Raw genomic sequence first — 55,833 nt, forward strand, 5'->3', positions numbered from 1 at the left:
CCGGCACCTGGATGGTCGTCGAGCCGATGGCCGGTGACCACGTCCAAGACAACCTCAACCCGGTCGGACGTGCCTACTACGGGTTCTCGACACTGCTCTGCACCCCAGCCTCGCTGTCCCAGGAAGTCGGGCTGGCACTCGGCACCCAAGCCGGCCCCGCCCGAATCCGGGACGTTGTCACCCAGGGTGGTTTCACCAGGTTCGCCAAGGTGGCCGAGACACCGTTCAACCAGGTGTTCGAGATCAGGCCCTGAGCTGTTTGTTGCTGTCGACGAAGGCCCATTTCTGAATGCGCTGCGGACGCGTAGATTCACACTTAGTGGGTGCGGAGGCAGATCCTGGCTGGTAGGTGTTCTGCGATCTGTGCCGCGTGTGCGGTACCCGCCGATCCGACAGACCGACCAGAGCGGGCACGCCGCCAACGAACTGGGGCGAGTTGGGTATGACTGAACTACCGACCGGAACGGTGACTTTGCTGCTCGCGGACGTCGAGGGTTCCACGCGGCTCTGGGAAACGCAGCCAGATGAAATGACGAGCGCCGTGGCGCTCCTGGACCGTGCGGTGTCCGACGTGGTCTCCACCTACCACGGTGCTCGGCCGGTCGAGCAAGGCGAGGGCGACAGTTTCGTGGTTGCTTTCTGTCGCGCAAGCGACGCCGTCGGCTGCGCGTTGGATTTGCAACGGGCGCCCTGTGCGCCGATTCGGCTGCGGATCGGCATTCATACCGGTGAGGTGCAGCTGCGCGACCCCGACAATTACATGGGCCCGACCGTCAACAGGACGGCTCGTGTGCGCGATCTGGCTCACGGTGGTCAGACGGTGCTGTCGGGCGCCACGGAACAGATCGTTGTCGACCGTCTACCTTCAGGTGTTTGGCTGACCGATCTCGGCACCTATTCACTTCGAGGCACGGTCCGGCCAGAAAGAGTGGTGCAGCTGTGCCACCCCGACCTCCCCAACGACTTCCCGCCTCTCAGGGCAGCGTATCCCGCTGGTCCACAACAGCTTCCAGTATTGTTCACCAGTTTCGTGGGGCGCGTGGAACAGATCGACGAGGTCAGGCAACTCCTTGGGGTGAACCGACTGGTCACCCTCACCGGCGCAGGCGGTGTCGGCAAGACCCGCCTCGCCATGCGTGTAGCGAGGAAGATGGTGGACGAGTTCGACGGCACCGTGCGGTACGTCGATCTCGCGCCGATCACCGACCCTGATGTGGTGCCGGCCGCGATGGCGAATGCGCTGGGACTTCTCGATCAACCTGGCCGTTCCACTGTGGACACGCTCGCTCGCGTCATCGGTGAGGGCCGAATGTTGGTGCTTCTCGACAACTGTGAGCATCTGCTGGACGCCAGCGCAGAACTGATCGTTGCCCTGTTGGGTGCGTGCCCGGAACTGACGGTCTTGGCAACGAGTCGGGAGCCGATCGGCGTGGACGGTGAAGTGAGCTGGCGAGTGCCGTCGCTGTCGCTCGACGAAGAGGCAGTCGTGTTGTTCACCGAACGTGCCCGGCGAGTCCGCCCGAACTTCCGGGTCACCGATGACCGTGCTGCAGCAGTGGTCGAGATTTGCCGGCGCCTCGACGGTCTACCGCTGGCGATCGAACTCGCGGCCGCGCGGGTACGCGCACTCACGTTGGACGAGATCGTCGACGGTCTGCACGACCGCTTTCATCTGTTGACGGGCGGAACTCGTACCTCATTGCGCCGTCAGCAGACATTGCGTGCCTCGGTGGATTGGTCGCATGCCCTGTTGACCGAGCCCGAACAGGTTTTGTTCCGTCGGCTGGCGGTGTTCCTGGGTGGTTTCGACCTCGACGCCGCGCAGTTCGTCTGCAACGGCAGCGACGTGGAGCGCTACCAGATCCTCGATCAGCTCGTCCTGCTGGTCGACAAGTCCCTGGTGGTCGCGGACGAAAGTCGGCACATCACGCGGTATCGGTTGTTGGAGACGGTGCGCCAATACGCATGGGAGAAGCTCGGCGAATCCGGCGAAGCCGACGCCGTGCGAGCCCGCCATCGCGATCACTACACGACGATGGCCGAACTTCTCGATACTCCTGGTCGTGCCGACCATGAATGGCTTGTCGAGCACACCGAAACCGAGATCGACAACCTGCGGGCCGCCTTCCGGTGGAGCCACGAGAACGGTGACACCGAACGATCATTGGACTTGGCATCATCGCTGCAGCCGTTCTGGTTGGCACGTGGTCGCATGCGGGAGGGGAGGACCTGGTTCGAGGCTGTACTCGGCCGCGACGCGGTAAGCGAATTCGATGATGCTCTTGCCGAACATGATTGGGACGCACTGGGGATGACGCCCGCGGTGAGCGCTCGCGCGCTTGCCGACAAGGCTGTACTGGATATTTGGGTCGAGGGCGCCACGAGCATGGACGGGGCGCAGAAGGCCCTGGCGATTGCTCGCGAAGTCGGAGATCCTGTCGTGCTGTCTCGGGCATTGGCTGCCTGTTCTTATGTTGCCGGCTACAGCTACGACACCGAGTCGGCGACACCCTATTTCGCGGAGGCGATCGAGCTCGCACGCACGCTCGACGATCGTTGGCGGTTGAGTGAGGTCCTGACCACGCGAGCGAATACCGCGATCGTTGTGGGTGACCCCATCACGGCTTGCACGGCGGCCGAAGAGGGTCGAGAGATTGCCGATTCTGTCGGCAATTGCGCTGCCGCACGCGAATGCCGAATGTGCCTCGGATGGGTACAGCTGATCCAGGGTGACTTGATCGGCGCGGTCGCACGCTTCCGCGCGGTGGCTGCAGATGCTGAGTCCGCTCATGATGTCTACCTCTTGCCCGCCGGCCTCATGGGTTTGGGAATTGCACTGGTGCACCAGGGGAAGGTGAGTGAGGCACGCGCAGCAGCTGATGCGAGTACGGCTGCTGCCGCCGACGTCGGCGGCTTCTTCCTTGGCATGGGGTCAGCGGTATCGGCCCTTGCCGCGCTGTCGGCAGGAGATGTACCGGCGGCAGAAGACGCCAGCGAGGCGGCGTGGAAACACATGAGCGCTCTACCGGAGCTTGCCACGGCGCAGCGCGCCTTCAACGCGACCGAGGTCGCGTTGGCTGAAGGTGATCTCTTCGCGGCCCGAAGGTGGGCAGACGACGCGGTCTCGGTGGCGACGGGCTGGCATCTGGCAGTGGCGCTGACGACGCGCGCCCGAGTGTCGGTTGCCGAGCGCGAACGAGACGATGCGGATCGCTATGCGCGCGACGCGCTCTCCTGTGCGGTGAGCACGAAGGCGTACCTGACACTTCCCGACATCCTCGATTGCATTGCAGATCTGGCCGGGGATGCAGGCGGTGACGAGGCCGCACGCCTCTTCGGCGGGGCCGACGCGATCCGCCGACGTATCGGCGTGGTCAGGTTCGAGATTCACCGCGCCGGCTACGAGGCGTCTGTTGCGAGGTTGCGTGAGGCGATGGGCCACAAAGAGTTTGACCATGCATGGGCTGAGGGTGCTGCGTTGTCGACCGACGACACGATCGATCTGGTCCGGCGTCTCGACGATGAACGGAAGCGACCGGCGAGCGGTGGGGTTTGATATCGCCGCGCTGGTCCGACCAAAGGAGACTCCACGCGATTTCGAACGAGAGTGCGGTTGATACATGGCGCTTCGCTACGTCGACCCGGCCAAGAATCGCGGGTCGACGTACAGGATGGTGGAAAGGTTCGGGCGCTCACGCGCCGGGCAGGTCTAATGCGCGCAAGATCGCCGCTCGTATCGATCCCTGGACGTACCGAGCTACCGAAGGGCGACTGCATTCAACGGCCTGGACGATCCCGTCGGCGCCACTTCTGACGACCGGTGCGAAATCAGGGCGCCCACACGAAGTTCAGTTGGTCTACTTCCATGATGGGAGTTCTCCAGTCCTGGTCGCGTCCAACTTCGGTGGAGCGAAGCATCCGCATTGGTATCACAACCTGATTGCGCACCCAGATTGCCGTTTGGGTGGCGAGCCATTCGTGGCTGCGGAAGTCACCGAAGCCGACGAGTACGGCGCTTGTTCGCGCTCGCAGAGCAACTCTTCGGCGGATACCGCGACTATCGCACCAAGGCTCTGTCGGTCGGACGTCGCATCCCGATCCTGCGACTCGAGCCTGACTCGACACAAACAGGTGCCGTGTAGTTCCCTTACTGCTTTGCGCAGGTGAAGCTGGCCTCGAGTTCGGCAGTACGTGTGCCATTGTCTTCGCTGACCTGGGAGACAACGCGGTAACTGTCGCCGTCGATGGTGATCGTCGCGTTCTGACGGTTCTCGGTGTTTGCTTCCCATTCGGTGCCGCCGGTTTCGAGTGTGAAGTCGTCGAGTCTCGGTGGGTCGGACATTACGATCTCCACTTCGAGGTCGCCACCGGTCGAGTCGCTGCCGGCATCGAATTCGAGCTGGGGATGGCCTTCGTCGGTCTCCCACTTGCACCGGGCGGGGTCGAAGGTGGCGTCGACCGGTTGGCCGTCGAGCTTGACTGTCGGAGCCGAGCCGGGGGCGGGCGCGGCGGAGGACGTCTCGGTGTCCGGGCCCGGCGTAACGGATCCGCCGCCCATGGTTGTGCTTGGCGGCTGCGCATCCGAATCGGCTCGGGTATCCGATTCGTCCGAAGAACAGGCCGAAGCGCCGAGGATCAGAAGTCCCGCCGCCAGAGCGGGTGCAACCCAGCCCCTTGCCGTCGTCACTTTGCCCATGTACTCGAGCCTAACAACCACGGCCACCCAGCGGGTCGCGATTCACACCCCGATCGTGGTGGGTGGATCGGCGCTCGCCGGGGCGGCTCACGCCGGATGGCCGACCTTCCTCTTCTCGAAGCGGAAGGCCCATCCGAATGGTTGTGCCTCCTCAGAATCCGGTGTGGTCCAGCCAGTGTTGCCAGACTTCGGAGTTGCCTGAGACCTCGATTCCGGCCTGATCGGAACTGAGCCGTCGGAGCAGCGCCAGCATGAGGTTGCGGGCGGATCCGCGAACGGTGACCGTTGCGGGTCCATCGACGGGTTCCCATGACACACCTTCACTTCCGGAGTGGATCAGCCAGTGTCCGGTCGGCCCGTCGTCGAACTGCAGATGAATGCTGTTCCCTCGCGCGAGCGGTTGAGCATCCAGTGGTAGTGCCGACAGTAGGTCCAGCCATTCCGAGATACCATCGGCGGACAACTCGCAGGAGAGTTCATAGGGAACGCCGAGTGCGAACGCCCCGTCCGCACGATGGACCGTTGCTTCGTGTAGCCGTCGCCGGATCCACCAATGTGAGGGTTTCGGACCTGTGAAGGTCCAAATGGGCGTGTCGGCGCCGACTTCGGTTACGGCGTCGATCACTTTCTGTGCGCCCTCTCGGAGCCAGACGATGGCGCTTTCGACGTCTTCCGGCGGTGTGCCCTCGCGGGCCTCACGCGGGTCCAGAGCCGTGGACATCTGGTCGGACACCATCTGTGCGGCCCAACGGTTTCCGCGTCCGACATGTCGGAACAGTTGATTCATACTCCAACCCGGACACGTCGGCACCGGTGCCGACAGGTCACCGGTTCGCACCAACTCACCCAGTGACTCCGTTTGTTCCACCAGAGCTGTTGCATGGTCGATCTCCGACACGGACTCCATATACGCAGTGTGCACGATGCGATGGTGGTGAGGAGTGCCGATTCGTGTGAGGCGGGCGTACGAGCTCGGGACCGCCACGCCCGGCGTGGGCGTCTTGATCTGTCGGATCTAGGCCACGGTCGTGACGTGCGTGATGCTGGGCGCGGTGTTCTCGAGGCCGGGCAGGAACCTTGCGCCCCAAACGAGGGCTCGTTTCGGGCCGCGCGCGAATCCATAGGGCTGAGTGTGCACGTGTGCGGTCCGTGTCGACCACGAGCGGAGAAGCAGGTCGACTTCGGGTCCCGAGATGCCCCACGGCATTCGCGGCGTAACGTAGCCCTTCCGCATCTCCCAGCCCGTGAGCGACTTCTTCGAAAGCCATCGTGGGATGGTGTCGAACATGAGCTCCACTCCGGGGAAACGCTCGATGAGCGCCAGGTACAGGCGCTCGATCTCCGATTGTTCGAAATACATGAGGATGCCCTGCGCCGAGACGAAGACGCTGTGCGATCCGTCGACCTCGTCGAACCAGCTCAGGTCGAGCGCGCTCTTCCCCACATAGCGACACCGCTTCGAGGAGGGAAGGAAACGTTCTCGCACGGCAAGCGACTCCGGCAGATCGACGCACAGCCACTGCACGTGGCCATCATCGATGCGCTGAAACTGAGTCTCGAGGCCGGCCGCGAGCTCGACCACGGTGCCGCCGCGATGGTTCGCCATCCACTGCTTGACGACGCCGTCGAACAGCAGGGACCGCATGGGATGCGAGTCGTTCGGCTTGCCGAAGTGCCCTTCGTAGTCGTAGTCGATCGCGTCGTAGATGCGAAGGCAGTCCGGATCCTCGAGGTAGGTGTCCGGGCGGCGAGCCTCGTGCGCGCGGTTGTGAAGCGTCATCAGCATGGTTTCGGGCACGCCGTCGATGTCAACTCTCATTCTCGTCCTTCCATGTGACGCCATCGGGTGAGCGGCGGGACTGTTCGTCGTACTCCGCGTCGTGAGACCGCGATTCGGGTGCTTGCTCATCGAGCGATTGCCGATATGCGACACAGCCACGCAGGAACGTCGGCCACGGTGGCACCGCGATGTCGGGATCGACCTGTTCCGGCAGGGTTCCCCAAAGGTCGGGATGATGCCAGCACAAGTTGTGCCCAGAACTGTCTCGATGCTCGCGTATGGCGGTGCGAAGCTTCATCACCTCAGCAACCAGTTCATGTTGCTCCATGTCCGCCAGGTCCTCATCCATACAATCCAGTCTGCGCCACTCCAGGTCGACGCATGCCAGGTCGATGCGTTCGCCGCCAGAGATCTCGGCCTGGTGGACCTGATACCGTCTGCGCGATCACCAGCAAACCTGGTATCAAGCTGTCGAGGCGCTATTGGTGAAGCGTGGCCGGCAATGCCAGAATCTGCGGATGGCTCGGAAACCGAATCACCTCCTGGTCTTCTTGACGGCCAGCGATGACGTTGGACAGCGCTACGAACCAGAAGATGTCCGTATCGATCAGGCAGGCGTCCTCTGGCTTCGCACCGCAACTGGCGAGACTGCCTACGCGCCGACTGCCTGGCACAAAGTCGACTATCAGAACACGGTGCAATGACCGCCGCATCTACGGCAAAGCATGGAGCCGGCGGTCGGGTCCTTCGCGGGACTGATCGTTCTCGGTGAAGTGCTGACACCGACCCAGGTCGGTGCAGTCCTCTGCGTGACAGTGGCATCGGTAGCGGCTGTCGCAACAGTGGACTACCGCTTGGACAGACCGCCGTCGGCGAAGTAGCGGGCACCGGTGACGTATGCGGCATCGGTGCTGAGCAGGAACAGTGCGACGGCGGCGGCCTCGTCGGGCGTTCCAGCGCGGCGGAGCGGGACGCGGCCGACGACCTCTCGATTGAACTTGTCGCGAGTGTCGTCGTCCATGAAGCGGCGAAAGTCGGTGTCGATGTTGCCGGGGACGAGGGTGTTGACGCGGATGTTGCGTTCGGCGAGTGCGGTCGCCCAGCCCCGTGCGGCGGCCTCGATCGCCCCCTTGGTGGCCGCGTAAACAGTGGCGACGGGCGATCCTTCGACAGAGCCTGTCGAAGAGGTGACAACAATGGAGGCGCCGTCGTTGAGATGTGGCGCGAGTGCGGCGATGTGCAGGAATATCGCGCGCACGTTCACCGCCATCATGCGGTCGAAGAATTCGGCAGTGATGTCGCCGACCGGTGCGATGTCGGCGTAGCCGGCATTGAGCCAGAGCCCGTCGAGCCCCGTGTCGGTGGAAGTGCCAGCAAGTTGCGCGGCGAGGGTGGTTCCGGTGTCAGGGGCACCGGCGTCGTTGCTCCACGCCAACACCCCGGGTATGGCTGCCCGAGTGGATTCGAGACGCTCAGCGTTGGTGCCGGTAACTATGACCTGAGCGCCCTCGTCGGCCAGTCGCCGCGCGCCGGCCAAGCCGATCCCGTTGGTACCCCCGGTGACGAGTACACGTTTACCGCTGAAACGGGCCACGAATGCGGTCCACTCCTTCCAGTTCGACGACAACATTCGACGATGCCCCCGTTTCGTTGTGAGTGCAAGCATGGCCGGCCGTGGTGCCCGGCATCCTGGACCCCCGCGGAACGTGTGGCGAGATCGGACCCTGTCCTGACGCGACGAAACCACTCACTCGAAGACGAGACCAGGCGGCAAGCCATGGAACGCCGCGAGGAACTCGGCGGCCTCGGCGATGCCGTCGCGCTCGGGTGTCGTCAGCGCGACGTCGGGCCGCACGGTCACCCTCAACTGCTTCGCTCCGACCTTGCGCTTGAACGTCCCGACGTCGCGTCCGTCCACCACGACGATGCCACCGCCGGCCTCGCCCACGAGCAGGCCCCGGTCCGCTACAGGGTCGCGTCGTGGGAAACCAGTGCTCGGATAACTCAGCGCCGCTTCGTCGAACGTGGACAGCAGGTATGCCGTGTGCTTCCGGGTGGTGCGCCCGGTCAGCTTGGGGTCGAACCAGAGAGTCTGGTCCTCGCAGTCGACGGACTCGAGTGGGAGCGTCGACCGAAGGTCCGCCGAACGGGTTAGTTCATCTGTGGCGGAACGAATCTCGGTGAGGGTTAGGCCGCTCCAGCGCGAGAGATCGCGCTCTGACGCGGGCCCGTGGCCGGCGTAGAACCGGTGGGTGAGCTCTATGATTGCCCGGTCACGGGTCCATGTGTCCGAGTGTGCTGGGGGAATCGTCTCGTCGACGAGGACATAGGTCTGCTCGGACCCGCGGGGTGGTCCGGAGCAGATGACTGAGCGCACTTCGGCGGTGATGAGCTGGTGAGCCATCGCTTCGCCAGGGCCGGGCAGCCCCGCCGCTGCGAACTTCGGTCCAAGTTCCTTGCGGGTCATGGCGTTACCGCCGGCCAGGAGGTCACGCAGGAGGCCGATACCGCGGTCCTTGACCTCGGGGGTCAGCCCGAGCTGGCGATGGCGGGCGGGCATGGCGCCCTCGACCTTCGGACCGGTGAGCGACTGGATCCAGCGCAGGTCCTCGGGCGCAACGAAGTGCCAGGTGGGTCGCATGATGTGGGTGCGCACCCAGCCACCCGCCGATTGCTCGGCCAGCACATCGGCATACGACGTCGTGCGTGAGCGCATCGCCAGTGAGTGTGCTGCGAGCGGTGCATCTTGGCTCTGGACGCAGGTGAGCAGGCGGACCGCGTCGGCGGCGCGCGTGAGCGGTGCCGAGGAGAGTCGCTGGACCGCGAGCCGTCGGCGGAGCACCCAGTCGCGGGTGACGGTGCGCGTCATCGTGTGCGGCTCGGCGGCATACGGAGGCGCAAGAGAGTCACAGGGTGCGGCGCATCGTGAGACGGGGCATCTTGCTGGCCGTCGCATCCGTCGTCCCGACGACCTCGAAGCCGGCGCGCTCGAACATCGCCTTCGTACCGACGAACGCCATCGTGAGGTCCATGCGTCCCTTGGGGTCGACAGGGTGTGCCTCGACTGCCGGTGCGCCGTTGGCCGCGGCGAAGTCGACCGCGCCCTCGATGAGGTGCCCCGTCACGCCGCGCTTGCGGAAACCCGAGCGCACGACGACGCAGATGATGCTCCACACGGGCAGGTCGTCCGTCGGAAGCATGAGCTTGGACCTGTGGAGTCGGGTGATCTCCGAGCGCGGGCCGATGCTGCACCAGCCGACCGGTTCGCCGTCGAGGTAGGTGATCACCCCTGGTGGGTGCTCGCGTTGGCACAGCGCCCGGGCGGCATTCTCGCGCTGCGTGGGACCCGTGCCGCCCAGCTCCTCGATCTCGCCGGCGGTCAGGCGGTGCGACAGGCACCAGCAGTGGGTCGCGCGCCGGTTCTTGTTGACCACGTCCGCGAAGTCTTCGAACCGTTCGGGGGTGACCGGATGCGCCTCCCATTCGGGTTCGGCGACGTGGCCGGATTCGCGGTGGGACCTGGGCGCAGCGCTCATGTCGACCATCCTGACCCACAAGTCGGAACAGTGTTGCTTTCCCGGGGAAGTCGGCCGGGTCCGGCCTATGTCGGAGATCCTCAGGGCCGCGAATGGTCGACGCTGCGCTGGCTCAGCGGAATCGTCCCGTGGCCTGTCGATGTCCGTGTGGCAGGACGCCATGGCAGGCGACCTGGCAATGCTCTCCGGCAGCTCACTCGCTGACCAGGTCGGCATGCGCAATGTCGTTGGTGGTGGCCGATTTCGTGCGGTCGCGCTGATCTTTCAACGCCACACCCAGTGCGATCGCAATGACAATCGCGATCAGACCGAATCCTGCAGGCATGGCCACGGCCCACGAACTGGATTCGAGTGTGGCGAAGGCAGCGGCCGTGATCACTGCGATCCCGATCGATGTGCCGATTCGCTGCCCGGTCTGCATGATTGCGCCGGAACTGCCCGCGTAAGCCAGCGGTACTTCCGCCAAGGTCAATGTCTGATTCGGACTGATGACCGAACCCTGTGCCACGCCGATGAACACCAGAGACAACATCAGCCACCATGCGCTGAGATAGCCGGCCTCGTGCAGGACGACCACCCCGATGCTCAGGGCCAGGCCGGCCAACGCGAAAAGTAGTCCACCGATCACGACCTTGCGTCCGTACCTCATGACGTGGCGTCCGGCCCAATTGGCAGCCAGCGCGGAGATTACTGCGGCCGGAATCCCGACTGCACCGGCCCCGAGCGCGGACGTGCCGACTCCGTCCTGCATGTAGAGCGCGACCAGGACCCAGATGCTGGTCATGCCCATGAAGTACAAACCGACGATCATGCTGCCGTTCGTGAAGCTGCGGGTGGAGAACAGGTCCAGGTCGACCATCGGGCTATGTCCCTGACGCTTGTACCGCCGTTCCCACCGAACCCACCCGTAGGTCAGGCCGATCCCCGCAGGGACCAACAGCCAGAGAAGCGGCGATCCACCGGCTTCCATGAACGGGAAGAGAGTCGCAAGCACGGCGAGTCCGATCATTGTCGAACCGACAGGATCCATCGAACGCCATAACCCCGTAGAGCCGCCGAGTTCGTCGGAGGTCGTCCTGGGCGTTCGGTGGAACAGTGGGCGGGGGAACCACAAGTACGCCAAGGCGATGCACGCGAGTCCGATCGGCACGTTCACCAGAAAGGTCAGACGCCAGCCGAGATCGTCGCCGCCGAGTTCGATCAGGAATCCGCCAAGCACGGGCCCGATGCCCACTGCAACCCCCACTGCGCTGCCGAAATAGCCGAACGCACGGCCCCGTGCCGCACCCCGGAAATACTGTTGAATCATTCCGACACCCTGCGGGTTCAACAATCCCGAACCGAGCCCCTGCGCGAAACGCGCGACATTGAGCGCCTCGGCGTTCGGCGCGAGACCGGCCGCGACGGACGAGACTGTGAAGATCACGACGCCGACGACGAAGATGCCGCCGCGGCCCACGAGGTCTCCCGCACGGCCCGCAGCCACCAAGACGACGCCGAACGTCAACGCGTAGCCCGACAACACCCATTGCACGTCGGATTGAGTCGCACCCAGACCACTCTGGATCGAGGGCAATGCGACATTGACGATGCTGACGCCGACCAGCGACATGAAGATTGCGATGAGCAGAACCACCAGAATTCGCCAACGCACTGGATCGGGCGTCTCTGCTTCTGGTCCGTTCACGTAGACCTGATCCTGCGCCAATCCCTACCTCCGCACTCTCGTCTTCGCTGCCTCCTGTGCGAACACGTCGTCGACACGATTCATTCCCCGATCGGCAACTCCGTGCCACGACGCGGAATACGCTGGAGTTGTACGCCGGATATGCCGCCAGCCCGAAACGAACGCCATGAGTAATCGCCCACCTAGTGATGCGACGGTGGCCGGTGGACCGCCCACAGCGCTCGGCAGCACGACCAGACCCTCGGGTGGATCGACGCCCGAACTCGTGGTCGACAGTGGGACCGATCGACTGCTCGCGCACTGGGAATCCACGGGCTCACCGTCGGCGCTCGGCGACTACCTGCCGGATACCGATGCGATTCGGCGGGCCGCTCTCGTCGAGTTGATCAAGGTGGACCTCGACTACCGTTGGCTTCACACTCGGCAGCCGAAGCGGATTGCCGACTACTGCCGCGAATTCCCTGAGCTGCTCACCGAACCATTGCCCGCGGAACTCGTCTACGAGGAGTACAAGGTACGACGGGAAAGCGGGGCAGCAGTCGAGCCCGACGACTACCTGGCCGAGTTTCCTCAGCAGGCATCCCGTTTCGAAGCCCTTGTCGACGAGGACCGGCGCATTTCGGACGGTGCATTGGCCGATGTGGCCACCGCCGGGTTGGGTGCGGGACAGAGCCTTGACGACTTCGACCTCGTCGCCGAACTCGGACGCGGTGCGTTCGCGCGGGTGTTCCTGGCACGGCAGCGGTCCATGCAACGGTGGGTGGCGTTGAAAGTGTCGCGCAACGTCGGGATCGAACCCCAAACTCTCGCGCAGCTCGACCACCCTTACATCGTTCGAGTATTCGACCAACGAACACTCGACGACCGCCATCTGCAGGTGCTCTTCATGGAATATGTGCCCGGAGGCACCCTGCTCGACGTGGTGCGCAATGTCCGCGATACCGCGTCCCAGAACCGGTCGGGACGATTGTTGCTGGACACCATCGATCAGGCCTTGGCAGCAAATGCAGTGATGGTTGCGGGAGACACGTCGCAACAAGACGAGATTGCGGCACTGCCCTGGCCGGAGACGGTCGCCTGGATCGGGCTGCGGCTCGCGGAGGCACTTCAGTATGCGAGCGACCACGGTGTATTGCACCGCGACATCAAACCGGCGAACGTGCTACTCGCCATCGACGGAACCCCCAAGCTCGCCGACTTCAACGTCAGCTCCAGCGACACGGTCCGTGCCGGTGGGGGTGCGAGATTCATCGGCGGCTCCATGGCATACATGTCGCCCGAACAGCTCGAGGTGGTCGACACGGATTCGTCGCGGACCCCCGGCGACCTGGATACGCGCAGTGACATCTTCGCGCTCGGCGTGATGTTGTGGGAATTGTTGACTGGGAGCCGCCCTTTCGTGGAACCGGCCACCACCGACGGGTCGCCGCCCTCCCCGGCCGCATTGCTCGCGACCCGCAGTCGCGGCATCGACCCCGCGCATACGCTGCCCGGTTGTCCCGCCGCCCTGCGTCGCATTCTCGTGAAGTCGCTCGAGCCCCGTCGCGATCACCGGTGGTCGAGCGGGCGCAAGTTGGCCCGGCAATTCGCGCTGTGTCTGGACCCGCACGCACGCGAGCTGGTCTACCCGCCGCCCGACACTTGGCGGTCGAGGCTGTGGCGATGGTCTGTTCCCCTCGTGCTGCTGGCAATCGGCGTGCCGAACTTGGTTGCCGCCGGGTACAACTACCACTTCAACCAGCTGCTGATCGTCTCGCGCCTGGACATACCCGTACAGCAGCACCTCCAGCAGGTGCACCTGCTGGTCGGTGTCGTCGCGTTCGGGTTGGGCGCTGCGCTGATCCTGTATTGGTGTCGGTGTGCGCTCACGGTTCCGCGTGGTTTGAATTCTGGACGCACGTACAGCGCCACTGTGCTGCAGAAGGCTCGGCGTGCGGCACTCGGTCTCGGCAACCGCGCCGTAACCGTCAGCTTCTGTCTCTGGCTCGTCGCGGCACTCGTCTATCCCATCGCACTGCAGATCGTCGCCGGTGGTGTACCCGGCGGCACGTACCCGCGGCTCACGGCGTCACTGGCGGTGTGTGGCGCTGTTGCGCTCGCGTACCCGTACTTCATCCTCACGTTCTTCGCTGTCCGGTGCCTGTTCCCGATACTGCTGTCGCACGGCGAGTTGCGCAGTGAGGACGGTCGTCGGATCCGATCTCTGGCCCGCACCTCGACGCGGTATCTTGCGCTCGCCGCCGCTGTTCCACTGATCGGAATCGCCGGACTCAGTTTCGGCGGCGACGCGACCACCTCCGGGGTTCGGGTGCTCTGCGTGGTCGGGATCGTCGCGTTCATCGTCATCTATCAGTTGTTTCGGCGCATCGAGGCAGATCTGCGTGCTCTCGAACGAGTGGTGCGTCTCGAGGTACCCGGCGCGCCGACGACCCCGGCGCAGCCACGTCGAGCCGGGCCGTTCAGGCGGTGATCGGGTTCTTGTCCGGTGTGTTCGACGCCACCGCCCCGAACTCGTAACCTGACCGCGTGGAATTGATCATTGCGAGCAACCCCGACCCGGACTCGCGGTTGCCGTACCTGCTGTGGGTTCCCCTCGGGCAAGGGTTGGTCTTTCGCACATCGGGTACGTGGCCCCGCACCAAGGCTCTGTATTGCCACGCGGTCTCCGCAGCAGAGTGGCCCGGCGAACCAGAGGTCGTCGAGCGGATCGAGCTGCAGTCGTGTATTCGTCGGGGAGCGGCCGTGGACGTGGTCGCCGCACGATCGCGAGAGAACCGCTCCCAGCTCGTGTACACGACCGCACGCGGTCGTGACGTCGTCTTCTGGCAGAGTGCGCGTACTCGCAAGCAGGCCCGACCGGGGGTGCGCACCCCCGCCGCCCGCGCTGCCGGAATCGTCGAGTTGCCGATCGTGATCGACTCTCGTGAGCGGTACGCATACGACTTTGCGGGCAAGTCGGTGCGAACCGCTCGACGTGTGCTGCCATGTGGTGACTACGGGCTCGTCGTCGACGACCGTCTCGCGGCGGCAGTCGAACGCAAGTCGCTGTCCGACTTCACGTCGAGTTTGCTCAGTGGCCGCCTGAAGTACCAACTGACCGAGCTTGCTGGGCTGCCGCGAGCCGCCGTGGTCGTGGAGGACCGGTATTCACAGATCTACACCGGTACCCACGCCAAGCCGGCAACTGTGGCCGACGCGATCGCCGAGGTCCAGATCGCGTTTCCCAACGTGCCGGTGGTGTTCTGCGATACGAGGAAGCTTGCACAGGAGTACACCTATCGATACCTCGCGGCCTGCCAATCGTGGTTCTCCAGCAACACTGATATCGCCGCGCGTCTCGGTGACGATCACGAACTCGCTGCGGCGCCGGCGCAGCCGGGACCGAGTACGGCGGAGGTGCGTGCGTGGGCACGCGAGAACGGGTTCGGTGTACCCGCGAGAGGCAGGCTTCGACCGGAAGTGTGGTCGGCCTGGAGTGCGGCACATCGGAGTTGACAGCTCGGTGGGTAGGTCATTCCTGCTGTGCCCGGGTCGTAGCAGGGTGCACAGCGATCAGTCCGAGACCTGCGCGGCGTTTGCAGAGCTTCGCCAGTTCGTCGTATGCGGCCTTTCCGAGCATTTCGGTCAGTTCCGGCGCGTAGGACTGCCACACCTGCTTCTTGCCGACATGGGCGTCGGGGGAGCCCGAGCAGTACCAGTCGAGGTCTTCACCGCCCTCGCCCCAACCGCGCCGGTCGTACTCCGTGATGGTGGTTCGCAGGATCTGCTCGCCGTCCGGCCGGTCCACCCACTCCTGTGTTCGCCGGATGGGAAGCTGCCAGCACACATCCGGCTTCACTTCGAGAGGCTCGATTCCGCGGTCGAGGGCCATCGAGTGCAGAGCGCACCCCACACCGCCCTCGAACCCGGGCCGGTTGAGGAAGATGCACGCCCCTTTGTACCGCCGTGTCCGCAGAGCCGGCTCGTCCTCGAGGTCGTCTTCCTCGACGTAGCCCTTCTTGCCGAGCCCCTTCGCCATGAACTGCCACTTCTCGGGTGTGAGCATCTTCACGGACTCGTTCAACTTCTCGAGGTCTTCGTCATCGGAGAGGAACGCACCGTGCGAGCAGCAGCCGTCGTCGGGGCGATCGGCATAGATGCCCTGGCACGCGGGTGTTCCGAACACGCAGGTCCAGTGCGAGAGAAGCCACGTCATATCGGCTGCAATGAGGTTTTCGGGGTCCGCCGGATCCAGAAACTCGACCCACTCCCGGGGAAAATCGAGGGGAACCTCCGGGGTGGGATTCATCTTGTGAGACCGGTCCGTCTTACCTGCTGTCACAAGGCCCGACGGTAGACCCAGTACCGTGTTCATGTGCGACTTGGGGTACTCGACGTCGGAAGCAACACCGTCCATCTGCTCGTAGTGGACGCCCACAGGGGCGGCCACCCCACACCGATGAGTTCCACGAAGGCGGCGCTGCGTCTCTCGGAGAACACCAACGACGCGGGTGACATCACCACGGCCGGTTCGGATCGCCTCGTGTCGACGGTTCGTGATTTCGCAGCTATCGCCGAGAAATCGGGCTGCGGTGAGCTCATGTCCTTCGCCACCTCCGCTGTGCGCGACGCCAACAACTCGGAGGAGGTGCTGTCCCGAGTTCGTGGTGAGACGGGCGTGAACCTCGAGGTGCTCTCGGGCGTGGACGAGGCTCGTCTGACCTTCCTGGCGGTGCGCCGGTGGTTCGGGTGGAGTGCCGGTCGGGTTCTCAACCTCGACATCGGCGGCGGATCTCTCGAACTGACGGCCGGCGGCGACGAGGACCCGGATGTGGCGTTCTCCCTGCAACTCGGCGCCGGACGACTCACTCGCGATTGGCTCGACGCCGACCCGCCGGGTAAACGTCGCATCGCCGTGCTGCGTGACTGGCTCGACGCCGAACTCGCCGGACCGGCGAAGGAGATCCGGGCGGCAGGTGAATGGGACCGATCCGTCGCCACATCCAAGACCTTCCGCTCCCTGGCCCGACTCACGGGTGCCGCACCTTCCGGTGCAGGTCCGCGCGTAAAACGTACCCTCACAACCAGCGGCCTACGGCAACTCATCGCGTTCATTTCGAGAATGACCGCCGCGGACCGTGCAGAATTGGAAGGTGTCAGTTCCGATCGGTCACAGCAGATCGTGGCCGGGGCACTGGTTGCAGAGGCGAGCATGCGCGCGCTCGGGGTGGACGAACTGGAGATGTGTCCGTGGGCGCTGCGCGAAGGTTTGATTCTGCGGAAGCTGGATACCGAAATGGGCGGTGAATTGATGGTGAATGCTCGATGACCGACGAACCCGAAGACACGGGGCAGATTTCTGTTGCCGAGTTGCTCGAGCGCAACGGGCAGCAAGTGGCGTCCAGTGGTGGCCGTCGCCGCCGCGGCGCAACGGGCGGCATTTCCGTCGCCGAGTTGACCGGTGAGATCCCGGTGTACCGGGACGCCTCCGAGAACCGGAACCTGGCCGAGCCGGCAGCGTCCGGTGCGGCCGACTCCGATTCGGGTGCGGCCGAGAAGTCCGAGTCTGCGCAAACCTCCGCCGAGCCCTCGGCGCGGACCGAGTCGGCGCCCAGCGCTTCGGCGTCGTCGTGGAACGCTGCGCCTGCTGCTTCGTCGAACCCTCCGTCCGCGAGTGCGCCCGCTGCGCCGTCGTCGCCGAGTACGCAGGCGTGGAGTGCTGCGCCGTCCAAGCCCGCCGAGAGTGCACGACCGCAGCAGTCGGCATCCCGGGGCGAGACGAACTCTTTCCCTGGGACGCAATCCGTGCCCGAGACCCAATCCTGGAATGCATTCGCACCGTCGACCGGCGCCACGCCGACGAGCTCGTCGTCCAAGGCCGCATCTTCGGACTACGACGATGACGATGACGACGAGCCGATCGCGAGCCGCCCGCAGCTGCGGCCGCGCACCACGGGTCGCTCGGAAGGAGCGACGCCACGGCGGGACCAGTCCGGTTCGTGGGCGAGTCGCCCGGCTCCCACCCGTGCGCCCGCACAAGCACCCGCTCAGCAGGCGCCCGCCCAGGCTCCCGTCGCGCAGGCGCCGGTAGATCGTCGTACCCCGTCGGAACCGTCGCTCCTGTCGGGCCCGGACAACCGGTTGATGCACCGGAACCGTCCCGCAGCCGATCCGTCCGCGTCCGATCCTTCCGCGTCCGATCCTTCCGCGTCCGATCCTTCAGTGCCGAGCACTGCCGGAGCGAAGCCCACCGACGACGTTTCGGGCGAGGACAAGACTCAGGTCGCGGGTGCTCCGGTCGGACGTGCGGCTTCGCGCGCGGCAGCCAAGGCCGAGGCGAACAGCCGCAAGCTGTCGCTGAAGGACCGACTTGCCGCACGTGCGAAGTCGGTGAAGGGTGCCGACGACGAGGCCGAGGAGCCGAGGGTGGCTCCTTCCGCCTCCGCAGTGGCACCTGCCGGTGCTCGGCCGGTCGGCGCAAACCGTTCCGAGCACGATGCGAACAGGACTGTCGACGCGAACAGGTCCGTCGAGGCGGCCGACGCCGAACACTCCGACGAGGACACCGAATCGGGCGAGAACACCGAGAACGAGTCCAGCAGCGCCCGCGAGTGGGCACTGCTCGTCGGACAGGGCGTAGTCGCGATCATCGCGGGTGCGCTGCTGTTCAAGGGCTTCGAGAAGCTGTGGGACATGCTGCCCTGGGTGGCACTTATCCTCGCGCTTCTGGTGATCGTCGGTTTGGTGGCCATGGTGCGCATCCTGCGCCGAACGGATGACATCACGAGCTTCGTGATAGCCGTCGTGGTGGGGATGATCGTGACGTTGGGTCCACTCGCCTTCATGCTCGCGTCGGGCTGATCGACACATGGTCGGGGATACCGGGTCGGACAGCTACACACACGAGCAGGACGCGGGCGGTGGGACAGGTCGGCAGAGGCGGCCGAAGGTCCTGGTAGGTCTTTCGACCGCCTCGGTGTATCCGGAGAACACGGAGGCGGCTTTCCGCTACGCCGCGGAGCTGGGCTACGACGGTGTCGAGCTCATGGTGTGGGCGGAGTCGGTGAGTCAGGACGTGTCGGCTGTCCGTGCTCTCGTGCGTCGATACGCCGTGCCGGTGCAGGCGATTCATGCGCCGTGCCTGCTGATCTCGCAGCGTGTGTGGGGTTCCGATCCGGCAGTGAAGCTCGAGCGGTCGGTGCGCACCGCCGAGGAGCTGGGTGCCACGAGCGTCGTGGTGCACCCGCCGTTTCGTTGGCAGCGCAGGTACGCCGACGGGTTCGCCGATCAGGTGGCCGAACTCGAAGCCGGACGCGACGTCCTCGTCGCGGTGGAGAACATGTTTCCCATGCGGGCCGACGGCTTCTTCGGGAGCAAGGAGAAGTCGGCCGAGCGTCTGCGTCGCCGAGGTGGCCCGGGACCGGCCCTGTCGGCATTCAGCCCGTCTTACGACCCCACGGACTGTGGGCACGAGCATTACACGCTCGACCTGTCGCACACGGCGACGGCGGGTATGGATGCGATGAAGTTGGCCAAGCGGATGGGTAGCGGGCTGTCGCATCTGCATCTCGCGGACGGGCGGGGCGCCTCTCTGGACGAGCACCTGGTCCCCGGCCACGGGAACCAGCCGTGCGTCGAAGTGTGCCGCCATCTGATGGACTCCGGGTTCTCCGGTCAGGCCGTGATCGAGATCAACACGCAGAACGCGCGCACTCGGCGTGAACGTTCGGCGATGCTGGCTCAGGCGCTCGCCTTCGCGCGACAGAACCTCGAGGCTGGACGGCCGTCCGCCCGGATGTGATCGGTCCGGTAAGCTCTCGGACTTGGATAGTATTGGTATCCAGGTGCGGCGGGTAGGAGGTGTGATGCGGGTTTCCGAGTTGGTGTCGAGAAGCGGCGTCCCCTTGGCCACGGTCAAGTACTACCTGCGTGAGGGCCTCCTGATGCCGGGCGAGGCCACCAGTGCCACCCAGGCCAGATACGGCGACGAGCACCTGGACCGCCTCGCGCTGATCAAGGCGCTGTCGAACGCAGGCCTGGCCATTCCTCGAATCAGGACGATTCTTCATCTGATAGAAGATCCGACAGGTTCCCGATTCGAACTCCTCGGCGACGTCATCGCGCAGCTTCCGCCCTATCTGCCCGAATCGGACGATCCGGCTCCGGACGAATATCCGCGCGCCAAACGCGTGCTCGAAAAACTGGGGCAGATCTACGACCCGGGCTTCGTTGCCGTTGCCCAACTGGAGCAGGCCCTCGCGGCGGCCGAGAACGCGGGCATCCCCATGACCGACGAACGCCTGGAGGCGTACGGCGACCATGTGCGCGGAATCGCCGAGGTGGACATTCGGCTGATGCCGCGAGGTTCGGCCGCAGAACAGGTGAAGTACGTCGTTCTCGGCACGATCCTGTACGAGCCGGTCATCGCAGCTCTCCGCCGTCTCGCGCACCAGGACTTCACCGCGCACGCGTATCGAAGAAGTACCGACCACCCCGATCGACAGGAACCATCGTGAGTACCAGCCCCTTCCATGATCTGAACGAGCTCACCGCAGACGGCGAGAATCGATTCGAGGCATCCATCGACCCGGTCTGGACCATCGGACCGAAGGTGCACGGCGGGTCGATGATGGCGCTGTGCGCTGCGGCTGCTCGTCGCACGTTCCGTGACGGGGACGCAGATCGGCCCGAGGTGCAGCCCCTCGCGGTCAGCGCGAACTACCTCGCAGCTCCGGATCCGGGAGCGGTCTCGTTGTCGACGACGGTGCTCAAGCGCGGCAAGCAGGCGTCCTTCGTGGACGTCGAACTCGCGCAGGGGGAGCGCGTTGCCGTACGGGCCTCGGTGACGCTCGGCGTTCCGGACTCGGACGAACCCGTCCACATGGAACACCTGTCTCCGTCCGCCATGCCGGCCACGCCGCCCGCCGACGCGATCGTCCTGACTCCGGACCATCCGATGGGGCAGATCGTGCACGTGGCCCAGGGTTGCGACATGCGGGTGGACGGCTCTTCCGCACACTTTCTCACAGGTGAGAAGGGTGAGCCGGAGATTCGGATGTGGGTCCGCCCCCGCCCCGCCGACGAGGAGGACTCGGACACCGCGGCACTCTTCGCGATCATGACCGGCGACCTGTCCGCGCCGGTGACCATGAACCGTGGCATGTTCGGCTGGGCTCCGACGGTGCAACTGACCACCTATCTCCGGCGTATGCCGGCACCGGGCTGGTTGCGCGTGATGGCGCGCAGCACGGTGCTGGGCGGCACCTGGTTCGAGGAGGACCACACCGTTCTCGATTCGACCGGGGCCGTTGTGACCCAGAGTCGTCAGTTGGCCATGATCCCGCGCTGATCCACACCAGCTGCCCGTGGCAGGCTGTCCACCATGACGAGAATTGCAGTTATCGGTGGTGGCCGGATCGGTGAAGCGCTGATCTCCGGGCTGCTGCAGGCGAACCATGCGGTCCGGGATCTGGTGGTCGCGGAAAGCCATCAGAAGCGAGCGGAAGAACTCGCAGCCGAGTACTCGGTGCGCGTCACGGACACGGCCGACGCTGCAGAGGGTGCCGACGTCATCGTGATCGCCGTCAAGCCGGCGGACGTGGAGTCGGCGTTGACCGAGGTATCGAAAGTCGATCTCGATGGTGAGCGCGAGCAGATGCTCGTGTCACTGGTGGCCGGCGTGCCGACCGGGTACTACGAAACGCGGTTGCCGGCCGGATTCCCGGTGGTGCGAGTAATGCCCAACACCCCGATGTTGGTCGGTGAAGGTGTCAGCGTGCTTGCGCCGGGACGACACGTGAAGCCTGCTCATCTCGAGACGGTGCGCGGAGTCCTCGGTTCCGTTGGCAAGGTTGTCACGGTGCGCGAATCCCAGATCGACGCGGTGACCGCGGTCTCGGGGTCGGGGCCGGCATATTTCTTCCTCGTGGCCGAGGCGATGGTCGACGCGGGAGTGGCAATGGGACTCACGCGCGCAACCGCCACCGAGCTCGTCGTACAGACGATGGTGGGTGCCGGGGCCATGCTCGACCGCTCCGGAGAGAGCGCGACCGAACTTCGCGCAGCAGTAACTTCGCCGGGCGGAACCACGGCTGCGGCTGTACGTGAACTCGAGTCGAATGGCCTCCGACGTGCGTTTTTCGATGCTCTCGAGGCTGCAAAGGACCGCTCTGCGGAGCTCGGCGCTTCATCCGAATGAAGATTCGATTGCCCACACCCGTCGCAGTAACCCCATGTGTCCCGCTAAGCTCGGGTCAGCACGTGCGTGTCTGTTCCGCCGGAGGGGAAGCCGGTGGCGCGGACGTGCCGGAGGTATGTGGTTGATGACGTCTGCAAAAAAGCCGTCGAAGGGTGCGCTCTCCGATGGACAACCGGCCCTGGCCGGAACGCAATTTCTGACGGTCGCCGAAGTGGCGACACTGATGAGGGTCTCGAAGATGACGGTGTACCGGTTGGTGCACAGCGGTGAGTTGCCTGCCGTGCGTGTGGGACGTTCGTTCCGCGTGCATGCCAAGGCGGTACACGACTATCTCGAGACTTCGTACTTCGACGCCGGCTGAGAACTCCGACAGCGAAGTGGGTGAACCCTCGGTTTTTCCCGAGTGAGCCCGCACCGGTACGATGGGTGACTGTCGTACCAGCTGGCTGGTGTCGTGAGGCGCCGAGCTTGTTGAAGCGAGCCCGGGCGCCAGCAGTAGGCGCAGGCGTACGCGATCGGCGTGCGCAAGAACGCTAGAGAAGAACGTGAGGGACACCCGATATGGGTTCAGTGATCAAGAAGCGCCGCAAGCGCATGTCGAAGAAGAAGCACCGAAAGCTGCTTCGCCGTACCCGAGTTCAGCGTAGGAAATTGGGTAAGTGATCCGATCCTCGGATCGTCTTGCGTGAACGCCCGCCACCTTCGAGGTGGCGGGCGTTCATCGTTTCGCACGGCGCACGGATCCACATCGATGTGTCGTGGCGAACCATCAAATTGACGTGTGGGAGGCGTCACAGGGCATCTCGCCGTATCGTTGACGCAACTCACATACGAGATCGGGGTGCTGGTGGCTGTGGGAGAGCAGAACGACAGGCCGGGTACGGGAGCACCGCGTGTCGTGATGGTGACGGGCGCGAGTCGGTTTCTCGGGGGCTACCTGGTCACGAGATTGGCGCAGGACCCGGGAGTCGAGCGGGTGATTGCGGTCGACACCGTGTCCCCGAGCAAGGACATGCTGCGCCGGATGGGGCGCGCCGAGTTCGTTCGCGCGGATATTCGAAATCCCTTGCTCGGCAAGGTGGTCCGCAATGTCGAGGTCGATACCGTGGTCCACGCATCGACTCTTACGCGCGCCCCGAAGTCGGGTAGCCGCGCGGCCATGAAGGACATGAACGTCATCGGCGCGATGCAATTGTTCGCGGTCTGCCAGAAGGCTCCCAGCGTTCGCAAGGTGGTACTGCGATCGACCTCGGCCGTTTACGGGTCGACATCGAAGGACCCTGCGAAGTTCACCGAGGAAATGAGTGCCCGCCGACCACCGTCCGGCGCCTACGCGAGGGACAGCATCGAGATCGAGGGGTACCTGCGGGGTATGGGAAGGCGCCGCTCGGACATCGACGTCTCCATTCTGCGTCTGGCTCCTCTCGTGGGGCCAAGGCTCAACGCCACGGTTGCGCAGTATCTGACGACCCCCGTCGTGCCGACGATGCTCGGCCGGGACGCACGACTGCAATTGCTCCACGAAGAAGATGCGCTGAGCGCGCTCGAGCGGGCCACCGTTTCGGGTCCTGCCGGAACCTTCAACGTCGCGGGCGACGGGGCGATGATGATGTCCCAGGCCATTCGCCGGGCCGGCCGCATCGAGATGCCGATGCCCGGTCCGCTGTTCCGCGGGGCTGGGCGAGCGATCATGGGGCCGATCATGCGGTCGTACACCGCGGAACAACTCGAGTACTTCCGCTTTGGCTGCGGCCTCGACACCACCCGGATGCGATCGGAACTCGGATTCGAACCCAGGTGGACGACCATGCAGGCAATGGACGACTTCATCAAGGCAGCCGGTCTGACCGACATCGTGAAGAAGGAATGGATCGACTCGGCCGAAAGTGCGCTCCTGTCCCTCGCGGGCGCGCCGCGCAAGGGGGCAAGGTGAACGACATGGCGAAGGTCATTCCACTGCACGACTCGACACGGCGGGGCGCCGGACCGGACACCGATAAGCAGGTGCGGCGCGAGAGCGAGGAGCGGCACCCCTCCGGTATCGCGGCTCCCGTTTCGGTGGGCGGTGCGGAATTCGAGCCCGAGTTGCGACCAGGGGAGTCGTCCAGGGTCGATGCGGTGCGGGCGGCGCTGGGTGATCGAGTGTCCGGCAGTGCGGAATTCCTGCGCCGGCGTGTGTCCGGCGACTATCAGGTCGACGGATACGGTTTCGACCCCCACTTCGCGGAGAACGTGGTCCTTCCGCTCCTGCGACCGCTGTTCGAGAAGTGGTTCCGGGTCGAGGTTGTCGGGATCGAGAACCTGCCCGTCGACGGCAGTGCACTCGTGGTCGCGAACCATGCGGGCGTGGTGCCGATCGACGGACTCATGACGTCGGTGGCCGTCCACGATCATCATCCGACGGGTCGGCATCTGCGCATGCTCGCCGCGGACCTGGTGTTCGAGATGCCGGTGGTTTGCGATCTCGCGCGCAAGGCGGGGCACACGCTGGCGTGCACCCCGGATGCCGAACGCCTGCTGGCCGACGGCGAGTTGGTGGCGGTGTTCCCCGAGGGTTTCAAGGGCGTCGGGAAACCGTTCAGTGAGCGATACAAGCTCCAGCGGTTCGGTCGTGGTGGGTTCGTGTCCGCAGCCATGCGGACCGGCGCACCCATTATTCCGTGCTCGATCGTCGGGTCGGAGGAGATCTATCCGAAGATCGGGGACCTCGGGCCGCTCGCGAGGTTGATGGGCCTGCCGTACTTTCCGGTCACTCCGCTGTTTCCGCACTTCGGACCACTCGGCATGGTTCCGCTTCCGTCGAAGTGGACGATCGAATTCGGAACACCCATCGTGACCGACACCTACGACTCCGCTGCTGCCGACGACCCGATGGAACTGTTCGAGGTCACCGACCACGTTCGCGAGACCATTCAGCAGACGTTGTACCGCACCCTCGCACGGCGTCGGAACGTGTTCCTGGGCTGAAACGTGTTCCTGGGCTGAGAAGGCCGGTCTTCAGGACTGGTTTTCGCGGCGCCTCGCAACGACGGCGGCGAGCGCTCCACCGGCCGCCCCGAGGGCAAGAGCACTGGGAACGCCGATCTTCGCTGCCTTGCGTCCGGTCCGGAAATCGCGAATTTCCCACCCGCGGTTCTTTGCAAGCTCACGCAGGTCGGTATCGGGGTTGATCGCCACTGCCGTGCCGACCAGCGACAGCATCGGGACGTCGTTGTGACTGTCCGAGTACGCGGTGCAGCGTTTGAGATTGAGGCCCTCACGCACCGCAAGGGCACGCACGGCATGCGCCTTGCCCAGCCCGTGCAGGATGTCGCCCACGAGACGGCCCGTGAACACGCCGTTCTCGCTTTCCGCGACGGTGCCGAGGGCACCGGTGAGGCCCAGACGCTTCGCGATGACCTGGGCGAGCTCTACGGGGGTCGCAGTGACGAGCCACACCTGCTGACCCGCATCGAGGTGCATCTGCGCCAGCGCACGGGTGCCCGCCCAGATCTTGTCGGCGATCACCTCGTCGTAGATCTCCTCGCCGAGGCGTACCAACTCCTCGGTGGAGCGGCCGGCCACGAAGGACAGTGCCCGCTCGCGGCCGGAGGCGACGTCGCTGCTGCTCTCCTTGCCCGTGACCCGGAACTTGACCTGCTTCCAGGCGAAATCGACGAGGTCGGAAGTCTGCAGGTACTTGCGAGCAGCCAGGCCTCGGGCGAAGTGGATGATCGACGCGCCCTGGACCATCGTGTTGTCCACGTCGAAGAACGCGGCGGCGGTCAGGTCCAGTGGGATGTCCTGCGATTCGTCGGGTTCGGCTTCGCCGCCCTCGTGGAGTGCCAACGCCGCATCTGCGCTGGCCTCGCCCGCGAGATTGGCGCGAACCTCTGCCTCACTTGGGCCGAGTGGATTCCTGAAGTGGCGCCGGCCCGGAAGGATCATCCCCGCAAACCCGCCGCCGAACCCGGAACCGTTCGGTAGTGATGGCACCCGCACCTCCCGTTGTCGCCCGCAGTTCTCCACAGCAGCCTATCCCTCGAATCAGACATCGAGCCGTCGGATCGGGGGAGCGCCGGGAGCGTGTGACGTTCGTCTCCGGCAGAATTGTGGTCGGAAAGGCCCTGACGACCGCAGTGGCAGACGAAAGACGGGTAGTACACCCCCCGTCGTGGACCGAGGAGAATCGCGCGCAGATGGGCACCGGCAACCACGAAGTAAGCCTTCTCGTACGAGAAGGCTGCGGCGCGTGCGCGCCCGTGCGAGATCAGTTGTCGTCGTTGTGTGCGGAGTTCGGGCTGGAAGTGACGTGCATCGACGTGGACGCGGCGGCCGCCACCGATCCGGAGTTGCGTGCCGAGTTCGGGGACCGGCTTCCCGTCGTTCTCCTCGACGGCAAGGAGCACAGCTACTGGGACGTCGACGAGGAACGACTCCGGAACGATTTACGCAAGTAAGTCCACCCTAAAACTGTGATCGAACGTCACTTTGCAGGTGGGAGCACATCTCACGGCCTCCAAGCAACTTTGTGCATGGGTTCACAAGCAGTTACCGTGGTGTGAACATTTCCCCGGAGGATCGTGAAGATCGGCGCGTGCGCAGATCGGACGAGGAGCCTACGACGTGACCGAACAGCACCCGACGCAGGGGCCCGTTGTGCCTCGCGTCTCCGGCGCTGAGCGACCGTCGTCTTCTGCTTCGACGGTCCAGGCGCCCACACCCGAGTTGCGCGACATCCCTCAGGCTACGGTGACCCGTCTCGCGGCTTACCTGCGGGTCCTGGGTCTGCTCGTCGACCAGGGCACACACATCGTCTCCAGTGAAGAACTGGCCGCCGCATCCGGGGTGGGATCTGCGAAGCTGCGCAAGGACCTGTCCTTCCTCGGGCCCAACGGTGTGCGGGGTGTCGGATACGACGTCAGTCGCCTGCGGGGCCGCATCGAGCAGACCCTCGGCCTCGATCGGGGACACAAGGTCGTTCTCGTGGGTGTCGGAAACCTGGGTCAAGCACTCGCCGGATACGCCGGATTCGAGCGTCGTGGTTTCGAGATGGTCGGACTGTTCGACGTGGACCCTTCGGTCACCGGTAAGCGGGTGGGCGACCTCGAGGTTCGCCACATCGACGAACTCGACCCGGCCTGCCGCGAACTCGCCGCCACGATCGGTGTGATCGCCACTCCCGACGACGCCGCACAAGAGGTGTGCGATCGCCTCGTCGCAGCAGGTCTCGACTGCATTCTGAGCTTCTCGCCCATGTGCGTCGACGTACCGGAGCACGTCGAATTGCGGCGCGTCGACCTCGCCGTCGAGATGCAGGTTCTCTCCTTCAACAGCTCGCGCAACACGGGGCAGGTCCCGGATGCGCCCATGAAGGCAACCGATTCGCTCCCGCGGGTCCACATCGGTCATGCCGCACCTGTCCAGTCCCCCGCGAAAAGAAACGGATCAGTGATCGCGCCGTGAGTGTTCTGCTTGTCGGGATCTCGCACCGGACAGCCCCGGTGCCGGTGCTCGAGCGGGTGGCCATCGCCGATACCGACCGTCCCAAGCTGACGGACAAGCTCATGGCTTCCGGGCTCGTGTCGGAGGCGATGATCGTTTCGACGTGCAACCGCATCGAGATCTACGCGGTGGTCGACGCATTCCACGGTGCTCTCACCGAGGTCGGTGAACTCCTCGCGGACCACTCCGGGCTCGATGTCGCGGAGCTGCACCGGCACGCGTACGTCCGATACAGCGAAGCCGCCGTCGAGCATCTCTTCGCCGTGGCGAGTGGGCTCGATTCGATGGTGGTGGGCGAGCAGCAGATCCTCGGTCAGATCCGTTCCGCGTACGCCGCGGCGGACACCCAGCAGGCAGCGGGACGCACTCTGCACGAACTCGCGCAGCAGGCTCTTCGCGTCGGCAAGCGGGTCCACACCGAGACCGGCATCGACGCCGCCGGATCGTCCGTGGTGTCGGTCGCTCTCGACCGGGCAGCCGGTTTCGTCGACGGGCTCGCGGGACGTACCGCAGTCGTCGTCGGAGCGGGCGCGATGGGTGGGCTCTCGGTCGCGCATCTGGGCCGGGCCGGTATCGCCCGAATTCTGGTCGTCAACCGCACCCTCGAGCGGGCACAGCACCTCGCCGAAACAGCGCGAACGAACGGCATCGAAGCCGAGGCATACGACCTCGACGCGCTGCCCGATGCACTTGCCGAGGCCGATGTGCTCGTCACCTGTACGGGCGCGGTCGGCACCGTCGTCACCCTCGCGGACACCCACCGCGCGTTGGCACGAGTCGACCGCACCCCGGGACGCCCGCTCGTGATCTGCGACCTCGGTCTCCCACGTGACGTCGAGTCCGCGGTGAGTGGATTGCCGGACGTCACCGTCCTCGACATGGAATCGCTGCAGCGTGACCCGGCCGCAGGTGCAGCCGCATCCGACGAGGACGCAGCCCGCATCATCGTGGCCAGCGAACTTGCCGGCTACCTTGCCGGACAGCGTCAGGCAGAAGTCACACCGACCGTCACCGCCCTGCGTCAGCGAGCGGCGGACGTCGTCGAGTCCGAACTCCTTCGCCTCGATTCGCGGCTCCCGAATCTGGACAACCCTGAACGTGACGAGGTCGCGCGCACGGTGCGCCGCGTCGTCGACAAGCTTCTGCATGCACCGACCGTCCGGGTGAAGCAACTGGCGATCACACCGGGCGGGGACTCGTACGCGGCCGCCCTCCGTGAGCTGTTCGAACTCAGCCCGGGCGCTGTCGAAGCGGTTGCGAAGCCCTCCGAGATTGCCGCAGCCGACCTCGCTCAGTTCGGTCTCGGCGCCCAGGACGAACTCCTCGCCGGTGAGGACCCGCGCGCACGCCGCTTCACCGCACCCGACGATGCCGACGCAGGGAAGGAGCCCCGCGCATGAGCGCCGTAGGCACCCGCACTCTGCGAATCGGAACCAGGGGAAGCATTCTCGCGACCACTCAGGCCGGGAGCGTGCGTGACGCGCTCATCGCAGCCGGTCACGAAGCAGAGCTGGTGATCATCTCGACCAAGGGTGACCAGTCCACCGACCCGGTGCAGAAGATCGGTGTCGGAGTCTTCACCGCGGAACTCCGTGAAGCGTTGCTCGACGGCCGTGTCGACGTCGCGGTGCATTCGTACAAGGATCTGCCCACCGCGCAGGACGAGCGTTTCGTCATTCCGGCGGTACCGCCCCGTGAAGACCCACGGGACGCCCTGGTGGCCCGAGACGGACTTGTGCTCGGTGAGTTACCGCCCGGATCGAAGGTGGGTACCTCCGCGCCGCGCCGCGAGTCGCAACTGCGGGCATTGGGCCTCGGCCTCGAGGTCCTCCCGTTGCGCGGAAATCTGCAGCGTCGACTCGGCAAGGTCGATTCCGGTGAGCTCGATGCCGTGGTTCTGGCGCGTGCCGGTCTGTCGCGAATCGGCCGACTGGACCTGGTGACCGAATCGATCGAACCGGTACAGATGCTGCCAGCTCCCGCTCAGGGTGCGCTGGCCGTCGAGTGCAGGTCGGAGGACACGGCGCTGGTCGCGATCCTCGCCGAATTCGACGATGCCCCGAGCCGTGCGGCGGTCGTCGCCGAACGTGCGTTGCTCGCCGAACTCGAAGCCGGTTGTACGGCGCCGGTCGGCGCGCTCGCCGAGGTCGTCGAATCGCTCGACGACGACGGACGGGTGTTCGACGAATTGTCCGTACGCGGATGTGCCGCAGCCGTCGACGGGTCCGACGTGATTCGCGCCAGCGCGGTGGGATCACCCGACCGTGCAGAAGAACTGGGCCGGTCCGTGGCCCGCGAACTCCTCGACCTGGGCGCCCGCGACCTGATGAACGTGACCGAGGGCGGTGATGCCGATGCTTGACGCACGATGGCTCGAAAGAACAGAGCCCGTCGGCCGACGCAGACGGCGTCGCCACGCCCCATTCCCGAACCGATCTCGACACATGAGCACACTGGAGAATCACCGATGAGCCGAGTCCGCAAGAACACCCCCGGACGGATCCTGTTCGTGGGTTCCGGTCCCGGAGACCCGGCCCTTCTCACCGTGCACGCGCGCAACATTCTCGCCGCTGCAGGTCTGGCCTTCACCGATCCGGACGTAGACAAGGGTGTCACCGCTCTGGTCGGCACCGATCACGGCTTCGACGCCGAAACCGGAGAGCCGGTGGCGCAGGTACGCCCTGCTCTCGGTGAGCCGTCCGAGGTCGCGAAGACTCTCGTGTCCGAGGCCAAGAACGGCCACGACGTGGTCCGTCTGGTCTCCGGCGACCCGATGACCACCGATTCCGTGATCGCCGAGATCACCGCGGTCGCGCGCACTCAGGTGCAGTTCGAGATTCTTCCCGGGCTGCCGGCCGCCGCAGCGGTGCCGTCCTACGCCGGTATGGCACTCGGATCCGGACACACCGAAGCCGATGTTCGTGGTGAGGTCGATTGGGCGGCGCTGGCCGCCGCACCGGGACCGCTGGTTCTGCACGCCACGTCCGGCCACCTCGCCGAGACCGCCAGCGCCCTCGTCGAACACGGCCTGGCTCCGCAGACCCCGGCCGCCATCACGGTCCGTGGCACGACACGTCAGCAGCGCACCGTCGAGGCGACGCTCGCGACGCTGAACGAGGCCGGTTCGGAGTTGGTCGGTTCCCTCGTGGTCACCGTCGGCAAGGTCGTCGGTCATCGCAACAAGATGTCGTGGTGGGAGTCGAGGGCGCTGTACGGCTGGAAGGTCCTGGTGCCGCGCACCAAGGATCAGGCAGGCGACATGAGCGACCGCCTCGTCACGCACGGCGCCATCCCCATCGAGGTTCCGACAATCGCCGTGGAACCGCCGCGCAGCCCGGCTCAGATGGAAAGGTCCGTGAAGGGCCTCGTCGACGGCCGCTACCAGTGGGTCGTGTTCACCTCGACCAACGCGGTGCGCGCGGTGTGGGAGAAGTTCGAGGAGTTCGGACTCGACGCCCGTGCATTCTCGGGTGTCAAGATCGCATGCGTCGGCGAGGCGACCGCAGACAAGGTTCGTTCGTTCGGAATCACCCCCGAACTCGTGCCCGCCGGCGAGCAGTCGAGCCAGGGACTGCTCGCGGAGTTCGCCCCGTACGACGACGTGTTCGACCCGGTCAATCGGGTCCTGTTGCCCCGCGCGGACATCGCCACCGAGACCCTCGCCGAAGGCCTGCGCGAACGTGGCTGGGAAATCGACGACGTCACCGCGTACCGCACGGTTCGTGCTGCGCCGCCGCCGGCCGAGACCCGCGAGATGATCAAGACCGGCGGATTCGACGCTGTGTGCTTCACGTCGTCGTCCACCGTTCGGAACCTGGTCGGCATCGCAGGCAAGCCGCACGCCCGCACGCTCGTCGCCTGCATCGGCCCGAAGACCGCCGAGACGGCGGTCGAGTTCGGTTTGCGGGTGGACGTGCAGCCCGAGACGGCACAGGTCGGTCCGCTCGTGGAGGCCTTGGCCGAACATGCCGCGCGACTGCGCGCCGAGGGTGCACTGCCGCCCCCGCGCAAGAAGTCTCGCGCCCGTCGATAACCCCCTGTGAGTGGTTGACGAGTCTCTGGAGTCGTCAACCACTCACGGCCCGACGAAGGAGGGCACCCCGGTGTTTCCGACATACCGACCGCGACGCCTCCGGCGAACGGCGGCGTTGCGACGACTGGTGGCGGAAACGTCACTCGAGCCGCGGCATCTGGTGCTGCCCATGTTCGTCGCGGACGGCATCGACGAACCCCGTGAGATCTCGTCGATGCCGGACGTCCGGCAACACACGATGGATTCCCTGCGCGCGGCGGCCACCGAGGCTGTCGAAGCAGGCGTCGGCGGGCTGATGCTGTTCGGTGTTCCTCGTCCCGAGGACAAGGATCCGGAAGGTTCCCGCGCGACCGATCCCGAAGGCATCCTCAACCGCGGACTGCGGGCGTTGGCTGACGAGCTGGGCGACTCCACGGTCGTCATGGCCGACACCTGCCTCGACGAGTTCACCGATCACGGCCATTGCGGCGTCCTTGACAACGAGGGCAACGTCGACAACGACGCGACACTCGCCCGCTACGTGGACATGGCCGTCGCGCAGGCAGAAGCAGGTGCGCACCTGCTCGGTCCGAGCGGAATGATGGACGGCCAGGTGGGTGCCATCCGTGATGCGCTGGACGCCACGGGATTCGAGAACATCGGGCAGATCGCCTATTCGGCCAAGTATGCGTCCGCGTTCTACGGCCCCTTCCGGGAAGCCGTGGGTTCGTCCCTGAAGGGCGACCGTCGTACCTACCAGCAGGACGCCGCGAACCGCCGCGAGTCCGCGCGTGAAGTGGAACTCGACATCGTCGAGGGTGCGGACATGGTGATGGTGAAACCGGCCATGTCGTTCCTGGACGTTCTGCGCGAAACCGCGGACAGCTCGTCCGTCCCCGTTGCGGCGTACCAGATTTCGGGGGAGTACTCGATGATCACGGCCGCCGCGCAGAACGGTTGGATCGACCGCGACGCGGCGATTCTCGAGTCCCTCACCAGCATCCGCCGTGCCGGTGCCGACGTCGTCCTCACCTACTGGGCGGCCGAGGTCGCGGGGTGGCTCTGATGCGCCGGGTACCCGCGCTCCCGCTACGGTTGACACCATGAACGACCAGTACTCGCCCCCCGGTGGACAACCTCCTTACCCGCAGGGTGCGTACCCGCAGTATTCGCCGCCGCAGCAGGCCGATCCCGATCGTCCGATGCCGCAGGACGTGGGCACCGCGTCACAGCTGTGGTGGGTGGTCGCCGCACTCGGTCTTCTCCAGTTGTTCTTCGCGCTGCCCGTCATCTGGCGTGACAAGGATTCGTTCGTCGACCAGTTGATGGACGATCCGCGGGTCACCGAGATGGACGGCGAGTTCACCCGCGAGACCGCGGAGTCACTGCTGATGGTCGGTTTCGGTGTGGTGGTCGTGGTCGCGTTGGTGTTCACGGCGCTGTTCGTTCTGTTCGTCCACTTCATGCGGCGCGGAAAGAACTGGGCACGAATCGTGCTCACATTCCTCGGGGTGATGATCGCGGTTCAGGCAGTGCCCGTACTGTTCGGAATCGGCACTGGCGACAGCGACCTCGGAATCGTTGCGCTCGGTGGTGTTCAGATACTCCAGGCGGTGGCTGTCGTCGGAGCGATCGTTCTCATGCATCGGAAGGACTCGTCCCGCTACTTCCTGCGGTTTCCGCCGGCTTCGGAGTGATTTCGCGGACCCGGATGCGGAGTGTTTCACCCGGGATGTACCGTGAAATAAGTCACATCAGGCCCGTTGTTGGACCACCGGAGGTTGTTCGCCATGCGCGTCGAGGATCGTTATCGAGGTGCCCTCGATGAGGGAGATCGCAACGCTCGCAAGGAAGTGTTGTTCTACGTCCTGATCGCGATGTTCGTACTGTTGACGCTGGCTCTCGTGATCACTCCGGGACTCGCCACCGGCTCCTGACCCGGGCTGGCATTCGGCACGCGCGATAACGCAGTATGTACGGCGTGATCGAAACCATGAAACGCACCAGGCCCCGTGTGGTGGATGTCGCGTTCTGGTTGTGGGCCGTCGGCGCAATACTTCTCATTCTTCTCGGCCTGATCACCGTCACCACGTCCAGCGACGGCCTGCGCGAGCAACTCGCGGGGACCGACGGTGTGGACACCGAAATTCTGCTCGTTCGGGCGTTGGGTGGGCTGTCCCTCGCCGTCGGTCTTGCGGTCGGACTCGTCGTCCACGGTGTGCGGGAGGGTAGGCCGCGCTCACGATTCGTGGCCGTCCTGCTGTCCGCCGTCTACTCGGTTGTTCAGATGCTGCTCGTTCTGGTCGGACTCCACACCGTTTTCGCGATGACCTTGCCGCTGATGTTGTTGGTGGCGAGCGTCCTGGTGTTTCGGCCCGAGGGCCACGGCTGGTTCGTCCGATGAGCTCGGCCGACGGCGGTGAGATCACCGATGACCAGGTGAGCGAGTTCCTCTTCGAGGAGCCCGGGGCCAGGTGGCGAAACGTTGCATACGGCCCGGTGTTCTGCGTCGTCGCATTGGTCATCGAACTGTTCACCGGCCCGGTCGTGCACTGGTTCGCGCTCGCGCTGTTCGCGGTCATCCTGGCCGGCCTCGTGTACGTCCAGGTGATTGCGGCGCGCACCCACGCGAGTGTCTACCTGACGTCGGACACGCTGAAGCAGGGAACCGAGGAGCTGCCGCTCGACGAGATCGAAACGGTTCTGGCGCCCTCCGACCCGGACGATTACGACTACGACGACTGGGAATCCGCGCGTGCACTCGGCGAACTGACGAACGTTCCCCGACGTAGAACCGGCATCGGATTGCGTCTGGTGGGCGGCGGTCTCGTACGTGCCTGGGCCAGGGACGCCGACACTCTGCGTGACCATCTGGTCCGCCTCGTCGGGACCGAAGACACAGAAGACGAACAGGAGTCCGGTCGATGAGCGAGTGGTTGCGGCCGGGCAGTGAACTCGCGTTGGCTGTGGTGGCGTTCGTGTTGGCTGCCGTGTGCTGGAATGCGGGCACGAACACTGCGCCCTATCTCGCGGTGGCGGACGGTGCCCCGCCGTTCGAGGTGACCGCGTACAGCGGCTCGTGGATTCTTTTCGCCGCGGCCCTCTTGGCCGCTGCGGGCCTGTTGATCGTGGACGCGATCAGGCTCCGAATCGGCGACTGACCCAGTCACCCACCGACCTCCCTCCCCACCCACCGACCTCCCCACCCTTCTGCGACGAATGTCACACCGGTTCGCGTGAGCTGAACCGGTGTGACATTCGTCAGGGGGTACGAGGTGGGCTAGCGGGGGATGGTCGCCATCCGGATGGTGTCGGTACCCGGGCCGTCGAGCATGGCGGAGCCGAGCAGCTCGTCCGGAATTCCGAATCCTTCGACGAGAGTCGCGGCGTGCGGACGCAGTGAACGGCACCGTTCGTTGATACCGCGCAACACGGCCTTGGCTCGCTCGACCGAGAGATGACGGTGTTCCATGAACCACGCCTTGTCCTCGTCGATCACCGAGAGCGCGAAGAGGTCGCACACGTCGCTCAACAGCTCTTTCGCGTCCTCGTCTTCGCACGCGTCGATGCCCGCGACGAACGCCTCGAGGACGACACGGTCGATGTGCGCCTGTGCCGCACGAAGAACGTGGTCCTGGACGAAGTTGAAGGCGTCGAACGGATCGTCCTCGCGCTTCTGGGCGCCCTGCAGACGACGTGCGGCCGTGGAGAGCATGTACTCCTCACGATCCTCGAGCATCTGCATCTGGGTGCCGCGGTTGAAGAGGCTGCCGTCCTCTTCGTTGTCCTGCCGGGTGTCGATGATGGTCTGCAGGATCTGCTGCGCGGCGGTGCGCTTCTTCACGACGTCGCCGACCGTGGTGGCGGCGAACCGCATCCAATCGACGGGGTTCATGCCCTGGACCTCGTCGGCATACGCGGTGAGGAGTTCCTTGGCCACGAGCTGGGTGAGAACGTGGTTGTCGCCCTCGAACGTGGTGAACACGTCGGTGTCACCCTTGAGTGCGGTGAGCCGGTTCTCGGCCATGTAACCGGCTCCGCCGCAGGCCTCGCGTGACTCCTGGATCGCGCGCGTCGCGTGCCAGGTGTTGGCGGCTTTCAATCCTGCCGCGCGGCCTTCGAGCTCGCGCTTTTCCTGTGGGTCCGCGTCCGGATCGCTCTGGATCTCGTGCATCTTCGCGATCAGTTCGTTCTGTGCGAACTGCAGAGCGTAGGACTTCGCGATGAGGGGGAGCAGGCGGCGCTGATGAACGAGGTAGTCCATTACCAACACTTCGTCGTCGCTCTTCGGCGCGCTGAACTGGCGGCGCTGCAGTGCGTATTTGGTGGCGATGGTGAGGCCGACGCGGGCGGCGGCACCGGCGGAACCGCCCACGGTGACACGGCCGCGGACGAGGGTGCCGACCATGGTGAAGAACCGGCGGTTGGGATTCTCGATCGGCGACGAGTACGTGCCGTCCTCCGCGACGTCGGCGTAACGGTTCAGGAGGTCGGTGCGGGGAATGCGGACCGAGTCGAACATGATGCGCCCGTTGTCGACGCCGGGGAGTCCGCCCTTGTATCCACAGTCGGACGTGCTGACGCCCGGCAGGTCGTTACCGTTCTCGTCCCGGATCGGAACGACGAAGCAGTGCACGCCCTTGGATTCGGGCTCTTCGCCCGGTCCTGCGGTGATCAGCTGGGCGAACACGGTTGCGATCGTGGCGTGCTCCGCGGCCCCACCGATGTAGTCCTTTCGTGAGGACGGGGTGGGCGAGTGGATGACGAATTCACCGGTGGACGCGTCGTAAGTCGCGGTGGTCTCGAGTTCCTGAACGTCACTGCCGTGTCCGGTCTCGGTCATCGCGAAACAACCGAGCAGGTCGAGGTCGATGAGACGTTTGACGTAGGCATCGTGGTGGGGTTTGGTGCCGAGGTTCTCGATGGCGCCACCGAACAGGCCCCACTGCACTCCTGCCTTCACCATCAGTGAAAGATCCGACATCGCAAGCATTTCGATGCTGGTGACCGCGGCCCCGGCATCGCCGGTACCACCGTGGTCCTCGGCGAAGCCATCGGCCGCGTAGCCGTTGCTCGCCAGGATCCGCATCTGCTCGAGCGCCTTGTCGCGAGCTGCCTGGAGGTCAGGCGTGTAGTGAGGTGCGAAACGCGGGTCGCTCAGCTCCGACCGGACACGTTGCCGCACATCCTTCCAGCGTCCGTCGAGTGTGTTTCTCAAGTGGTCAGCTGTAGAGGCCATGTTCTCGACCATAGCGTCATGGGGAGTGTCGGGTCGGTTGTTGGGCGGCCCGGACCAGTGGTTGATGACGCATCGCGATCTGCGTGCTCGTGGCGATGGCGGTGGACGAACGCAGGACGTTTCGGCCGTCGACGATCTCGTTGATCACCCGTTGCAGATCGGCGTTGGTGCGTGCCACCACACGGACGAGTACATCGCCGGCGCCGGTGATCGTGTGCGCTTCGAGGACCTCGGGAATGGCGGAGAGGTGTTCGACGACCGCGTCGTGCCCCTCGCCCTGTGCGATTTCGAGAGTGGCGAACGCGGTGACAGGAAACCCGAGAGACCCCGGGTCGAGGGTGGGACCCATGCCGGCGATCACACCGGACCGTTCGAGGCGATCGAGACGCGCCTGCACCGTGCCGCGAGCGACACCCAGTCTTCTCGATGCCTCCAACACCCCGACTCGTGGTTCTGCGGCGAGGAGTTCGAGCAGGGCGGCGTCCAGTTCGTCGATCGACACATCTCATTTATAGCAAGCAATGTGTAGGGCAGAGTGCGATTCCAGGGTGACATTCTGTGCAATCTGACCAGGAGAACGGTGACCGATTGCGCATCCATGGATGGTGGCGCACCGTTCATTCATGACTGCGATGGACATCCGTCTCACGCCCAGGGAACGAGCTGCGCACCTCGGCACGGACGAACTTCGAACCCTCGTCGGTCTCGTGGAACACGACGACGCATCGGATCCGTTTCCCGTCGTGGGTATGGATGCCGTGGTGTTCGTGTGTGGCAACGCGACCCAGAGCGCCCAGTACTTCGTGTCCACCTGGGGCATGGAACTCGTCGCCTACTCGGGTCCGGAGAACGGAATGCGCGACCGCAAGGCCTTCGTTCTCGAATCCGGTTCGGTGCGGTTCGTTCTGCAAGGTGCCGTCCACCCGACCAGCCCGCTGGCCGATCACCATCGACGACACGGCGACGGTGTCGTCGACCTGGCCCTGGAGGTCCTCGACGTCGACAAGTGCATCGACAGGGCTCGGACGGAAGGCGCGACGGTTCTGGAAGAACCGCATGACCTTTCGGACGAGTTCGGCACCGTGCGCACCGCAGCGATCGCGACGTACGGAAGTACCAGGCACACCCTCGTCGATCGCAGTCGCTACGACGGCCCGTACCTACCCGGATTCGTTCCGCGCACGAGCGGATTCGTGCCGAAGAAGGGCAAGCCCACCCGGTTGTTCCAGGCGCTCGACCATGCCGTGGGCAACGTCGAGATGGGACGGATGAACGAGTGGGTGCAGTTCTACAACCGGGTCATGGGGTTCACCGACATGGCCGAGTTCGTCGGGGACGACATCGCCACCGAGTACTCGGCACTCATGTCGAAGGTCGTCGCGAACGGGAATCATCGTGTGAAATTTCCGCTCAACGAACCGGCAGTCGGGAAGAAGCGATCGCAGATCGACGAGTATCTCGAGTTCTACGGCGAACCCGGATGTCAACATCTCGCCCTCGCGACAGCGGACATCCTGGGCACGGTCGACGCCCTGCGCGAGGAGGGCGTCGACTTCCTCGGCACCCCGGACGCCTACTACGAGGACCCCGCACTACGGGCACGGATAGGTCATGTGCGAGTGCCGGTCGAAGAGCTGCAGAAGCGGGGCATTCTCGTCGACCGTGACGAGGACGGCTATCTCCTGCAGATTTTCACCAGGCCGTTGGGGGACCGTCCGACGATCTTCTTCGAACTGATCGAGCGTCACGGTTCGCTCGGTTTCGGGGCCGGGAATTTCCGCGCGCTGTTCGAGTCGATCGAGCGTGAACAGGCGGCTCGCGGAAATCTCTGATCCTGCCGTCAGAGTTGACGTCGCAGTTCGGTGCGTAGTGGGTCGGTGAGGTCGCCCCGGCCGTTGACGTGAATGTCGTCGAGCCCCTGCCAGGTGGCGGCCTCACGCAGCACCGGGACGAGCCGCGCTGCGGTGTCGTCGGGGGCGGAGGCCTCGCGCCAGGCCGATTGCACCCGCAGAGTGCCGGCCTTGCGGTCGCTCTTCAGATCGACCCGTCCGACCACTCGGTCACCGCGCAGGACCGGCAGCGAGTAGTAGCCGAACTTCCGCTTGTGGGCAGGCGTGTAGATCTCGATGCGGTAGTGGAAATCGAAGAGCCGCTCGGTACGCGGACGGAACCACACGACCGGATCGAAAGGCGACAACAGGGCGGTGGCATCGAGTCGTCTGGGTTTGCGCGCGTCGCGATGGACCCACGCCGGGGACTCACGTCCGTTGTTCTCCCAGCCCGGCACCCGGACCGGCACGAGGGTTCCTTCGTCCGACAAGTCGCGAATTGCGCCGCGGATCTGCGCCCGTTTCATACGGAAGTAGTCGGCCAGGTCGGCTTCCGTGGCGATGCCGAGGGCTGCACCGGCGTGGCCGACCAGGCGACGGACGGACTCTTCTTCGGGAAGGTCGACGAATTCTTCCGACGCGAAGACGTGTTCGGGGAGGGCGTACACGCGCTCGAAGCGAACCCGTTCGTTGCACACGACCTGACCGGTGCGCCACATGAGCTCGAGTCCGACCTTGACGTCGGACCAGCCCCACCAGCTGCCACGCGAACGATTGGCATCGTGCTCGATGGCGCTCGCCTTCATCGGGCCCTTCTCCCGGAGCTCCGCCAGAAGCCAGTCGGTGAGATCGCGGTGAGTCGACAACCACGAGTCGGGTTTCGCCGCCTCGTCCCGGTACGCGCGACGTCGAAATCCGAACAGTGGCCAACTGTGGCGTGGAACGAATGCGGCCTGATGGGCCCAGTATTCGACGGCGTGCCCCTTGCCGCCGTAGGTCAGCCGGTCGAGTGAGGTGCGGTCGTAATCGCCGAGACGGCTGAGGGCGGGGAGATAGTGACTGCGCTCGAAGACATTGACCGAATCGATCTGCAGTAGCCCGAGACGCTCGATCAGGTTTCGCAGGGTGCGGGTTCCGGCTGTCGCCGTTCGAGTGCCGGCGAACCCTTGCGCGGCCAGCGCGATACGGCGCGCGAGGTCGGGCGAGACGGTGTCGGTCATGGTGCCGGGAACGCTAGCAACAGCCCCCGACAGACGTGTGCTGCCTGCGTGATCCTTGCCACCCACTACACCCTGTCGTTGGCAAATTGCGCAGAACTGGGACACTGGATGCCGTGACTGTTTCGTCCCCCGATCCCGAGGTCCCCACGGCATCGTCCGCGCAGCTCTTCGACCGAGCGGAATCGGTGATCCCCGGAGGCGTCAATTCGCCGGTCCGTGCATTCCATTCCGTGGGCGGTACGCCCAGGTTCATCGAGCGCGCTTCGGGTTACACCCTGACCGATGTCGACGGAAACGACTACGTCGACCTGATCTGTTCCTGGGGTCCGATGATCCTCGGACATTCGCACCCGGCAGTGGTCGAGGCGGTCCGCGAAGCGGCAACCACGGGGTTGTCCTTCGGCGCCCCGACGGCAGGCGAAATCGACCTCGCAGCCGAGATCGTGAACCGGGTGGCACCCGTCGAGCAGGTACGACTGGTCAACTCCGGTACCGAGGCCACCATGAGTGCCGTGCGCCTGGCACGCGGATTCACCGGCCGCAGCAAGATCGTGAAGTTCGCCGGTTGCTATCACGGCCACGTCGACGCACTTCTCGCCGATGCCGGATCGGGCCTGGCGACCTTCGGCCTGCCCACGTCGCCCGGAGTGACCGGAGCCCAGGCCGGCGACACCATCGTCGTTCCGTACAACGATCTCGACGCCGTCGCAGAGGTGTTCGCGGCGAACGACGGCGACATCGCGTGCGTGATCACCGAGGCCGCTGCCGGGAACATGGGGGCGATCGCACCCCTGCCCGGCTTCAACGAGGGCCTGCGCGCACTGACCCGCGAACACGGCGCCCTGCTGATCATGGACGAGGTGATGACCGGTTTCCGCGCCAGTTCGTCCGGATGGTTCGGCATCGACGGAGTTGCGGGCGACCTCTACACGTTCGGCAAGGTGATGAGCGGCGGACTGCCCGCGGCCGCTTTCGGTGGTCGCGCAGACGTCATGGCGCACCTCGCACCTGCCGGTCCCGTCTACCAGGCCGGCACCCTGTCGGGTAACCCGGTCGCAGTCGCTGCCGGGCTCGCGAGCCTGCGCGCCGCGGACGCGGAGGTCTACGGGGCACTCGAACGCAACGCGGCAACTCTCACCGCCCTGCTGACCGATGCGCTGACCGCGGAGGGTGTCGCGCACCGCGTGCAGCGGGCAGGAACTCTCCTCAGTGTCTTCTTCAGCGAAGACCCGGTGGTGGACTACGCGGGAGCAAAGGCTGCGGAGACCTTCAGGTTCCGCGCCTTCTTCCACGCATTGCTGTCCCGGGGCGTCTACCCACCGCCGAGTGCGTTCGAAGCGTGGTTCGTCTCGGCCGCGCTCGACGACCGTGCCTTCTCGATCATCGCCGACGCGTTGCCCGCCGCAGCCAAGGCCGCGGCCGCCGCGCAACCGCAGTGATCACTCCCTCTACCTTTCCAGTACCTACCCGAGGAATCGCCAAGTGACCGACGCCGATCACCCCGACCACACGCAGACCCGCACGATCGTGCACGTGCTCCGGCACGGCGAGGTGCACAACCCCCGCGGCATTCTCTACGGGCGTCTTCCCGGTTTCCGGCTGTCCGTCACCGGCGAGGCACAGGCTCGGGCCGTCGCCGCCACGTTGGCGGACCACGACATCGCGTGCGTCGTGGCGTCGCCGTTGCAGCGCGCTCAGGAGACGGCCGCACCGATCGCGGAGTCGCACGGCCTCGAGGTCTCGACCGACGAGAATCTCATCGAGGCCGGCAACGAGTTCGAAGGTCTCAAGGTCGCGGTCGGTGACGGTGCGCTCTCGCGTCCCCGGCACTGGTGGAAGTTGCGCGACCCGTTCACGCCGTCGTGGGGCGAGCCCTACCTGCAGATCGCGCACCGCATGCTCGCCGCGGTCAACAATGCCCGCGTCTCGGCGGTCGGCCACGAGGCCGTCGTCGTCAGCCATCAGCTCCCGGTCTGGACCCTGCGCCGATTCCTGCAGGGTGAGCGGTTGTGGCACGATCCGCGGAATCGTCAGTGCGGACTGGCATCGTTGACCTCGCTCGTCTACGAGGGCGACACTCTCGTGGACATCGTGTACTCGGAGCCCGCCGGCGCATCGGATCCGACGGTGACCGGAGCATGACGCGTGGGCGCTTCGCCGGGCTCGTGGCGATGATCTGTGCGGGCGCCCTGTCGCTGTCGGCGTGTTCCACCGGTAACGACGCGGTTGCGCAGGGTGGGACCTTCGATTTCGTCTCGCCGGGTGGACAGACGGAGATCTTCTACGATCCGCCCGCCGAGCGCGGAACCATCGGAGAACTCACCGGTCCCGATCTGATGAACGACGGCGAGACCATTTCCCTGGACGACTTCGAGGGCGAAGTGGTCGTGCTGAACGTGTGGGGTCAGTGGTGTGGCCCGTGCCGTGGTGAAGCGAACGACCTCGAGGCCGCGTATCAGGCCACCAAGGACAAAGGCGTGGCCTTCCTCGGTATCAACGTGCGTGACAACCAGCAGGACAAGGCCCAGGACTTCGTGATCGACAACGGTGTCTCGTACTCGTCGATCTACGACCCGGCGATGCGAACCATGATCGCTCTCGGCAAGAGTTACCCGACCAGTGTCATTCCCACGACGATCGTGCTCGATCGCGAGCACCGGGTGGCCGCGGTGTTCTTGAAGGAACTCCTCACCGACGATCTGCAGCCGGTCGTCGAAAGAGTGGCCGCGGAGGATCGAGACCGATGACACCGGAACCGTCATGACCGATCTCGAAGTTCTCGCCGGGGTAGGTGACGCTTTCGCGTCGACCGCGTCCTCCGGCCCACTGTTTCTCGCGCTTGCGGCCTGTGCGCTCGCAGGTCTCGTCTCGTTCGCGTCGCCGTGTGTCGTCCCACTCGTGCCCGGGTACCTGTCGTATCTGGCCGGCATCGTCGGTGCCGAAGCCCCCGCAGTGACCGCGACGGAAGCCGCCACGAGGACACGGACTCGTGCGGACGGACGGTTACGTGTTGCGGGTGCTGCGGCCCTGTTCGTCCTCGGATTCACCGTCGTGTTCGTGCTCGCCACCGCAACCGTGTTCGGCGCCATCTCGGTGCTCGCCATCAACCGTGAACTGCTCATGCGTGTGGGTGGCGTGGTGACCATCGCGATGGGCCTCGTCTTCGTCGGGCTCGTGCCCGCTCTGCAGAAGGACACCCGTTTCGAGCCGCGTCGGGTGTCCGGCCTCTTGGGAGCCCCACTTCTCGGCGGCGTGTTCGCGCTGGGTTGGACCCCCTGCCTCGGCCCGACGCTGGCCGGAGTGATCTCGCTCGCCGCCGGAACGGAGGGTGCGACCGCCGCCCGCGGAGTGGCGCTGATCGTGGCCTACTGCATCGGCCTCGGCCTGCCCTTCGTCGTTCTCGCGCTGGGGTCGGCCCGTGCCCTCACAGGTGTCGGATGGCTTCGCCGAAACGCCCGAACAATTCAGATCGTCGGCGGAATCATGCTGGTGCTCGTAGGCATCGCACTGGTCACCGGCGCGTGGGACCAGTTCGTCGGCTGGGTCCGTGATGCATTCGTCTCGGAGGTGACGTTGCCGATATGACCGACACCGAATCTGTCACCGAGGAGCCGGATTCCGGATCGTCTCCGGTGCGCCGACAGTCGCCTGTCGGCAAGGCGTTCGCGCTGGTGCGCAACACCTGGCGCGGCCTGACGTCGATGCGCACCGCGCTGGTGCTGCTCTTCCTACTCGCGCTCGCCGCCATCCCCGGTGCCCTGTTGCCGCAACGCAACCTCAACGCAGGCAAGGTGGACGAGTACATCGCGGCTCGCCCGACTCTGGGGCCGTGGATGGACCGGCTCGAACTCTTCGACGTGTTCGGCAGCTTCTGGTTCACCGCGATCTACGTGCTCCTGTTCGTGTCACTGGTGGGGTGCATCCTGCCCCGCTGCGTGGATCACGCGAGAGCTCTCCGGACGAAGCCCGTCCCCGCACCGAGAAATCTGGCCAGGCTTCCGCACAACCGTGAGTCCCACGTCGACGAGAGCCCGGAGGAGGTCGCGGCCCGAATCAGGTCCCACCTGAAAGGGTGGCGGGTCACGACTCGCACTGCGGCCGACGCCGAGCGCCCCGCTCACGAGGACGAGATCACCATCTCCGCCGAGAAGGGTTACCTGCGCGAAGCCGGAAACCTGGTGTTCCACCTCTCGCTCGTTGGCCTGCTCGTCGCGATCGCCGTCGGCAAGCTCTTCGGCTACGAAGGCAACGTGATCGTGGTGGCCAACAACGGGCCCGGATTCTGCACTACTTCTCCCGCCGTGTTCGACTCGTTCAAGGCCGGCAACACCCAGGACGGCACGGGAATGACGCCGCTGTGCATCCGGGTGAAGGACTTCCGAGGCGACTACCTCGACAACGGTCAGGCGGAGATGTTCACCTCGAACATCAGCTACCAGGCCGGTGACGATCTCGAGACCAACACCTGGCGAGACGAAACGTTGCAGGTCAATCATCCGCTGCGCGTCGAAGGTGACCGGGTGTATCTGCAGGGTCACGGATATGCGCCCACCTTCACGGTCACCTTCCCGAACGGTGAGACGCGAACCGAGACGCTGCAGTGGCGACCGGACGACGCGACCACGTTCCTGAGCAGCGGCGCGATGCGGTTCGACCCGCCCGGAGGCATGTATCCGGACGAGACGGAGCGTCGCAAGAATCAGATTGCCATCGAGGGATTGTTCGCCCCCACCGCGATGTTCCACGGAAATCTGCTGGCTTCGAGTTATCCCGCGCTGAACGACCCGGCCGTGGCCATCGACGTCTACAAGGGCGACACCGGCCTCGACACCGGAAATCCGCAATCGCTGTTCTCGCTGAACACCGAGCTGATCAATCAGGGACGACTGGTGAAGCAGGACCGCGTCAATCTGTTCCCGGGGGAGAGCACGACGCTCGCCGACGGCACCAAGGTGCAGTTCGACGGCGCCGTCGACTTCGTCAACCTGCAGGTCTCACACGATCCCGCACAGAAGTGGGTGCTGGTCACCGCGCTGACGATGATGGCCGGTCTGCTGGTGTCGCTGGTCATCAAGCGGCGCAGAGTATGGGCGCGGATATACCCCGCGGAGGCAGTGGGCGACGGTCCACGACGTACGGTAGTAGAGCTTGGCGGACTCGCCCGGACCGATCAGGCCGGTTGGGGCGACGAATTCGACCGCCTCGGTTCCCGTCTTCTGGCGGACGACGACACGAAGCCTGACGCGCAGGAGAGCGGACGATGAACACCAACGAGACACTCGCGCAGTACAGCGACTGGGCGTTCCGGTCGTCCTTCACGGTCCTGGTGCTGGCGCTGATTCTTCTCATCGCGCAGTACGCATCCAAGCGAGCTCGCGCCGTGCAGGAGAAGGAATTCGTCGCCGCGGGCGGCACGGCCACCGACGCGTCCGTGCCCGGCCGCGTCGTGGAAGGGCCCAAGAAGCCGCTCGGTGAACGTCTGGGCGGTATGGGCTCGGCGGTTCTCGTCGTCGGAGTCGTGTTGATCTTCGCGTCGATCGTGCTGCGCGGATTCGCCACCCACCGATTCCCGCTCGGCAACATGTACGAGTTCGTCACCATGGCCTGCGCCGCCGCACTGGTGGTCGGTCTGGCGTTCCTGTCGCGACCTGCCTACCGCTCGCTGTGGGTGTTCCTCATCGTGCCGGTCCTGATCCTCATGTTCCTCGCAGCCACAGTTCTGTACGCGGACGCGGCCCCGGTCGTGCCCGCGCTGCGTTCCTACTGGCTGCCCATCCACGTCACGATCGTCAGCGTCGGTTCCGGGGTATTCCTCGTGGCCGGTGTCGCGAGCCTCCTGTTTCTCCTGCGCATGAGGTATCCGGAAGGGGCCGAGGGAAGTGGAATCTTCGCTCGGATTGCGGAACGGCTACCGGACGGCCAGACTCTGGACCGGCTGGCGTACAAGACCACGATCATCGGTTTCCCGCTGTTCGGGGCCGGCGTCATCCTGGGAGCGATCTGGGCCGAAGCTGCCTGGGGACGATTCTGGGGCTGGGACCCGAAGGAAACCGTGTCGTTCATCGCCTGGGTGATCTACGCGGCGTACCTGCACGCACGGGCCACGTCCGGCTGGCGGGACACGAAGGCCGCGTGGATCAACGTGGCGGGGTTCGTGGCAATGCTGTTCAACCTGTTCATCATCAACATGGTGGTGTCGGGCCTGCATTCCTACGCCGGACTGAACTGAACCACGAAGAACGAAGGGGTTATGTCCATGGCCGACGACCATCCCGCGTCGAGGGATTCCGTGAATCCCGACCGCCGCGAGGGCGAGAATGCGTCTCGTCAGGCTCCCGGCCCGTACACCCCGCCCCCGGCGCGTAATCCGTTCGCGAACCCCTTCGCGCCCGGGCCCGCGCAGCAGCAGTCGAGGCCGCAGCAGCCGCCTGCCTCGGAACAGCCCAGGCCGCAACAGCCTCCGTTCGCGCCCGCGCCGCACGCTCCCGCGGGTCCACCGCGAGAGCAGTGGACACAACCACCACCCGCGCCGCCTGCACAGCCGCAGCCGAGTCGCGAGCAGCACGCACTGCCGCCGCAACCGAACCAGGTGCCTGCCGCTCCGCCCCAGCAGCAGTGGACGGAACCCGAGGCTCGGCCGGTGCCCGGTACGCACTTCGCCGCTCAGCAGAATCCCTACGAAGGCGGCGCGCCCCAGGGCGGATATCACGATCAGCAGCACGGTGTTTCAGCCAGTGACCTGTCGACGTCGTTGCTGCTCAAGCAATCGAAACCCGCTCCGACTTCCGGCTGGCGGAAGACGCTGTACTCGGCTTCCGGCCGGAAGATCAACGTCGGCAACAGTTCGAAGGAACAGAAGCGACTCGATCTGACCAAGCAGGTCAATTCACCCTTGCAGGGCTGCTACAAGATCGCGTTGCTCAGTCTCAAAGGCGGCGTCGGCAAGACGACGACCACCGCCACTCTGGGGTCGACGTTCGCCTCGTTGCGTGGTGACCGCGTCATAGCCGTGGATGCCAACCCCGACCGGGGCACGTTGAGTCAGAAGACTCCACTCGAGACTCCCGCCACGGTGCGCAACCTGCTTCGCGACGAACAGAGCATCCAGAAGTACAGCGACGTCCGTGGCTACACCTCGCAGAGTGCTCACCGGCTCGAGGTCCTCGCCTCGGACTCCGATCCCGCAGTGTCCGAAGCCTTCAGCGCCGAGGACTACGCACGGACCGTTGCACTGCTCGAGAAGTACTACAGCATCGTGCTCACCGACTGCGGAACAGGCCTGATGCACTCGGCGATGAAGACGATCCTCGAAGAAGCGGACGCCTTGATCGTCGTCAGCTCCGGTTCGGTGGATGGTGTGCGCAGCGCCTCGGCGACCCTTGACTGGCTCGATGCGCACGGCTATCGAAGACTCGTTTCCGAAGCGACCGCGGTGGTCAACGCGGTGCGGCCGAAATCCGGCAAGGTCGATCTACCGCAGGTCGTATCGCACTTCGAGCAGCGCTGCCGACTCGTGCAGCTCGTCCCGTTCGATCCTCACCTCGAGGAAGGTGCCGAGATCGACCTCGACCGGCTGCGTCCTGCCACTCGCACAGCACTGCTCGAACTTGCCGCCGGCATCGCGACCAACTTTCCTGCGTCGAGCAACTACGCCCTGCAGGACCGAGTTCGCGAGAACTGACTGGTTCGGCTAGCTGCCGGACGAATCGGTCGGCGAAGAATCAGGCCCGTCACTGCGACGGCGATGGGTCTCGCGGTCTAGCCGCCAGAGGAACTCCGGATCGTCGTCCGGACCCATTCCGCGCTGGCTCAACGTCGCGGTGGGGCGAGGTCCGAAGCCTTTCCACAGCAGGACCGCGACCGTGACGAGACCGATGAATGCGAGTAGATACAGCACCGCACACCTCCTGGTGGCTCTCGAGGGTAGCCGGTATCCACGAGAGTAGTCGGTGTGATGCAGACACGACAGCGACGGACACCCTCACGAGTGTCCGTCGCTGTCGATGAAGTTCGTTACTGGCTCGTTACTCAGCCGCGGCCGGCTTCGGTCGTGAGCGAGCGGAGCAGCTGCATTACCTCCGCCTCGCGGAACCGGCGATGCCCACCCGGGGTGCGAAGCGAGCCGAGACGACCTGCATGCGCCCACCGAGTGACGGTCTTGGGATCCACATGGAACAGGGTTGCCACCTGTCCAGGGGTCATGAGGGCTTCTGTGGCTCCGTTGTACGTGGGTGCGCTCATCGACGATCCTCCGCTGGTTTTGTTCGGCCGCGAAACGGCCCTGCGCTTACCGTGGAGGCCATGCTTCCATCCGAACCCCTAGGTACTCGAACGATCTACGTTTGGTAAAGGGGAGGTAATAGACAAATCGGATAAGTCGGGCCGGTCGTGGCGAACAGAGACGGTGGGTAATCTGGGTGCGTGAGCGAGCCATCCGAGAAGCCATCAGACCGTCCCGACCATACCGACGACGCCTCGGCAGTCCCCGCGTCGACGGAACGTGTCACCAAGGGAACGCTGGCCCGCGACGTGGTGTTGTACTCGGTTGCTCGGCTGCTTCTCGTCGTCGTCATCGCGGCGATCATCGTTGGCGGGGGTCGGCTTCTCGACGTCGACGTCCCGTTGTTGGTGGCGGCAATCTTCGCCGTGCTGATCGCGCTGCCACTCTCGCTGGTGTTGTTCTCCAAGCTGCGCGCGCGGGTCAACAAAGGCATTGCAACCTTCGACGAGCGGCGCCGCGCCGATCAGGCCCAGTTGCGTGCCAAATTGCGCGGTGAGGACACCCCCTGATGGCGGGCGTCGACATCGATCGACGTGGGTCCCGCGTCTGGGTGGACAACGCTGTTCGACTGATCGAGGCGGACGCGCAACGTAGCGCCGACACCCACCTTCTGCGCTACCCGTTGCCCATCGAATGGAATGTGCAGCTCTACCTCAAGGACGAGTCCACGCACATCACGGGCAGTCTCAAACACCGGCTCGCCCGGTCGCTGTTCCTGTACGCGATCTGCAACGGATGGATCACCGAGGGGACAACGGTGATCGAGGCGTCCTCGGGATCGACGGCAGTGAGCGAGGCGTACTTCGCGCAGCTGCTCGGTCTCGACTTCGTCGCGGTGATGCCGGCCAGCACCAGTCCCGCCAAGATCGCGCTGATCGAGGCGCAGGGCGGTCGTTGCCACTTCGTCACCGACCCGTCGTCCATCTACGCCGAGTCGCAGCGCCTTGCCGGCGATACCGGCGGGCACTACATGGATCAGTTCACACACGCCGAGCGGGCGACCGACTGGCGAGGCAACAACAACATCGCCGAGTCGATGTTCACCCAGCTTCAGCGGGAACTGCATCCCGTACCGGAGTGGGTCGTCGTCGGTGCGGGCACGGGTGGCACGAGCGCCACCATCGGCCGCTATCTGCGGTATCGGCAGATGGACACCGGACTGTGCGTGGTCGACCCGGAACATTCGGTGTTCATCGACGGGTGGGCCGCCGACGATCCGCTGGTCACGGGCACTCGAGGGTCTCGGATCGAGGGGATCGGGCGTCCACGCGTGGAACCGTCGTTCGTCGGGCAGGTCGTCGACCGCATGATCCGGGTTCCGGACGCCGGATCGATAGCGGCTGCCCGCCACGCCAGTGCCGTGTTGGGTCGCAAGGTCGGTGGATCGACGGGGACCAACCTGTGGGGCGCCTTCGGGCTCATCGCGGAGATGTTCGCGGCCGGACGCAGTGGCAGCGTCGTCACGCTGCTGTGTGACGGCGGTGAGCGGTACTCGAACACGTATTACGACGACGACTGGGTTGCGAGTGAAGGCATCGACCTCGCCGGGCCCACCGCCGTGCTCGAGAAGTTCGCGAGCACGGGTGTCTGGTCGGCGATCTGACCTCTGGTCCGACTCCTCGGGGCTGGGGTGTGCAGAACTGTGGAACGGAGAATGACGTGACCGAGGAGCGCTGAGACTTCCCGAAACGAACGGTTCGCGAGAACGCCGGGTGCCTGGAGGGCAACCCGGCGTTCTCGGTATCGTCGCTACCTGTCCTCGACGCGGGACCCGGTTCCCGATAGCGCCGGTGTGTTCACCTCTGCGACATCAGTCACCAGGAGTTCGCCTTCCGCAAGCGATTCGGCAACGATCTCATTCTCGACCTGCTCGCTGAGCGGCTTCTCCTCGAGGAACCAGAGTGCGATTATCGCGATTACTGCCAGCGGGACCATGAACAGGAAGATGGGCAGCAGAGCGTCGTTGTACGACTCCACGATAGGGAGACGAATCGCGTCGGGAAGCCCGCTCACCGACTCCGGTGTCAGGGACTTCATCCCCTGGCCACCGGCACTTCCCGCGTGGCCGACACTGGCGAGCTTCTCCTGGATCAGCGTTGCGAGCCGAGAGGCGAAGATCGAGCCGACGATGGCGGAGCCGACCGTTGCGCCGACCTGCCTGAAGTAGTTGATGGACGCCGTCGCAGTCCCGACAACGCGGGCAGGGAAGGCATTCTGCACGATCAGTGTCAGAATCTGCATACCGAGACCGATGCCGAAACCGAAGACTCCGAGATACACACCCATCACCCATGTCGAGGTGTCCGCGTGCATCGTCGATAGCAGGATCAGGCCGATACCCATGATCGCCGATCCCACGATCGGGAACACCTTGTATCGACCGGTGCGTGACACCACCTGTCCCGAGAACGTCGACGCGACGAGGAGCGCTCCCATCATCGGGATCATCAGTAATCCTGCCTTGGTGGCGTCCGCCCCGGTGACCATCTGGATGTACGTGGGCATGTAGCCGACGGCGCCGAACATGGCGATACCGATCATCAGCGCCGCGATGGTCGTCAGCACGAAGCTGCGATTCGTGAACAGTGTCAGCGGCATGACCGGGCTCTCGGCGCGGGATTCGACGAACGCGAAGAGGCCGGCCAGTATGACAGCCCCGACACCGAGCCCGATGATCTGCGGCGATACCCACTCGTAGGTGCCACCTCCCCAGGTGCAGACGAGGACGAGAGCGGTGGTCGCGCCGGCGATCAGCGTCATGCCGAGGTAGTCGAGCTTGGGCCGCTCGTTGGTGTGGACCTTGGGCAGGTGCAGGAACGCCACGGTGGCGGCGATGGCCAGTGCACCGAGCGGCAGATTCAACCAGAACGCCCAGCGCCAGCCGGGGCCCTCGGTGAGCCATCCGCCGAGCAGCGGACCGGCAACCGAGGACACCGCGAACACCGCACCCATCAATCCCATGTACCGGCCACGCTCACGGGCGGGGACGACGTCGGCAATCGCGGCTTGCGACAGGATCATCAGACCACCGCCACCGATGCCCTGGAGGACGCGACCTGCGATGAGCACGCCGATGCCCTGGGCGAGGCCGCCGACGACGGAGCCCGCGACGAACAGCAGGATTGCGACGATCAGGACGGGTTTGCGGCCGAAGAGGTCGCTGATGCGCCCGTAGACGGGCATCACGATGGTGGAGGCGAGGATGTAGGAGGTGATCACCCAGGTCATGTGATCGACACCGTCGAGTTCACCGACGATCGTCGGCAATGCCGTCGACAGCACGGTCTGGTTGAGCGAAGCCAGCAGCATCGTCACCATGAGTCCGGCGAACAGCAGGCCCACATTCTTCTGGCGGCCGTCTGACGTTGAAGTGTCCGGCGCCACCGTGGCAGTGGTGGTCATGAAGTCTCTCTTCCAACAGTTGGCAGGATTTTGTGTCGCCGCACCGGGGCGGCCAAGAGGTTGGCACGTGAATCGAGTGGCGTTAAGATGCAGTCTCGTACCTTACGCAAGAGAAGGTTAGACCTTCAGGTTAAGATGCGCAACTGTTTCTTAAGGAGTGATATGGCAGAACGCCGACGGGGCGCAGCGCTCGAGGATGCCCTGCTCGACGCCGCCTGGGCCGAGCTGACCGAGACCGGCTACGCAAATCTGACGATGGAGGCCGTAGCCGCGCGCGCACACACCAGTCGCCCGGTGATCTATCGGCGATGGTCCGACAAAGCCGACCTGCTCCGGGCTGCCATGCAGCACATACTCGAACGCCATCGACCACCCGTGCCGGACACCGGATCGCTCCGAGGCGACATCCTGGCGCTGATGCACGAGATCAACCGGACCCGTGTCGGACTGATGACCGCGATGAGTGTCCAGGTGGCCGAATACTACGAGGCGACCGGCACCAGCCCTAGCGACCTACGCAAACTTCTCGCCACCGAACAACCCGGAGCACTGGACATCATCTTCGATCGCGCTGCGAGGCGGGGCGAGTTCGACCCGGCTCGGGTCACCAACAGGATCAGGTCGCTGCCGTTCGATCTGCTCCGACAGGAGATGCTCATGCACAGGCAGGCCGCCACCGACGCCACCATCTCGGAGATTGTGGACACCATCTTCCTGCCGCTCACACGAACGCCGACCAACGGCGCGCCCCCGCAATGATCACGCGAAGGCCACGGCCACCGACTCCGCTTATCCACATCGTTCGCGCGGTATCGCTGTCTCCACGGTTGCCCAGAACTCTTCAGTCATAAAACCGGTACGCGTCACCGAATCATCGTCACGGACGAACCCGCTCAAAATTGGGATGCACGCCCCTGGTTGGACACCGCGCGGCACATCGTCACCCTGGGCCAGGCATCGAGCCCGTGCCTGGCCTCGTCTTCTCGAATGCGTGCCAGCCTGGGAGTGACGTCGTCGTCGGCGAGTCGGTGAAATCCCAGCCGTTCGTAGTAGGGGGCGTTCCACGGCACGTCGGCGAACGTGGTCAGGGTCAGTGCGGGGAGGTGGTGCCCGGCCGCCCAGGCGTCGATCTCGTCGATGAGATGGGCACCGAGACCGCGGCGGGAGTGCTTGGGGTGGACCGACACCTGCTCGATATGGGCGGCGCCGTCCACGACCTCCATCAGCGCGTAGGCGACGGGATCGTCGTTGCCGTCGGTGGCGACCCAGATGTGGTCCGCATCGAGGTATTCGGACAGTTCCGCGAGGCTGGGAGGCGGGTCATCGGCGATCGCGGACATTCCGATATCGCGAAAAGGCGTTCCGGCGGCAACTTCGATCTGTTGCAGCAAGGGCAGGTCCGTGGGTTTGGCCAGGCGGATCACAGCTCATTCTTACCCGATCGCCGGGAGAATCCACACAACCTACGGTCCCGTAGGTTGTGTACCGTGGGGAACGTGAGCCGGCGTTCGAGTAAGCGGGTCGATCGGCCCGAGGTGACCTTGGAGAACAGTCGTGCCGTGTACGACTACTACCGAGATCACCAGCAGAATCGTGCCCTCGCGTGCGCCGCGTACGGACTCCTGGCCGCCAGGTATCGCCCGAGGATCACATACGGCACAGGCGCGGAACGGGCGTTACGCGACGTGCTCGGGTCGCGTTCGGTGCTGCTCGTCGCGGCGAATCATCTGAGCGAGTTCGACCAGTACACGTTGGCTGCCACGGCCTGGCGAACTCCGCTGCGTGGGGTCATCGGACGTACGCGGGTGTTGGCCAAGGACGAAGTGTTCGACCCGCCGCGCCGCCGTCGTGAGGTGGACGTCATGGGCGGAATCCCGGTGTTCCGCAGCAAGAACCACGGTTTGCGCGCCGTGGCCGACGCGGGGCGTCTCATGATGGAGGTGTCCGCCGAAAGGCTTGCGCGCGGAGACAATCTGGCGGTCTTCCCGGAGGGGACGTGCAACTACGACGACCCGCCGACCGTGCAGCACGTCAACAGTGGGATCGGGCACATCGCGTCCCGTGCGACGAAGGCCGGTGCGTCGGTGGCGCTTCTGTCCGTGGGTATCGCGTACGACCCGGATTCACCGCACGGTGACCCGGCGGTGAAATCGGCGAGCGTGTTCCTCGCCGAACCAGTCCTGGAGTTGCCGCAGAAGCCGATCGACATCTCCAGGCTCGTGCACGCCGACCTCCAGAAGGCCGTGGACGGCGCGATCGCCGCCTATTGACGGTCGTTCATGTAGAAAGCGCTACGCGCCTGCAACGCAACCGTGGCTCTGTAGCCTACGAGGACGGGTGTGATTCTGTATCCACATCTGCCAGTCCGGATGCGTCGGTCATGGGCGATGATCTCGTTCGATGGAAGCGTTTGTCGTCGGTGCTGTTGCACTCGCTGTGCTGGTCGGCATCGACCGTGTCGGGCTGTGGGCCGAGCGAAAGGGTTGGGTGTTCTGGCGAAAGAGCCGAACCGGCGGCTCTGCGGATACATGCGGTGGCATGTTGGGCGTGATGGACGAAATCTTCTCGCCGGCAAGGAACCACTTCACGGAAGAAATTGTCGCCAAGCAGAACGGTCGCGTGGACCATTCCGTCGGAAACGACGAGCTGATCGACCTGGACGAGGGCTGGATTCGTTTGCCGGCCTCTCGGGAACCAGGAACGGAACGAGGCGGACGAAGACGACCATGCCCACGAGTTCCACGAGGGTCTGTGTCACCACGACGACCGGGGTGAGTGCGTAGCCGGCGGGTAGGGCGAGAGTGAGCGAAAGTACCAGGGAGTTGCGGGTGGCTCCGCTGAAGATCAGTGCGCGATCGCCCAGTGTCGAAGCGAAACGCCTTGGCGGCGCCGTAGCCGAGCCCGCACATGACGACGAGAAAAGCCGCGTACAGCGGGATCACGCCTCGAAGTTGGTCGAGTTCGTCGCTGATCTCGGGGATCTGGCTCGCGACGACGACGAACAGAGTGCCGGCTATCAGAGGGGCCATGGCAGCGGTGAGGGCGCTGCTCACCACGGCATCGGCGCGATGCCGTGCGGCGACGGCCTCTGTGGCCCAGGCGAGTCCGAGGGGCAACACGATCAGGACGAGGAACGCTTCGAGGAGCGGACCGATCTCGACGATGTCTGCGAGTTCGGGTCCGACGAACAGCCACAGAAGAGCGGCAGCAGCGCCATCTGAGCGAGCATGAGTACCGGGGCGGCGGCGAGCAGTCTTCGGCTGCCTCCGCCCGCAGTCCGAAGAACACGATGACGTAGTCGATGCACGGTGTCAGGAGCGTCAGGAGAACGCCGAACAGGTCGAGGAGCATCGAGGTTCCCTCTGCAGGCGCCCGGACGTCGAGAATCAGGTCGAGGCCATTCGGTCGCAGGGTGAACTCGAAGAACGGGCAGCATTGACGTTCCGCTTGGTGTGAGTTCTCGGGGTGAGAAATTCGCACGAAACATCGCACTGTTCTTCACGATCGGGGAGCTCGTCGAGTTGGGCAATGGGCGGCGCGAAGGAGAGTGGAGAAGGTGGCGAGATCTGCGGATCGGGCGGAGACGTCGGCCAAGCCTGCTGTCATCAGTGGGCGTAGTCGCGAGCGTACTTCGGTACAGGGGTCGTGTTCCACACGGTCAGGAGTTCGCGGATCTCGTCGGGCGTGAGTCCGACGTGCTTCGCTGTCTGGACGAAGACGACGCGGTCGATGTCTCGATCGTCGTAGATCCGGTATCCGCTGTCGGTTCGACATGTCGGCACGAGGCCTGCTGACTCTTGGTACCGGAGCGTGGAAACCGGGACTCCGGTGCGATCGGCGAACGTGGAGATCCGCATTTGTCAACTCGTCTTGACGAACGACTGTTGTCAACGTACGTTGACAACATGTCCGAAGCAACCACGCTCGCCGCAGCAGCGGGAAGCCCCGACCCCGGTGAAGGTCTCAAGGCCGTCCGGGCGTTGCGCCGCCTACTCGAACGACTCGAGGCGCTCCAGGTCACCAACGCCCGCAATCAGGGGTGGTCGTGGCAGTCGATCGCTGATTCCCTCGAAGTCAGCAGGCAGGCAGTGCATCAGAAACACAACAGGAGAGGCAGGTAAACCCCATGTTCGAACGATTCACGAAGGGTGCACGAGCGGTAGTGGTCGATGCACAGAAGCAGGCGCGCACCACGAAGTCGCCGCACATCGGCCCCGAGCATCTGGTGCTGGGAATCCTCGCCGAACCGGACGGCCCGGCCGCGAACGTTCTGGCCGGTGCGGGCGTCACACTCGACGCCGTCGTGCGCAAGATCGACGAAGGCAGTGGCGCCCTGAACGACGGCGACGCCGAGGCTCTGGGATCGATCGGTATCGACCTCGACGAGGTGCGGCGCACCGTCGAGGACACGTTCGGGGAGGGCGCGCTCGACGATCCGATGGAACCGGAGAAGAAGGGGTGGTTCGCCCGGCGGACGGGCCACATCCCGT

Annotated in this window: 60 protein-coding genes (2 of these 60 running past the window's edge); 41 read left to right on the plus strand and 19 right to left on the minus strand. The window is 65.1% G+C overall.

The genetic code is table 11. The features are described from left to right. The 3 genes from ACFWO3_RS00225 to ACFWO3_RS00235 all read left to right on the plus strand — a co-directional run. A protein-coding gene (locus tag ACFWO3_RS00225; RefSeq protein ID WP_378572502.1) for a class I SAM-dependent methyltransferase crosses the window boundary here: on the plus strand, nt 1–254 show its 3' end. 829 nt of this gene lie to the left of the window's left edge; the window shows 254 of its 1,083 coding nt (coding positions 830–1,083); its start codon lies beyond the left edge, outside the window; it ends in the stop codon at nt 252–254. Between the two features lie 188 nt (nt 255–442). Continuing rightward, nucleotides 443–3,556 (plus strand): ATP-binding protein, encoded by a 3,114-nt coding sequence (locus ACFWO3_RS00230; RefSeq protein WP_378572504.1) that lies wholly within the window; start codon nt 443–445, stop codon nt 3,554–3,556. Then, nucleotides 3,553–4,167: a nitroreductase/quinone reductase family protein gene (locus tag ACFWO3_RS00235; RefSeq protein ID WP_378572507.1), complete on the plus strand. Its 615-nt coding sequence runs from the start codon at nt 3,553–3,555 to the stop codon at nt 4,165–4,167. Before ACFWO3_RS00230 ends, ACFWO3_RS00235 begins: the two co-directional genes overlap by 4 nt. Here the strand turns inward: ACFWO3_RS00235 and ACFWO3_RS00240 are convergent. From ACFWO3_RS00240 to ACFWO3_RS00280, 9 genes are all read right to left on the minus strand, one after another. After that, on the minus strand, nt 4,148–4,696 hold the full coding sequence (locus tag ACFWO3_RS00240; protein ID WP_378572509.1) for a lipoprotein LpqH: 549 nt from the start codon (nt 4,694–4,696) through the stop codon (nt 4,148–4,150). The genes ACFWO3_RS00235 and ACFWO3_RS00240 overlap by 20 nt on opposite strands. 151 nt (nt 4,697–4,847) lie before the next feature. After that, nucleotides 4,848–5,618 carry a maleylpyruvate isomerase family mycothiol-dependent enzyme gene (locus ACFWO3_RS00245; RefSeq protein WP_378572511.1) on the minus strand — a complete coding sequence of 257 codons (771 nt, stop codon included), beginning with the start codon at nt 5,616–5,618 and terminating at the stop codon, nt 4,848–4,850. 93 nt (nt 5,619–5,711) lie between these two features. Beyond that, the gene (locus tag ACFWO3_RS00250) at nt 5,712–6,515 is read right to left on the minus strand and encodes a class I SAM-dependent methyltransferase (protein WP_378572513.1); all 804 of its coding nucleotides are present in this window, start codon (nt 6,513–6,515) and stop codon (nt 5,712–5,714) included. Then, complete coding sequence (locus tag ACFWO3_RS00255; RefSeq protein WP_378572515.1) at nt 6,505–6,825, minus strand: hypothetical protein; 321 nt, start codon at nt 6,823–6,825, stop codon at nt 6,505–6,507. The genes ACFWO3_RS00250 and ACFWO3_RS00255 overlap by 11 nt, the downstream gene beginning before the upstream one ends. Nucleotides 6,826–6,955: 130 nt before the next feature. Continuing rightward, nucleotides 6,956–7,150 (minus strand): hypothetical protein, encoded by a 195-nt coding sequence (locus ACFWO3_RS00260; protein ID WP_378572517.1) that lies wholly within the window; start codon nt 7,148–7,150, stop codon nt 6,956–6,958. Between the two features lie 173 nt (nt 7,151–7,323). Beyond that, nucleotides 7,324–8,070: an SDR family NAD(P)-dependent oxidoreductase gene (locus ACFWO3_RS00265; RefSeq protein ID WP_378572519.1), complete on the minus strand. Its 747-nt coding sequence runs from the start codon at nt 8,068–8,070 to the stop codon at nt 7,324–7,326. Nucleotides 8,071–8,223: 153 nt separating this feature from the next. Next, a complete protein-coding gene (locus ACFWO3_RS00270; protein ID WP_378572521.1) occupies nt 8,224–9,345 on the minus strand; it encodes a winged helix DNA-binding domain-containing protein in 1,122 nt (373 codons plus the stop codon). A 37-nt stretch (nt 9,346–9,382) separates the two neighbouring features. Beyond that, entirely contained in the window at nt 9,383–10,012 is a 630-nt protein-coding gene (locus tag ACFWO3_RS00275; RefSeq protein ID WP_378572523.1) for a GNAT family N-acetyltransferase, read from the minus strand. 193 nt (nt 10,013–10,205) lie between these two features. Next, a complete protein-coding gene (locus ACFWO3_RS00280) occupies nt 10,206–11,699 on the minus strand; it encodes an MFS transporter (RefSeq protein ID WP_378572525.1) in 1,494 nt (497 codons plus the stop codon). A gap of 166 nt (nt 11,700–11,865) precedes the next feature. Here ACFWO3_RS00280 and ACFWO3_RS00285 point away from each other — a divergent pair, with 166 nt between their 5' ends. Further along, nucleotides 11,866–14,169 (plus strand): serine/threonine-protein kinase, encoded by a 2,304-nt coding sequence (locus tag ACFWO3_RS00285; protein WP_378572527.1) that lies wholly within the window; start codon nt 11,866–11,868, stop codon nt 14,167–14,169. A gap of 56 nt (nt 14,170–14,225) precedes the next feature. Next, on the plus strand, nt 14,226–15,194 hold the full coding sequence (locus ACFWO3_RS00290; RefSeq protein WP_378572529.1) for an ERCC4 domain-containing protein: 969 nt from the start codon (nt 14,226–14,228) through the stop codon (nt 15,192–15,194). A gap of 16 nt (nt 15,195–15,210) precedes the next feature. On the opposite strand, the gene ACFWO3_RS00295 is transcribed toward ACFWO3_RS00290, so the two are convergent. Then, nucleotides 15,211–15,987, minus strand: a complete 777-nt coding sequence (locus ACFWO3_RS00295) for a hypothetical protein (protein ID WP_378573921.1) — start codon at nt 15,985–15,987, stop codon at nt 15,211–15,213. Between the two features lie 66 nt (nt 15,988–16,053). Between ACFWO3_RS00295 and ACFWO3_RS00300 the strand changes: the two genes are divergently transcribed. The 10 genes from ACFWO3_RS00300 to ACFWO3_RS00345 all read left to right on the plus strand — a co-directional run bounded on the left by ACFWO3_RS00300 (nt 16,054) and on the right by ACFWO3_RS00345 (nt 24,843). Continuing rightward, nucleotides 16,054–17,007, plus strand: coding sequence for a hypothetical protein (locus tag ACFWO3_RS00300; RefSeq protein ID WP_378572531.1), 954 nt, complete (start codon nt 16,054–16,056; stop codon nt 17,005–17,007). After that, on the plus strand, nt 17,004–18,539 hold the full coding sequence (locus ACFWO3_RS00305; RefSeq protein ID WP_378572533.1) for a hypothetical protein: 1,536 nt from the start codon (nt 17,004–17,006) through the stop codon (nt 18,537–18,539). The genes ACFWO3_RS00300 and ACFWO3_RS00305 overlap by 4 nt, the downstream gene beginning before the upstream one ends. Before the next feature lie 7 nt (nt 18,540–18,546). Beyond that, nucleotides 18,547–19,479, plus strand: a complete 933-nt coding sequence (locus tag ACFWO3_RS00310; RefSeq protein WP_378572535.1) for a sugar phosphate isomerase/epimerase family protein — start codon at nt 18,547–18,549, stop codon at nt 19,477–19,479. A gap of 64 nt (nt 19,480–19,543) precedes the next feature. After that, nucleotides 19,544–20,194 carry a MerR family transcriptional regulator gene (locus ACFWO3_RS00315; RefSeq protein ID WP_378572537.1) on the plus strand — a complete coding sequence of 217 codons (651 nt, stop codon included), beginning with the start codon at nt 19,544–19,546 and terminating at the stop codon, nt 20,192–20,194. Then, nucleotides 20,191–21,027, plus strand: a complete 837-nt coding sequence (locus tag ACFWO3_RS00320; RefSeq protein WP_378572539.1) for a thioesterase family protein — start codon at nt 20,191–20,193, stop codon at nt 21,025–21,027. The genes ACFWO3_RS00315 and ACFWO3_RS00320 overlap by 4 nt, the downstream gene beginning before the upstream one ends. A 33-nt stretch (nt 21,028–21,060) precedes the next feature. Continuing rightward, complete coding sequence (proC, locus tag ACFWO3_RS00325; RefSeq protein WP_378572541.1) at nt 21,061–21,876, plus strand: pyrroline-5-carboxylate reductase; 816 nt, start codon at nt 21,061–21,063, stop codon at nt 21,874–21,876. Nucleotides 21,877–22,000: 124 nt separating this feature from the next. Then, nucleotides 22,001–22,237, plus strand: coding sequence for a helix-turn-helix domain-containing protein (locus ACFWO3_RS00330; protein WP_378572543.1), 237 nt, complete (start codon nt 22,001–22,003; stop codon nt 22,235–22,237). A 200-nt stretch (nt 22,238–22,437) separates the two neighbouring features. Further along, on the plus strand, nt 22,438–22,539 hold the full coding sequence (locus ACFWO3_RS00335) for a 30S ribosomal protein bS22 (RefSeq protein WP_003402602.1): 102 nt from the start codon (nt 22,438–22,440) through the stop codon (nt 22,537–22,539). A 238-nt stretch (nt 22,540–22,777) separates the two neighbouring features. Continuing rightward, nucleotides 22,778–23,809: an SDR family oxidoreductase gene (locus ACFWO3_RS00340; RefSeq protein ID WP_378573923.1), complete on the plus strand. Its 1,032-nt coding sequence runs from the start codon at nt 22,778–22,780 to the stop codon at nt 23,807–23,809. Then, nucleotides 23,806–24,843 (plus strand): lysophospholipid acyltransferase family protein, encoded by a 1,038-nt coding sequence (locus ACFWO3_RS00345; protein WP_378572546.1) that lies wholly within the window; start codon nt 23,806–23,808, stop codon nt 24,841–24,843. Before ACFWO3_RS00340 ends, ACFWO3_RS00345 begins: the two co-directional genes overlap by 4 nt. Nucleotides 24,844–24,873: 30 nt before the next feature. Here the strand turns inward: ACFWO3_RS00345 and ACFWO3_RS00350 are convergent, their stop codons facing one another. After that, entirely contained in the window at nt 24,874–25,857 is a 984-nt protein-coding gene (locus ACFWO3_RS00350; RefSeq protein ID WP_378572548.1) for an HAD family hydrolase, read from the minus strand. A 197-nt stretch (nt 25,858–26,054) separates the two neighbouring features. On the opposite strand from ACFWO3_RS00350, the gene ACFWO3_RS00355 reads away from it, so the two are divergent. The 11 genes from ACFWO3_RS00355 (at nt 26,055) to ACFWO3_RS00405 (ending at nt 34,533) form a co-directional block, all read left to right on the plus strand. Continuing rightward, nucleotides 26,055–26,315, plus strand: a complete 261-nt coding sequence (locus ACFWO3_RS00355) for a glutaredoxin family protein (RefSeq protein WP_378573925.1) — start codon at nt 26,055–26,057, stop codon at nt 26,313–26,315. A 166-nt stretch (nt 26,316–26,481) separates the two neighbouring features. Further along, entirely contained in the window at nt 26,482–27,321 is an 840-nt protein-coding gene (locus ACFWO3_RS00360; RefSeq protein WP_378572550.1) for a redox-sensing transcriptional repressor Rex, read from the plus strand. After that, on the plus strand, nt 27,318–28,760 hold the full coding sequence (locus ACFWO3_RS00365) for a glutamyl-tRNA reductase (protein ID WP_378572552.1): 1,443 nt from the start codon (nt 27,318–27,320) through the stop codon (nt 28,758–28,760). Before ACFWO3_RS00360 ends, ACFWO3_RS00365 begins: the two co-directional genes overlap by 4 nt. Then, nucleotides 28,757–29,722: a hydroxymethylbilane synthase gene (gene hemC, locus ACFWO3_RS00370; protein WP_378572554.1), complete on the plus strand. Its 966-nt coding sequence runs from the start codon at nt 28,757–28,759 to the stop codon at nt 29,720–29,722. Before ACFWO3_RS00365 ends, hemC begins: the two co-directional genes overlap by 4 nt. Nucleotides 29,723–29,827: 105 nt before the next feature. Beyond that, complete coding sequence (locus ACFWO3_RS00375; protein WP_378572556.1) at nt 29,828–31,393, plus strand: uroporphyrinogen-III synthase; 1,566 nt, start codon at nt 29,828–29,830, stop codon at nt 31,391–31,393. A 70-nt stretch (nt 31,394–31,463) separates the two neighbouring features. Continuing rightward, on the plus strand, nt 31,464–32,438 hold the full coding sequence (hemB, locus tag ACFWO3_RS00380) for a porphobilinogen synthase (protein ID WP_378572558.1): 975 nt from the start codon (nt 31,464–31,466) through the stop codon (nt 32,436–32,438). A 37-nt stretch (nt 32,439–32,475) separates the two neighbouring features. After that, nucleotides 32,476–33,069 (plus strand): hypothetical protein, encoded by a 594-nt coding sequence (locus tag ACFWO3_RS00385; RefSeq protein ID WP_378572560.1) that lies wholly within the window; start codon nt 32,476–32,478, stop codon nt 33,067–33,069. A gap of 93 nt (nt 33,070–33,162) precedes the next feature. Beyond that, a complete protein-coding gene (locus tag ACFWO3_RS00390; protein WP_378572562.1) occupies nt 33,163–33,309 on the plus strand; it encodes a hypothetical protein in 147 nt (48 codons plus the stop codon). Between the two features lie 44 nt (nt 33,310–33,353). After that, nucleotides 33,354–33,776, plus strand: a complete 423-nt coding sequence (locus tag ACFWO3_RS00395) for a hypothetical protein (protein ID WP_378572564.1) — start codon at nt 33,354–33,356, stop codon at nt 33,774–33,776. After that, a complete protein-coding gene (locus ACFWO3_RS00400; protein ID WP_378572566.1) occupies nt 33,773–34,300 on the plus strand; it encodes a hypothetical protein in 528 nt (175 codons plus the stop codon). The genes ACFWO3_RS00395 and ACFWO3_RS00400 overlap by 4 nt, the downstream gene beginning before the upstream one ends. Further along, on the plus strand, nt 34,297–34,533 hold the full coding sequence (locus tag ACFWO3_RS00405) for a hypothetical protein (protein ID WP_378572568.1): 237 nt from the start codon (nt 34,297–34,299) through the stop codon (nt 34,531–34,533). The genes ACFWO3_RS00400 and ACFWO3_RS00405 overlap by 4 nt, the downstream gene beginning before the upstream one ends. A 119-nt stretch (nt 34,534–34,652) precedes the next feature. Here the strand turns inward: ACFWO3_RS00405 and ACFWO3_RS00410 are convergent, their stop codons facing one another. Further along, complete coding sequence (locus ACFWO3_RS00410; RefSeq protein ID WP_378572570.1) at nt 34,653–36,611, minus strand: acyl-CoA dehydrogenase; 1,959 nt, start codon at nt 36,609–36,611, stop codon at nt 34,653–34,655. Nucleotides 36,612–36,627: 16 nt separating this feature from the next. After that, nucleotides 36,628–37,113 carry an Lrp/AsnC family transcriptional regulator gene (locus ACFWO3_RS00415; RefSeq protein WP_378572572.1) on the minus strand — a complete coding sequence of 162 codons (486 nt, stop codon included), beginning with the start codon at nt 37,111–37,113 and terminating at the stop codon, nt 36,628–36,630. A gap of 130 nt (nt 37,114–37,243) precedes the next feature. On the opposite strand from ACFWO3_RS00415, the gene hppD reads away from it, so the two are divergent. Beyond that, nucleotides 37,244–38,443, plus strand: coding sequence for a 4-hydroxyphenylpyruvate dioxygenase (gene hppD, locus ACFWO3_RS00420; RefSeq protein WP_378573928.1), 1,200 nt, complete (start codon nt 37,244–37,246; stop codon nt 38,441–38,443). Nucleotides 38,444–38,451: 8 nt separating this feature from the next. Here hppD and ACFWO3_RS00425 read toward each other — a convergent pair whose 3' ends face one another. Further along, complete coding sequence (locus ACFWO3_RS00425) at nt 38,452–39,660, minus strand: winged helix-turn-helix domain-containing protein (protein ID WP_378572574.1); 1,209 nt, start codon at nt 39,658–39,660, stop codon at nt 38,452–38,454. A gap of 113 nt (nt 39,661–39,773) precedes the next feature. On the opposite strand from ACFWO3_RS00425, the gene hemL reads away from it, so the two are divergent. Genes hemL through ACFWO3_RS00460 form a run of 7 tightly spaced genes read left to right on the plus strand, consistent with a single transcriptional unit; the run spans nt 39,774 to nt 47,341 of the window. Continuing rightward, the gene (hemL, locus tag ACFWO3_RS00430; RefSeq protein WP_378572576.1) at nt 39,774–41,099 is read left to right on the plus strand and encodes a glutamate-1-semialdehyde 2,1-aminomutase; all 1,326 of its coding nucleotides are present in this window, start codon (nt 39,774–39,776) and stop codon (nt 41,097–41,099) included. Nucleotides 41,100–41,142: 43 nt separating this feature from the next. Next, nucleotides 41,143–41,802, plus strand: a complete 660-nt coding sequence (locus ACFWO3_RS00435; protein ID WP_378572578.1) for a histidine phosphatase family protein — start codon at nt 41,143–41,145, stop codon at nt 41,800–41,802. Next, complete coding sequence (locus tag ACFWO3_RS00440) at nt 41,799–42,407, plus strand: TlpA disulfide reductase family protein (RefSeq protein WP_378572580.1); 609 nt, start codon at nt 41,799–41,801, stop codon at nt 42,405–42,407. The genes ACFWO3_RS00435 and ACFWO3_RS00440 overlap by 4 nt, the downstream gene beginning before the upstream one ends. 13 nt (nt 42,408–42,420) lie before the next feature. Further along, nucleotides 42,421–43,245, plus strand: coding sequence for a cytochrome c biogenesis CcdA family protein (locus ACFWO3_RS00445; RefSeq protein ID WP_378572582.1), 825 nt, complete (start codon nt 42,421–42,423; stop codon nt 43,243–43,245). Further along, the gene (locus ACFWO3_RS00450; protein ID WP_378572584.1) at nt 43,242–44,924 is read left to right on the plus strand and encodes a cytochrome c biogenesis protein ResB; all 1,683 of its coding nucleotides are present in this window, start codon (nt 43,242–43,244) and stop codon (nt 44,922–44,924) included. The genes ACFWO3_RS00445 and ACFWO3_RS00450 overlap by 4 nt, the downstream gene beginning before the upstream one ends. Next, the gene (gene ccsB / locus ACFWO3_RS00455) at nt 44,921–45,889 is read left to right on the plus strand and encodes a c-type cytochrome biogenesis protein CcsB (protein WP_378572586.1); all 969 of its coding nucleotides are present in this window, start codon (nt 44,921–44,923) and stop codon (nt 45,887–45,889) included. The genes ACFWO3_RS00450 and ccsB overlap by 4 nt, the downstream gene beginning before the upstream one ends. A 27-nt stretch (nt 45,890–45,916) precedes the next feature. After that, nucleotides 45,917–47,341 (plus strand): MinD/ParA family protein, encoded by a 1,425-nt coding sequence (locus ACFWO3_RS00460; protein ID WP_378572588.1) that lies wholly within the window; start codon nt 45,917–45,919, stop codon nt 47,339–47,341. 9 nt (nt 47,342–47,350) lie between these two features. On the opposite strand, the gene ACFWO3_RS00465 is transcribed toward ACFWO3_RS00460, so the two are convergent. Both ACFWO3_RS00465 and ACFWO3_RS00470 read right to left on the minus strand, forming a co-directional pair. Beyond that, nucleotides 47,351–47,557 (minus strand): hypothetical protein, encoded by a 207-nt coding sequence (locus ACFWO3_RS00465; protein ID WP_378572590.1) that lies wholly within the window; start codon nt 47,555–47,557, stop codon nt 47,351–47,353. A gap of 131 nt (nt 47,558–47,688) precedes the next feature. Further along, complete coding sequence (locus ACFWO3_RS00470) at nt 47,689–47,901, minus strand: BldC family transcriptional regulator (protein ID WP_378572592.1); 213 nt, start codon at nt 47,899–47,901, stop codon at nt 47,689–47,691. A 180-nt stretch (nt 47,902–48,081) separates the two neighbouring features. Here ACFWO3_RS00470 and ACFWO3_RS00475 point away from each other — a divergent pair, with 180 nt between their 5' ends. Beyond that, nucleotides 48,082–48,450 (plus strand): DUF4229 domain-containing protein, encoded by a 369-nt coding sequence (locus tag ACFWO3_RS00475; protein ID WP_378572594.1) that lies wholly within the window; start codon nt 48,082–48,084, stop codon nt 48,448–48,450. Then, on the plus strand, nt 48,450–49,544 hold the full coding sequence (locus ACFWO3_RS00480) for a PLP-dependent cysteine synthase family protein (RefSeq protein ID WP_378572596.1): 1,095 nt from the start codon (nt 48,450–48,452) through the stop codon (nt 49,542–49,544). Before ACFWO3_RS00475 ends, ACFWO3_RS00480 begins: the two co-directional genes overlap by 1 nt. 146 nt (nt 49,545–49,690) lie before the next feature. Here the strand turns inward: ACFWO3_RS00480 and ACFWO3_RS00485 are convergent, their stop codons facing one another. Further along, on the minus strand, nt 49,691–51,343 hold the full coding sequence (locus ACFWO3_RS00485) for an MDR family MFS transporter (RefSeq protein WP_378572598.1): 1,653 nt from the start codon (nt 51,341–51,343) through the stop codon (nt 49,691–49,693). A 162-nt stretch (nt 51,344–51,505) separates the two neighbouring features. Here ACFWO3_RS00485 and ACFWO3_RS00490 point away from each other — a divergent pair, with 162 nt between their 5' ends. Further along, on the plus strand, nt 51,506–52,102 hold the full coding sequence (locus ACFWO3_RS00490; protein WP_378572601.1) for a TetR/AcrR family transcriptional regulator: 597 nt from the start codon (nt 51,506–51,508) through the stop codon (nt 52,100–52,102). A gap of 134 nt (nt 52,103–52,236) precedes the next feature. On the opposite strand, the gene ACFWO3_RS00495 is transcribed toward ACFWO3_RS00490, so the two are convergent. Beyond that, nucleotides 52,237–52,767, minus strand: a complete 531-nt coding sequence (locus ACFWO3_RS00495; protein ID WP_378572603.1) for a GNAT family N-acetyltransferase — start codon at nt 52,765–52,767, stop codon at nt 52,237–52,239. Between the two features lie 72 nt (nt 52,768–52,839). Between ACFWO3_RS00495 and ACFWO3_RS00500 the strand changes: the two genes are divergently transcribed. Both ACFWO3_RS00500 and ACFWO3_RS00505 read left to right on the plus strand, forming a co-directional pair. Beyond that, nucleotides 52,840–53,613 carry a lysophospholipid acyltransferase family protein gene (locus tag ACFWO3_RS00500; RefSeq protein ID WP_378572605.1) on the plus strand — a complete coding sequence of 258 codons (774 nt, stop codon included), beginning with the start codon at nt 52,840–52,842 and terminating at the stop codon, nt 53,611–53,613. A gap of 558 nt (nt 53,614–54,171) precedes the next feature. Beyond that, nucleotides 54,172–54,564 (plus strand): hypothetical protein, encoded by a 393-nt coding sequence (locus ACFWO3_RS00505; RefSeq protein WP_378572607.1) that lies wholly within the window; start codon nt 54,172–54,174, stop codon nt 54,562–54,564. Nucleotides 54,565–54,948: 384 nt separating this feature from the next. Here the strand turns inward: ACFWO3_RS00505 and ACFWO3_RS00510 are convergent, their stop codons facing one another. Continuing rightward, nucleotides 54,949–55,200 carry a MerR family transcriptional regulator gene (locus tag ACFWO3_RS00510; RefSeq protein ID WP_378572609.1) on the minus strand — a complete coding sequence of 84 codons (252 nt, stop codon included), beginning with the start codon at nt 55,198–55,200 and terminating at the stop codon, nt 54,949–54,951. A 48-nt stretch (nt 55,201–55,248) separates the two neighbouring features. On the opposite strand from ACFWO3_RS00510, the gene ACFWO3_RS00515 reads away from it, so the two are divergent. Next, the gene (locus ACFWO3_RS00515) at nt 55,249–55,464 is read left to right on the plus strand and encodes a helix-turn-helix domain-containing protein (protein WP_378572611.1); all 216 of its coding nucleotides are present in this window, start codon (nt 55,249–55,251) and stop codon (nt 55,462–55,464) included. Nucleotides 55,465–55,469: 5 nt separating this feature from the next. Continuing rightward, nucleotides 55,470–55,833: the 5' portion of a Clp protease N-terminal domain-containing protein gene (locus tag ACFWO3_RS00520; protein ID WP_378572613.1), read on the plus strand. It continues 200 nt past the right edge of the window; only the first 364 of its 564 coding nucleotides appear in the window; it begins with the start codon at nt 55,470–55,472; its stop codon lies off the right edge, out of view.

Origin of the sequence: Rhodococcus sp. NPDC058521, assembly GCF_042719695.1 — a bacterium.
GTDB lineage: Bacteria > Actinomycetota > Actinomycetes > Mycobacteriales > Mycobacteriaceae > Rhodococcus_F.

Excerpts from the sequence above, each read along its gene's own strand:
- ACFWO3_RS00485 (WP_378572598.1), bottom strand. The coding sequence starts at position 51,343 with ATGACCACCACTGCCACGGTGGCGCCGGACACTTCAACGTCAGACGGC.
- ACFWO3_RS00305 (WP_378572533.1), top strand. The coding sequence starts at position 17,004 with ATGACCGACGAACCCGAAGACACGGGGCAGATTTCTGTTGCCGAGTTG.
- ACFWO3_RS00250 (WP_378572513.1), bottom strand. The coding sequence starts at position 6,515 with ATGAGAGTTGACATCGACGGCGTGCCCGAAACCATGCTGATGACGCTT.
- ACFWO3_RS00335 (WP_003402602.1), top strand. The coding sequence starts at position 22,438 with ATGGGTTCAGTGATCAAGAAGCGCCGCAAGCGCATGTCGAAGAAGAAG.
- ACFWO3_RS00310 (WP_378572535.1), top strand. The coding sequence starts at position 18,547 with ATGGTCGGGGATACCGGGTCGGACAGCTACACACACGAGCAGGACGCG.
- ACFWO3_RS00240 (WP_378572509.1), bottom strand. The coding sequence starts at position 4,696 with ATGGGCAAAGTGACGACGGCAAGGGGCTGGGTTGCACCCGCTCTGGCG.
- ACFWO3_RS00405 (WP_378572568.1), top strand. The coding sequence starts at position 34,297 with ATGAGCGAGTGGTTGCGGCCGGGCAGTGAACTCGCGTTGGCTGTGGTG.
- ACFWO3_RS00445 (WP_378572582.1), top strand. The coding sequence starts at position 42,421 with ATGACCGATCTCGAAGTTCTCGCCGGGGTAGGTGACGCTTTCGCGTCG.
- ACFWO3_RS00230 (WP_378572504.1), top strand. The coding sequence starts at position 443 with ATGACTGAACTACCGACCGGAACGGTGACTTTGCTGCTCGCGGACGTC.
- ccsB (WP_378572586.1), top strand. The coding sequence starts at position 44,921 with ATGAACACCAACGAGACACTCGCGCAGTACAGCGACTGGGCGTTCCGG.
- ACFWO3_RS00470 (WP_378572592.1), bottom strand. The coding sequence starts at position 47,901 with ATGAGCGCACCCACGTACAACGGAGCCACAGAAGCCCTCATGACCCCT.
- ACFWO3_RS00275 (WP_378572523.1), bottom strand. The coding sequence starts at position 10,012 with ATGAGCGCTGCGCCCAGGTCCCACCGCGAATCCGGCCACGTCGCCGAA.
- proC (WP_378572541.1), top strand. The coding sequence starts at position 21,061 with ATGACGAGAATTGCAGTTATCGGTGGTGGCCGGATCGGTGAAGCGCTG.
- hemC (WP_378572554.1), top strand. The coding sequence starts at position 28,757 with ATGAGCGCCGTAGGCACCCGCACTCTGCGAATCGGAACCAGGGGAAGC.
- ACFWO3_RS00510 (WP_378572609.1), bottom strand. The coding sequence starts at position 55,200 with ATGCGGATCTCCACGTTCGCCGATCGCACCGGAGTCCCGGTTTCCACG.
- ACFWO3_RS00425 (WP_378572574.1), bottom strand. The coding sequence starts at position 39,660 with ATGACCGACACCGTCTCGCCCGACCTCGCGCGCCGTATCGCGCTGGCC.
- hppD (WP_378573928.1), top strand. The coding sequence starts at position 37,244 with ATGGACATCCGTCTCACGCCCAGGGAACGAGCTGCGCACCTCGGCACG.
- ACFWO3_RS00480 (WP_378572596.1), top strand. The coding sequence starts at position 48,450 with ATGGCGGGCGTCGACATCGATCGACGTGGGTCCCGCGTCTGGGTGGAC.
- ACFWO3_RS00490 (WP_378572601.1), top strand. The coding sequence starts at position 51,506 with ATGGCAGAACGCCGACGGGGCGCAGCGCTCGAGGATGCCCTGCTCGAC.
- ACFWO3_RS00515 (WP_378572611.1), top strand. The coding sequence starts at position 55,249 with ATGTCCGAAGCAACCACGCTCGCCGCAGCAGCGGGAAGCCCCGACCCC.
- ACFWO3_RS00400 (WP_378572566.1), top strand. The coding sequence starts at position 33,773 with ATGAGCTCGGCCGACGGCGGTGAGATCACCGATGACCAGGTGAGCGAG.
- ACFWO3_RS00285 (WP_378572527.1), top strand. The coding sequence starts at position 11,866 with ATGAGTAATCGCCCACCTAGTGATGCGACGGTGGCCGGTGGACCGCCC.
- ACFWO3_RS00330 (WP_378572543.1), top strand. The coding sequence starts at position 22,001 with ATGACGTCTGCAAAAAAGCCGTCGAAGGGTGCGCTCTCCGATGGACAA.
- ACFWO3_RS00440 (WP_378572580.1), top strand. The coding sequence starts at position 41,799 with ATGACGCGTGGGCGCTTCGCCGGGCTCGTGGCGATGATCTGTGCGGGC.
- ACFWO3_RS00355 (WP_378573925.1), top strand. The coding sequence starts at position 26,055 with ATGGGCACCGGCAACCACGAAGTAAGCCTTCTCGTACGAGAAGGCTGC.
- ACFWO3_RS00270 (WP_378572521.1), bottom strand. The coding sequence starts at position 9,345 with ATGACGCGCACCGTCACCCGCGACTGGGTGCTCCGCCGACGGCTCGCG.
- ACFWO3_RS00410 (WP_378572570.1), bottom strand. The coding sequence starts at position 36,611 with ATGGCCTCTACAGCTGACCACTTGAGAAACACACTCGACGGACGCTGG.
- ACFWO3_RS00255 (WP_378572515.1), bottom strand. The coding sequence starts at position 6,825 with ATGGATGAGGACCTGGCGGACATGGAGCAACATGAACTGGTTGCTGAG.
- ACFWO3_RS00390 (WP_378572562.1), top strand. The coding sequence starts at position 33,163 with ATGCGCGTCGAGGATCGTTATCGAGGTGCCCTCGATGAGGGAGATCGC.
- ACFWO3_RS00450 (WP_378572584.1), top strand. The coding sequence starts at position 43,242 with ATGACCGACACCGAATCTGTCACCGAGGAGCCGGATTCCGGATCGTCT.
- ACFWO3_RS00295 (WP_378573921.1), bottom strand. The coding sequence starts at position 15,987 with ATGAATCCCACCCCGGAGGTTCCCCTCGATTTTCCCCGGGAGTGGGTC.
- ACFWO3_RS00340 (WP_378573923.1), top strand. The coding sequence starts at position 22,778 with ATGGTGACGGGCGCGAGTCGGTTTCTCGGGGGCTACCTGGTCACGAGA.
- ACFWO3_RS00375 (WP_378572556.1), top strand. The coding sequence starts at position 29,828 with ATGAGCCGAGTCCGCAAGAACACCCCCGGACGGATCCTGTTCGTGGGT.
- ACFWO3_RS00460 (WP_378572588.1), top strand. The coding sequence starts at position 45,917 with ATGGCCGACGACCATCCCGCGTCGAGGGATTCCGTGAATCCCGACCGC.
- ACFWO3_RS00315 (WP_378572537.1), top strand. The coding sequence starts at position 19,544 with ATGCGGGTTTCCGAGTTGGTGTCGAGAAGCGGCGTCCCCTTGGCCACG.
- ACFWO3_RS00385 (WP_378572560.1), top strand. The coding sequence starts at position 32,476 with ATGAACGACCAGTACTCGCCCCCCGGTGGACAACCTCCTTACCCGCAG.